The following is a 57524-nucleotide window of genomic DNA, read 5'->3' as shown; positions in this document are numbered from 1 at the left end:
CGCGTAGACGCGGCCGAGTTCGGAATCATGTCCGAGCGCCAGCTCCGCCGCCGCGATCCCTGATGCTGTCGAGTTCGACGCTCCAAGGCCGTTGCAGCCGCATGCCGCGAATACGCCGCGCTCGATCTCGCCGAATGCCGGCACATGATTGCGTGTGAGCGCCATCGCGCCGGCCCAGCGATACTGCATCCCGACGCCGCCAAGGGTGGGGAAGCGTTTGGAGAACTTGCCGTCGTGGAGGCGGCCGGCCCGCTGGATCGCGGCGTCGCTGACTGCGATGCTCGGATTATAGCTGTAGCGCGAGCGCACCAGGATTCGGTCGCCGGCGCCGGTGCTGATGCGGCGGACGGTCGTTCCCATCGGCAGGGCGGGCGTGGCGGCCCACTTCTGTTCTCCACTGAGGCGCGAGGGGTCGAACACCTCGGTGAGGGAGGCGTAGGTGAAGATATGGAGCAGGCGCCCACGGAAGAAGCCGAAGCTTTCCGCATGTCCGTTGTTTGCCATGATGATCTTCGCCGCCTGCACGGACCCCTGCGGCGTCTTGACCAGCCAACCCGTACCGGAGCGCTCGAACGAGAGCGCCGGCGTCTGCTCGTAAAGGGTGACAGGCTCCTTCAGACAGTCGGCGACCGCGCGTATGTAGGCGGCGGGCTGCACGATGACCGTGCCGGGCGTGAACAGACCGGAGGTGTAGACCGGCGATCCCGTCACGGCGCCGATCTCCCCGGCGCTCAGGAGCCGATGATCTTCGCCCATTTTCGTAAGCTGCTGCGCATAGTCATCGAGGTGCTTGTCGCCTTCCGCGCTGATGGCGACGCTGTATCGGCCACAGGGATCGAACACCTCCTTGCCCCAGCCGTTTTCGGTCGCCATCTCGGTCGCCAGAGCGATGGCCGAGCGCTGAATGAGCACGAATTGCCTGAACCTGGCCTCCGACTCTCCGCTGAAATCGTCGGACGAGACCTCGTGCGGCAGGTCGATGATGAAGCCCGAATTCGCGCCCGCCGGCCCCTCGCCAACGATACCCGCTTCAAGGACGGCGACCCGCGCGGTCGGGTCCAGGCGTGAGATGCGCCGGGCCGCGGAAAGCCCCGCGAAACCACCGCCGATGATCGCGACATCCGCAATGACAGGTCCGTTCAGCGCGGGCTGTGGCGTGCGCGGCGCAAGTGTGGCTACCCAGCCCGAAACGCCTGCGCGTCTCGGAAGCCTGGATGCAACGAAGACGCTCCTCGATGCCTGGGTCACGTCAGATCGCTTCTCGCTCTATGAGCGTTTCGAGGGAGCGCCGGATGGCCGGAAGCTTTTCTGGGGTAAGCTCACGCAGCGGTTTTCGCGGAACGCCGGCGCCGTAGCCCACCAGATCTGCCGCCGCATAGACGGACTGGACGTAATCGCCTTCCCAGATCAGCCCCATCGACGGCTCCAAGATTTTCCAGAGCGCGCGAGCCTCGTCCCACCTGTGCTCAGTGGCGGCCTCGACGAGGGCGACGCAGGTTTTCGGAGCGAAGTTCGCCCCACCCCAGATCAGGCCGTCGCATCCGGCATAGAGCGCGTAGGGAACGAGAGGGTCAGCGCCGTTCATGACGAAACGGCCGGTGCGGATAAGTGCTGCCTGCTTTCCAAGATCGCCGCCACTGTCCTTGACGGCACAGAAGCCGGGGATTTCGCTCAGCCTGTCGAGAAGTTCGGGCGTGACGGCGACGCCGATCGCCTGAGGAACGTTGTAGCCGATCACCGGAAGACCGGCCTTCGCAACCTCGCTGTAGAAATCGACGATGCCCTGGTCGTCGGTCGGTCCTTCGAAGAAGGGCGGAAGAACCATGACGCCTTCGGCGCCGGCGTCGCGCGCGCGGATGGTACGCTCGACGACGTCTTCCACGAGGAGAGCGGACGTCTGCGCAATCACCTTTGCCCGTCCGTTGACGATCCGCGCTCCGCGCCGGATCAGTTCCTCGGATTCCTCCTTGGAAAGGTAGACGTGCATGCCGGTGCCGGAACTGAACAGGAAGCTCTTGACGCCTGCTGAGAGGTAACGTTCGACATTATATTCGAGCCTGCCGTAGTCGATGCGTCCGGCATCGTCGAACGGCGTTGTGATCGCAAGATTCAGTCCTGGAAACTGGAAGTCAGACATTCGTTTGGTGTCCCGCGTTAGGCTTCTGAAAGGTCGAGCCGAAGGGTCCTACAGGCTCGGCGTCTCCAGACCCTCTGGGGCCGCGTACATGGCCATGTTTCGTCGTGAAAGCTCGAGGTGAAGCCGCGCCAGTTCTCCGGCTGCGTCGGGATTGCGTTTCCCGATGGCATCGATCATCTCGTCATGTTGTTGCGTGGCGAGCTCGAGGTCTTCCTGCATGCGAGGCGTGTTCGGGTGCTTGTAGAAGACCTTGCCGATGCGTGCGTGATCGATCTGCAGTCGCCGCAAGCTCGGAACCAGATAGATGTTGTGCGCCATCTCGCCGATCTGGCGGTGGAACTGGTCGTTGTAGAAGACGCGCCCCTCGACGTCGCAATTGTCGACGGCCTTTCGAAACGACTGCTGCATCTGCTTGAGCACGTCGAGCTGCCCGCGCGTTCCATTCTCGGCCGCCAGCTTGTTGGCGGTGATGTAGATCATCGGCGCAAGAAGGAAGAAGTCGCGCAGCGACTGGTAGCTCATCGAACTGACACGCGCCGCCCGGTTGGCTTCCAGCTCGATATAGCCTTCGCCAGCCATCTGCCGCATCAACTCGCGAACCGGCGGGCGGGATAATCCAAACTCCTCGCTCAGCGCCACCTCGTCCAACACCGCACCCGGCGGCAGTTCCATCGTCAGGATGCGTCTGCGGAGCGTAAGGCTCAGATTCGTTTTGCGATCGGGGTTGCCGATCTCGGAGACAATGTCATCGTCCATCTCATAATCCTTTTGAAAGACATTATGTAGACATAAGATAGACGTCAAGAATTTCCTGAGAGTCCGGAATCGAATCCGCTCGCTCGGTCAGGAACAAAGCAGGTTCGGCTCAGGAAAGGTTGCTGCCTTAACGGCGCAGCCAATGCTGCGTCGGCAAGTCGACCGGCGACCTCTGGTCGCTCATCGACCCACCGGGGCAAGAGGTATGACGTCAGCGACACGCTCTAAAAGGTCAGTTGCACCTTGCAGGCAGCCGCGCGATCGCCGGCGAGGGTGAAGGCGGCGGTGGCTTCTTCGAGCGGCAGGCTGTGGCTGATGATCGGCCGCACATCGATCTTGCGACTGGAGATCAGCTCGACGGCAGTACCGAACTCCTCGTGGAAGCGCTGCGTTCCGTGGAGTTGAAGCTCCTTGCCGACGATGGCGTTGAGAGGGATCGGGACATCTCCCGTGACGCCGACCTGCACGATCGTTCCGCGCGGCCTGATGGCGGCAATCGCGCCGCGGATGGCCGGAGCGGCGGCCGAGCATTCGAAGACGAGATCGAAATAGCCCTTTCCCGCCTCGTATTCCGCAAGTGCCTGGGCATTCTTGGAAACATTGATCGTGCGGCTGGCGCCCATCGCTTTGGCCCTGTCCAGCGCCGCATCCGCGAGATCGGTCACCACGATCTCGCTTGCGCCATGATAGGAGGCGACGGCAACCATCAGGGCGCCGATCGGGCCGGCTCCGGTGACCAGCACGCGTTTGCCCGTGATATCTCCTGTGCGCGATGCCGCGTGCAGGCAGACGGAGAGCGGCTCGCTGCAGGCCGCTTCCGCAGCAGTTGTCGCAACCCCGACCGCAAAGCACTGCTTGGCCGGCACCACCAGCCATTCCCGGAACATGCCCTGCTCATGCGGCAGACGCATCGCACTGCCCATGAAGCGCATTTCCAGGCAGTGGATCGGCATGTTTTTCTGACAATATTCGCAATGCCCGCAGGGTTGGCTGGGATTGACCGCCACCAGCGTGCCGGCCTTCAGATCGACGCCCTCGCCTGTTTGGCTTACGGTTCCCGAGGCCTCGTGGCCGGGTATGATCGGCTCGCGAACCCTGACCGGCCCGAAGCCGCCGTCCTGATAATAATGCAGGTCGGAGCCGCAAATCCCTGCGGCCGCCATTTTGAGAAGCACCTCGCCGGGACCGGGGGCCGCAACCGCGGCGATCTCGATCCTGAGGTCGCCCTTTTGGTAAAGCCGTGCCACACGTGTCCGCATCTTCCGCTCCTATCTCAGCAGCCCGAGTTGCTCCGGCAGCCACAGCGATATGGCGGGCACGAAGGTGATCAGGATCAGCGCCAGGAAGAGCGGCACCAACCAGGGCAGGATCGCCATGGTCGTGCGTTCGACGGAGAGTTTCGCAACCCTCGACAGCACGAAAAGCACCATGCCGAGCGGTGGGTGCAACAGGCCGATCATCAGGTTCAGCGTCATGATGAGACCGAACTGGACGGGATCGATCCCGAACTTCAGGACGATCGGCAGAAGGATCGGCACGAGGATGGTGATGGCCGCAATCGTATCCAGGAAGCAGCCGACGAAGAGCATCAGCAGGTTCACGAGGATCAGGAAAACCCATTTATTGTCGGTGATCGACAGGATCGCATCGGACAGCAGCTGGGCTGCCTGGCTCACCGTCAGCAGCCAGGCGAAAACCGATGCCGCGGTGACGATGAAGAGAACGGATGCCGTCGTCTCGATCGTATCGAAGCTTGCCTTGGCGAGCGTCGAGGGCGTCATCGTGCGGTAGCGCACCAGACCGAGGAACAGAGACCAGAGGACGGCCGCGACGGCGGCCTCCGTCGGTGTGAACCAGCCCATCGTCATGCCGCCGATCAGGATGACGGGCGTCATCAGCGCCATGACGGCGGAAAAGCGGAAATACCAGTCGAGCGCAAGAAGCAGGGCAAGGGCAATGCCCGCCGCAACATTCATTGATACGCCCGCCTGCATCAGCAGATAGATGGCCAGCGGCACCGCCAGGACGACGACGATTTCCATCCCCGCCGACAGCAGCTGCCTCACATCGAACGGCGCGTCCGAGCCCCAGCGCTTCTTATAGGCAAAAGCGGCGACGGTGATCATCATCAAGAGCGTCATGACGATGCCGGGCAGGATGCCCGCCATGAAAAGAGCGCCGATCGAGACGTTTGCCATCATGCCGTAGATCACGAAAGGCAGCGATGGAGGGAAGATCGGGCCAAGCGTTGCCGAAGCCGCCGTCACGCCGACCGCGGCCTCGACCGGATAGCCGTGATCCTTCATCGCCTTGATCTCGATCGTGCCGATACCCGCTGCGTCGGCAAGCGCTGTGCCGGACATGCCGGAGAAGATCACCGAACCGATGATGTTGACTTGCGCGAGACCGCCCTTCATCCAGCCGACGAGAGCGACGGCAAAGGAATAGATGCGGCCGGTGACGCCGGCCGAGTTCATCAGGTTGCCCGCGAGGATGAAGAACGGCACGGCGAGCAGCGGGAAGCTTTCGACGCCGGCGATCATGCGCTGGGCGACAATGATGTCGGGCGCAACGCCGTAAAGGACGATGTAGAGCACGGATGCGACGGCCATCGAGATGGCAACGGGCACCCCGACCAGCATCAGCACCAGAAACGAGCCAAGAAGCAGTAGCATCAGATCAACCCTCGATGGTCTGGAATTCTTCGGGACGCTCCAGAACGGAGTAGCCGCGGCGCATGTTGGCGATGAAGACGACGATCGCGCGGATCAGCATCAGCACGAAGGCGACGAGAACGGAGTAGAAGACGATGTTTCGCGGCAGGTCGATGGTGACCATCTGTTCGTCCGCGACGATGTCGACGTAACGCCACATCAGATGGCAGCCATAGGCGAAGAAGCCGATGCGAACGATATCGACGAAAGTGGCGAGCACGCGCGCCAGACCTGCCGGCATATAGTGATAGAACACATCCACCTGGATATGCCGCGAGGTGCGCACGCACATGACGGAACCGAGAAAGACGACCCCGATCAGGCAGTTGATCGCAATCTCCTCGGTCCATGCGTAGCTGTCGTTCAGCACATAGCGCGTGAAGAACTGCAGGAAGACGCAACCCGCCATCAGCCAGAAAACGATCAGCGTGATCCAGTCTTCGATGGCATAATCCGAAACGTTTGCGGTCGGCGCGTGCCCTTCGAACTCGTGACCGATTTCTTCGGCCGTGATTTGCGTATGAATTTCTTGCGACATGATCGGCTCTGTTCCAGTTGGGGAAGAAGGGCGCGGCGTGTGGGGCGCGTGCCCTTCGTGTCGACATCGTCTTGCGCTCGGCGGGCGCCTGCCCCCTCATCCGGGTGCCGCCACCTTCTCCCCGTAAACGGGGCGAAGGGGATATGCCGCGACCTTTCCGTCCCACGCACGCCTCGCTGGGCACGTCCCCTCGCCCCGCGGGCGGGGAGAGGGTTAGGGTGAGGGGCAACCGTAATTGCCAGGCTTTACTGGATCGCGCGGATTGCTTCCCAATCGGCTTTCTCGTAGCCGAAATCCTCGAACTTGACGTTTTCCATCACGGTCTTTTCGAAATCGGCCTTGTCGACCTCGGCGACGTTAAGACCCTTTTCCTTGAAGGTCGCAATGAGGCTGTTTTCCTTGCCGGCGATCGTCTTGCTCGTGCGCTCGGCGGCCTCCTGCATGACCTCGCCGAAGATTTTCTTGTCCTCGTCTGAAAGGCTCGCCCACCGTGTCTTCGAGACCACGGTGTTGAGGTGATCGACGATGTGGCCGGTGAGGATGATGTTCTTCTGGACTTCGTAGAACTTCTTCGCCTCGATTGTCGTCAGCGGGTTTTCCTGTGCCTCGACCGTGCCGTTCTGCAAAGCGAGATAGACTTCGGCAAAGGCGATCGGCGTGGTGTTGGCACCGCATGCGCGCGGCATGGCGAGATAGGCCGGAACGTCAGGCACCCGGATCTTCAAGCCCTGCATATCGGCGCATTTGGCAATTGGCTTGTTTGATGTCGTATGGCGCGTGCCGTAATAGCTGACGGCAGCGATGTGATTGCCGGTCTTGTCTTCATAGCCTTTGGCAAGACGCTTGAAGACATCGCTCTTGGTGTAGGCGATCAGGTGATCGGGACCGCGGAAGATATAGGGGAAGTAAGTCACGCCGATCGGCTTGTAGTCGCGGGCCGCAAAGCTCGATCCCGAGATGATGATGTCGACGGTCCCGAGCTTGAGGCCCTGGTTGATGTCGGCTTCCTTGCCGAGCTGCGATGCCGGATAGACCTCGATCTTGTAACGCCCGTCGGTGCGCTTGTTGATCTCTTCTGCGGCCCAGACGGAATCCGTGTGGAACGGCTCTGACGTTTCATAGACATGTGCCCACTTCAGCACTGTCTGGGCCTGCGCGATCGCGCTGCTCGCCATGATCGCGGCTGCAGTGCAAAGTATCGTTGCCAGTCTGCTTTTCATTGCTCTCTCCTCCCGAGCTTGGGTTAAGTCTTGGCAGTTCCTTTCGACGGCCGCTTGGTGCGTCCGCGCTCCTCTTCCCCCGAGAACTCCTCCCCGAAGCTCTCGGAAAACCTCTTCTGCGACATGGTGAGATGGGCGCGCATGGCCGCCTTGGCGCCGGCTGCATCGCCGGCGGCGATCGCGTCGCGAATGGCGCGATGTTCGTCCAGGGCGCTGCGCCATGTTGTCGGCCCCTCGAAGTGGCTGGCGAGCCTTGCGAAATAAGGGGTCATGCGCATGTCGAACATCTCGCCCGTCACGCGGATCAATGTTGCATTCCCAATGATGGCGGCAATGCCGGTGTGGAAGGCGCGATCGGCATCGAGCACTGCGATCGCATCGTTGACCACACCACCCATGCGCGTCAGAGCTTCATCGAGCAGAGCGATATCGTCCGGTTTGGCGCGGCCTGCAGCTTCTTCGGCGATGGCGCATTCGATGAGGGCGCGCGCCTGCAGCAGCTCGAACGGGCCCTCCACCGGCTCTCGTTCGGCCCCAGTGACGGTCGCAGCATGCTGGCGCACCACATAGATGCCGGATCCCATGCGGATGTTGACGAGGCCTTCGACCTCCAGGACGATCAGCGCCTCGCGGACTGTTGGGCGTGAGACCGACAGTTGATCCGCCAGGTCGCGCTCGGCCGGCAGCCGCTGGCCGACGGCAAGCTCGCCGCTGGCGATCATCAAGCGAATCTGATCGGCGACCTGTCGGTAAAGACGGCGTGATTCAACAGGCGAAAACATCGTGGCCTCCCCGGCGAGCTCTCCTCAAGCGCGCAGACTGGTCAACTGGCCTGACCAATTAATCTACAGTTATCACCCCAGTGATTGTGCGTCAATCCGCCGCATAAACTTGGAAGGAGGGTAGCATAGACCGAGCCGGGCACGCAAAAAACCCGAGCGGGGGTTTCCTTTGTCCCTTGCGCGACCCTCCCCTCTCTCTACATTTTTTATTGCGGCATGAAGGCAGCGACGGACCTACGGAGCCTTTGCGAGGACGACAAAATGGTGTCGTTTCTCGTGGAGCAAGATTTCATCCACAAAGCGAAGCTGTGTTCCGATCAGGTGAAAACAATTCGGCGGGAGGCCCTGTGGCACAACCTGGAATGCATCGATGGGCACGGCGAATCATTTCCTTATAGGAAGGTAGCCGAAAGCTGCCCTCTGAGACGGAAACGGGCTGGTTCCGTGCTCGATCACTTTTTCATCAGGGTTTCCATGACATCGGAGCCGAGAACCTTTTCGAGGGCTTTCACCCCGTTCTTGGGCAGTCTCGATAGGCCGCTGACGATGCCCTCTTTCCAGGCATCCCCGCGATCCCATGCTTCCTCCCAAGCATCCGCCAGCTCGCTGTCGTGGCGCGTCTCCACGAGGGCTTGGAAGAGCAACGAGGCCTGCGTCAAGTCTTTGTCCGCCTTTACGCGCCCTAGAGTGTCTGTGCCCCTTCTTGAGGACACGATGAGCTTGTGGACGGCATATCTCTCGGGAGCGGGAACGAGGACGTTTACGCCTTCGCGGAAGAGAAGCAACGTTCGGACAGGTTCATAGATCAGGTAATCCAAGAACCGCAGGTTTTCCGCCGACGCGCCACCAAGGGCGGGCATAGGAGACGGCTTGCCCGTGTATTCGTCCGATCCCCGGTTTCCGGTCAGGAACTCCACTCGGTAGCCCTTGGCATTTTGGAATACCTCCACCTTCGCTTTGTCCGCCTGGTGCAGTACCGGCCGAAACTCGGGATCGACTGACTGCAGGACCTCTAGCACGGGCGGCAAACTGTCTCCAACCCCGGCTGAAATCGCAAAGTCCTGCGCGAAATCCGCATCGCCAGTCTGCATTGCCGACGAGGGTAGCCGGACCCCTAGCATTCCTGCATAGGTGCTGAAAGCCACCGACCCGATCAGGACTGCACGGAGACGGAACAATCCGGCGTCAGCAAGCGCCTTCGTCACGTCGCCCGCGAAGGCGTCGGGACCCGGAAGGCCAGCACGGCGCAGCGTGCTAACCATGCGTCTCCGCTCCCGGATATTGTCTTTGATCTGCTTGTGAGCTTTCACCCGCTCCGTGATCGCCTCGTCGCTCGCGGGGCCGACATAGCTTCGCTTGTCCTTGCCCTCGGGAGTAGGGAGATCGAAATACCAATAGTCGCGATCTTTGACGGTCACAGTCACAAACCATCCCTCCAAGGGGAAGTCTGCCGCGAATTGGGCATCGAGCGTCCGCTGCGCCAACTCCGCGAACATCGTCCGATAACTGATGTCGATCTCTTTCATCATTGGCATCTCCTTCGCGAGCGCGGCGGCCCTGGGCGTCAACTTCGGCCATCGCCTCTTCGAAGCGCTCCCGCCTTCTGCGAAGCAAGTCGTCTTCGCTCATCTCACACACGCAGTTATAAGTCCCTGCCAAAACCTTATAATGCCCTTTGTCGCTGTCAGGTTATAAGTCTCTGCCAAGAACTTATAACCAGGGCGCACTCATGTCGGCCGACATAAAAACCCTGCCGAAATGAACTGACCCCCGAAAGTTGGACATCCGACCTCAGGGGTTTCACTACAGCCCTATCGTTCAAGCAGTGCGTCGTTGAGTTTTACGGCGACGGCGAGCGAAGCTATCGGGAGGTCGGCTTACGTTTCGGGCTGGACCATTCGAAGGTTCGCAAGTGGGTAGCGATCCATGCGGCACATGGCGTGGCTGGGCCTGGGAGGGAAATTCAGCCGCTATGATGCCCGCTTCAGGCTATCAGGATGGACTGTCGCCTCGACAGGCAGCTGCGCTCTTCGACATTCGCGGTGCTGACTGCCTGTCGGATTGGGAGCGGCAATACGAGCGCGGCGGGATTGAAGCCTTGGCCCCGCGCCGGAGTGGGAAAACCCGATCGATGCCAGAACCAGCCATCACAGACATTGGAACGGATGGACTGCAGAGCGATGAGGCCAAGAGCCGCGAAGAGCTTGCAGCGGAGCTGGCTTATATGCGCATGGAGAACGCCTACCTAAAAAACTGGAGGGCCTTAGCGCTGGGAAGATCAAACGCCGACAAGGCGCAAGCCGTCCAGCCGTTAGTTGAGAACCATATCCGCTTTACAACAAAGACCGCATCAGGCTGAAGATCAAAGGACTGAGCCCTGTACTATACAGGACCCAGCCTTTAAATCTTCCCAGTCTGTAAACCGCCCAAATTTACGGGGTCAGTTCCAAAGCGGGGTTCTTTGCGAAGCGGGTGATCAGTTGTTATGCGCTGCGCAGGCCTCATCCATAGGCGTGGCGTTGCTTGTGCCGCCTTGCGTTTGAAGCTTGCTGGAATTGTTGACGGGGTTGGGGCACTTGGTCCTGCCTGTTTTCATCGTGCCGCCGGTCGTGGAGTTTGTCGTGGTTGAATCGGTCGCCATCGGCGTTTTGACCTTCGCGCCACCCTGATCGACGTGGTTCTTGTCGATCGTGGCCCCGGCCGGCGCCGGATTGGATTGGGCGAAAGCTGATGTGGCCATGCCAACAGCGAGAAGCGAAGCTGCTACGAGTTTCATACGCATCTGACGTCCTCCTTCGGATCCATGCATGATGATTCAGAACCTCGCCGGGGCGTCATTGTTCCGCAGCTGTTGCTTACAAATGCGCGATAGGCTCGGGTCTGCGGACGCAGCCAAGGGTCGAGCTGTGAGGCCGGATCAGGAGACGAGCGATGACTCAGTGCCAGCCAAGGGTGGTCGCCAAGTTCGTGAATATTACTTCGCGTAAAGCGCTCGCGACCGCTCGAGATGCTTGAGGAGTGCCGTTTCCGAGCCGTCCACGTCGTTTGCTTCAAGGCGGTCGACGATCTCATCATGTTCGGCGAGCGTGAATTTTTCCTTGCCGGTCCAGATCAGCATCTCGGTGTGATATTCCTTCAGCCAGGCAAGCATGGCTTCGCTGACGGCGACATAGATCGGGTTGCCTGATATCTGCGCGATGCGGGTGTGGAATTCCATGTCCGCGTCGATGAACTCTTCGGCCCGGCCAAGCGACATTCGCTGGCGTTCGATGACGTTCCTGAGATCGGCGATATCATTTGCGGAGGCCCGCTGCGCGGCCTCGCGCGCCATGCCCCGCTCGAAGAAGATGCGGGCGCTCTTCAAATATTCCAGCGAGTCCGACGATTGCGACAGCATGATCTTGGCGGTGAGATCGACTTGGCGGAATATCGATTTTGCCGTCAGCCTAAGGACCTTCGCCCGCTCGCCATGGGAAATGCTGACAAGACCTTTGTTGGCAAGGGACTGCATGGCCTCCCTGATCGCCGGCCGGCCGACGCCGAAGCGTTCCATCAGCACGCGCTCGGACGGCATTTCGTCGCCGGGCTGAAGCTCGCCCGAGGTGATCATTCGCTCAAGTCGATCAAACACTTCGTCAGAGAGTTTTCGGCGGACGATTTGTTCGAGGGGCTGGGTCATCACATCTCGCTGGCTCAAAATGGTTTTTCCTAACAGTTTCCGTGTCGAGAACAAAGCTGTCGGCGAAGATTTGCGGATCTGAAGATTCTACTTTTCATCGGTTGGAATACTCATTATACCAGTTCATGAGTTGACGCCACGGCAATCTGCATGGCGAGAGGAGCAACTGTCAGTTTTATGATTACCCTGACCTACCGTATCGAAACGCCTGGCAGCGTCGAGGCAATGGCGGAAAAGATCGCCAGCGATCAGTCGACGGGAACCTTCGTTCCCGTCCCCGGCGAGACTGAAGAGCTGAAATCGCGTGTCGCCGCCCGCGTGCTGGCGATCCGTCCGCTCGAAAACGCCAGTCATCCGACTTGGCCCGAGATCGCCCCCGGCACGCTGCTTCATCGCGCCGATGTCGACATCGCTTTTCCACTGGACGCGATCGGGACAGACCTTTCGGCATTGATGACCATTGCGATCGGCGGCGTCTATTCCATCAAGGGCATGACCGGCATCCGCATCGTCGACATGACGCTGCCCGAAGCCTTCAAAAGTGCGCATCCCGGACCGCAGTTCGGCATCCCTGGAAGCCGCCGCCTCACCGGCGTCGAAGGCCGGCCCATCATCGGAACGATCGTCAAGCCGGCGCTTGGCCTCAGACCGCACGAGACGGCGGAACTCGTCGGCGAGCTGATCTCATCCGGCGTAGACTTCATCAAGGATGACGAAAAACTGATGAGCCCGGCCTATTCGCCGCTCAAGGACCGCGTGGCGGCGATCATGCCGCGCATTCTCGATCACGAGCAGAAGACCGGCAAGAAGGTCATGTATGCCTTCGGCATCTCGCATGCCGACCCCGACGAGATGATGCGCAACCACGACATCGTCGCCAAGGCCGGCGGCAACTGCGCCGTCGTCAATATCAACTCGATCGGCTTCGGCGGCATGAGCTTTCTGCGCAAGCGCTCCAATCTGGTGCTGCACGCGCATCGAAACGGTTGGGACGTGCTGACGCGCGACCCGGGCGCCGGCATGGACTTCAAGGTCTATCAGCAATTCTGGCGGCTGCTCGGGGTCGACCAGTTTCAGATCAACGGTATCAGGGTCAAATATTGGGAACCGGACGACAGTTTCGTCTCGTCCTTCAAGGCCGTCAGCACGCCGCTGTTTAATGCCTCTGATTGTCCGCTTCCGGTTGCCGGCTCGGGCCAGTGGGGAGGACAGGCGCCCGAGACCTACAAGCGGACCGGCCGCACCCTCGATCTTCTCTATCTCTGCGGCGGCGGCATCGTCAGCCACCCCGGCGGCCCGGCGGCCGGCGTTCGGGCCGTGCAGCAGGCCTGGCAGGCCGCGGTCGCAGACATCCCGTTGGAGACCTACGCGAAAGATCATCCGGAGCTCGCCGCTTCGATTGCGAAATTCAGCGACGGCAAGGGCGCGTGACCACGATGGATGGACCTCTCGTCAGCTATTACGGGGATGACTTTACCGGCTCCACCGATGTCATGGAGGCCTTAGCCTCGAACGGCGTGTCGACCGTGCTCTTCCTCGACGTTCCGACGCCGGAACTGCTTGCGCGCTTTAGGGATTGCCGCGCAATCGGCATTGCCGGGACAAGCCGCAGCGAGACCCCCGCATGGATGCAAGAACACCTTGCGCGCGCTTTCGAGTGGCTGAATTCGCTTGGCGCTGACATCTGCCACTACAAGGTCTGCTCGACCTTCGATTCCAGCCCCGAAATCGGCAATATCGGCAAGGCGATCGAAATCGGCCGCTCGGTGTTTGGGCAATCCGTCGTGCCCGTCATCGTCGGCTCGCCGCAACTGAAGCGCTATACGGCATTCGGCAACCTCTTTGCCGCTTACCAGGGCCGGATCTTTCGCATCGACCGCCATCCCGTCATGAGCCGCCATCCGGTCACCCCGATGGACGAGGCGGACCTTGCGGTCCACCTGTCGAAGCAGACCCACCTCCCCGTCCTGGTCGCCGATCTCGTCGCGATCACCGGCGCCGACGCCGATGCGCGGATCGACGAACTGGCGTCGGGTTCGGAAGGGATCCTGCTCATCGATGTCGATTCCGACGCGACGCAGGAGGCCGCGGGCCGACAACTGCTTCGCATCACCGGCCGTTCCGGAAGTTTTGTCGCCGGCTCGTCGGGGGTCGAATATGCCCTGCTCAGCGCATGGCGGCGGAGCGGTTTCATCGGCGAAAGCAAAGCCGAGTTTGCCGATGTCGGCCCGGTCGACCGCCTTGCAGTCGTGTCGGGCAGCGTATCGCCGACGACCGAGCGCCAGATCCGGACGGCTGTCGAGAACGGCTTCGAGAGTATCGCGCTCGATCCGCTTGCACTGGTCTCGGAGCAGGGCGAAGGCGCGGTGAGTGCTGCGATAGAGGCGGGAACCGAGAAGCTCCGGCAAGGCAACAGCGTCATTCTCTATACCGCGCTTGGACCGTCCGCAGACCGCGGCGCCGACATCGACCGGCTTCCGGGCGCTCGTCACCGGCTCGGGAGTGCGCTCGGCACGATCTTGCGCCGCCTGATCGAAAACGAAGGGCTTTCGCGTGCCGTCGTCGCCGGCGGCGACACGTCCAGTCATGCCCTCAGGCAGTTGAAGATCGACGCGCTGACGACGCTTCTGCCGCTGCCCCAGACGCCGGGTTCTCCGCTTTGCCTTGCGCATGGCGACTATCAGCCGACCAACGGCCTGCAGATCGCCCTCAAAGGCGGTCAGGTCGGGACGGATGGCTATTTCATGCAGATCCGCGATGGAAGGAAACACTAATGGTTTCCCCGATCCGGCTTGGCGCAGAAAAACGTGTGGATCATATGAATTAAGTGATATGGTGATTGACTCATCATACCAGTATATGATCCTATCCAGAAACGGAAAAGGTGAGGAAAACATGACTAAGATTGCCCTCTTCGGCGCAGGCGGGAAAATGGGATACCGGCTCGCCAAAAATCTCAAAGGGTCGCGTTTCGAGGTCCGCCATATCGAGGTGAGCGACGCAGGCAAGGGCCGTTTGAAGAATGATCTCGGTGTCGATTGCGTGCCCGTCGATGTCGGGCTCAACGGCGCCGAGGTGGTGATCCTTGCCGTGCCGGACACAGCGATCGGCAAAGTCGCGGCAGGCATCGTCGACAAGCTCGCATCGGGCACCATGGTGATCGCCCTGGACGCTGCGGCTCCCTTTGCCGGCCACCTGCCGAAGCGCGATGATCTTACCTATTTCGTCACCCATCCCTGCCATCCGCCGATCTTCAATGACGAGACGGACATGCAGGCGAAAAAGGACCACTTCGGCGGCCTCTTCGCCAAGCAGCATATCGTTTCGGCGCTGATGCAGGGTCCGGAAAGCGCCTACGCGCTCGGCGAGGAAATCGCCAAGCTGATCTGGGCCCCGGTCATGCGCTCGCACCGGGTCACCGTCGATCAGCTTGCCATGCTCGAACCGGGCTTGTCGGAAACCGTCTGCGCATCGCTGCTCGTCGTCATGCGACAGGCCATGGACGAGTGCGTGGCACGCGGCGTGCCGGAACAGGCGGCCCGCGACTTCCTGCTCGGCCATATGAACGTGCTCGGCGCGGTCATCTTCAAGGAAGTCGACGGCGTGTTCTCGGATGCCTGCAACAAGGCGATCGAGTTCGGCATCCCGGCGCTGATGCGCGACGACTGGAAAAAAGTATTCGAACCGCAGGAGATCGCCGAAAGCATCCGGCGCATCACCTGAACCGGCTTGGGGAGGCAAGTCCTCCCCCTCAACTGCCCCGGGGAGACGGGGTCTAGCCGCCCCAGGGAGAAGGGGCTTCATTCACAACAGGGAGGAAAACATGAAACTGACGCGCAGACTGACACTTGCAGCTTTTGCCGGCGCACTGGCGCTTGGAACGGCTCTTCCGGCCTTTTCGGCCGATCTTATCGCCATCATCACGCCGGCGCATGACAATCCCTTCTTCAAGGCCGAAGCCGTCGGCGCCGAAGCCAAGGCGAAGGAGCTCGGCTACGAGACGCTGCTCATGACGCATGACGACGACGCCAACAAGCAGTCCGAAATGATCGATACGGCAATCGGGCGCGGCGCCAAGGCGATCATCCTCGACAATGCCGGAGCCGACGCCTCCGTCGCCGCCGTCAAGAAGGCAAAGGATGCAGGCATCCCCTCCTTCCTGATCGACCGCGAAATCAACGCGACGGGCGTTGCCGTCGCCCAGATCGTCTCGAACAACTACCAGGGCGCCCAGCTCGGGGCGCAGGAATTCGTCAAGCTGATGGGCGAGAAGGGCAATTACGTCGAGCTGGTGGGCAAGGAGTCTGACACCAATGCCGGCATCCGCTCGCAAGGCTATCACGACGTCATCGACGACTATCCGGACCTGAAGTCCGTCGCCAAGCAGTCGGCCAACTGGAGCCAGACGGAAGCCTATTCGAAGATGGAAACCATCCTCCAGGCAAATCCCGACATCAAGGGCGTCATTTCAGGCAACGACACGATGGCCATGGGCGCGATCGCAGCGCTGCAGGCGGCCGGCCGCAAGGACGTGATCGTCGTCGGCTTCGACGGCTCCAACGACGTGCGCGACTCCATCAAGTCGGGCGGCATCAAGGCAACGGTCCTGCAGCCCGCCTATGCGCAGGCTCAGCTGGCGGTGGAACAGGCAGACGCCTACATCAAGAACAAGACGACGCCAAAGGAAGAGAAGCAGTTGATGGATTGCGTTCTCATCAATGCCGACAATGCCGGCAAACTCGAAACCTTCGCCCTGACGAACTGATCAGCAGCGAATTGCGGAGGGCGCAGCGCTGCGCCCTCCGCAATGCATTTCGCAAGACGTCGAGGTTTAAAGCATGTTGAGAATGAAGGGCGCCCTGCTCGCTGCCGTCGTGGCGGCCGCCTTGCCCGGTTGCAAGATCATCAAGACGCCGACGGCTGAGGAAAAGGCGGCGGCAGCGGCCAAGACCGCCTTCGACCCGAGTGCAAAGGTCGAGGCGATCTGGCAGTCCGAGGCAGTGCCGTATTTCGAGAAGCGCGCCGGAGACCTCAAGGACGTCATGCAACTGGCTGCCTCCAGCCCCGACGCCGCAGGCGAGAAATACGGCAATCCCCGCAAGCAGAGCAGCTCGCCATGGACCTATGCGGTGAAGATCACCGGCAAGGTTGTCGCGGCCGATACAGCCTCGCGCGCGGCAACGCTCGATGTCGACGCCGATGGCGACGGCAAGGCCGACGCCAAGGTGCAGATCGGGCCGGCGCTGCGCGGCACGGCGCTGCGCGACACGCTGGAGTTTGTCAATTTCAACGAATTCAAGAACCAGATCGAGTGGGCGCAGTTCGGCAAAGCCTTCAACGAGAAGGCCAATACCACCTTTCTCTCCGCCATCCCGCGTGAGGGCCTCGCCGGCAAGACGGTGACCGCGACCGGCGCCTTTCCGCTGCCGAAGAGCGGCGAGCTGCCGCTCATAACACCTTCGGAACTGAAGGTCGGCCCATGACCACAGGAGAGGCACAAAAGGACGACATCATCCTGCGCCTCGACGACGTGTCGAAGGTCTATTCGGGCATCGTCGCCGTCAAGCGCGCCAATCTCGAGCTTCGCCGCGGCGCGGTGAACGTCCTTGTCGGCGAAAACGGTGCAGGCAAGTCGACGCTGATGAAGATCATTGCCGGCGTCGAGCGTCCGACGCTCGGACGCATCATTTTGGATGGCAAGCCCGTATCCTTCGACAGCCCTGCAGATGCGCAGGCGCATGGCATCGGCATGATCTTCCAGGAACTCAATCTCTTCGCCAACATGTCGGTCGCTGAGAATATCTTCACCACGCGTGAGATCACGCGCGGCGTCCTTGGCATCGACCACAAGGCACAGGTGCAGAAGGCCAACGCGTTTTTGAAGCGTCTGGATGCCGGCATCGAGGCCGATACGATGGTCGAGGATTTGCCGATCGGCCAGCAGCAGCTCGTCGAGATCGCCAAGGCGATGTCGTTGAATGCCCGTATCCTGATCATGGACGAGCCGACCTCGGCGCTTTCGGCGGCCGAAGTCGAGATCCTGTTCAAGGTGATCGCGGAGCTGAAGGCCCAGGGTGTGGCAATCGTCTATATCTCCCACCGGCTCGAAGAGCTGATGCGGATCGGCGACTACATCACGGTGCTGCGTGACGGCCAGGTCACCGGCGAAGCGATGGTCCGCGATATCGACACGCGCTGGATCGTGCGTTCCATGATCGGCTCGGATGCCAAGGATTTTGCAAAGTCCGTGGACCACACCGTCGGAGCCGAGGTCTTTCGCGCCGAAAACATCAGCCTGCCGCGGCCGACAGGCGGGCTTTCGGTCAACGATGTCTCCTTATCGGTCAGGGCAGGCGAAATCCTCGGCATCTACGGCCTGATGGGCGCCGGGCGCAGCGAATTCTTCGAATGCGTGATCGGCCGTCACACACACTCGACCGGCAAGATCTTCATCGACGGCAAGCATGTTCGCGCCCGCGACACCACCCGACGCATCCGCCGCGGCCTTGCGCTCATTCCGGAAGACCGGCAGCGGGAAGGTCTGGTCCAGGTGCTTTCCATCGCCTCCAATCTGACACTGGCGAGCCTCGGCCGCTTCACCCGGCTCTTTCACATCGACAGGGGTGCGGAGAAGAATGCGGTTCGCGATGCGATCCGCGATCTGTCGATCAAGGCGCCGAACCCGGATTTCGAGGTGACCTCGATGTCGGGCGGCAATCAGCAGAAGGTCGTCATCGGTAAGGCGTTGATGACCAATCCGAAAGTGCTTCTGATGGACGAGCCGAGCCGAGGCATCGATGTCGGCGCCAAGGCCGATGTCTTCCGCACCATGCGGCGGCTGGCAGCAAACGGGCTCGCCATTTTGTTTTCAACTTCCGACCTTGAGGAGGTCATGGCGCTTTCCGATCGCATAGCGGTCTTGAGCAACGGCCAGCTGGTCGCCGTCTTCGACCGCAACGAGGCGACGGAAGAAGCCATTATCGCGGCTTCGGCCAAGGGACACGGACATCAAGGGAAACTCGCGTCATGATGGCGGCTACATCAACCACTCTTGCGCCGAAGGGCGCCAACGGCTCGGCACTTCTGACACTGATGAAGCTCAGGACGTTCATCGCGCTGTTCGCTGTCATCATCTTCTTTGCGATCTTCGCCCCGAACTTCACCTCGACGGCGAACATGATCCTGATGTCGAAGCATGTGGCGCTGAACGCCTTCCTGGCGATGGGCATGACCTTCGTCATCATCACCGGCGGCATCGATCTCTCGGTCGGATCGATCGTCGGGCTTTGCGGCATGGTCGCCGGCGGCCTGATCCTTTACGGCATCGAATTGCCGATCGGCTACACCATCTTTTTCAACCTCTTCGAGATCGTGCTGATCACCTTGTCGATCGGCCTGCTCATCGGTCTGATCAACGGCCTGCTGATCACCAAGCTCAACGTCGCGCCCTTCATCGCCACGCTCGGCACGCTTTATATCGCCCGCGGTCTCGCTCTGCTGTCGTCGGACGGTCAGACGTTTCCGAACCTTGTCGGCCGGCCGGAATATGCCACGACCGGCTTCGATTTCTTCGGCGCGGGACGCATTTTCGGTCTGCCGGTATCGATCTGGATTCTGATCGTGCTGGCGCTGCTGGCGGCCTATGTCGCCCGCTCGACGCCGATCGGCCGTCATATCTTCGCCGTCGGCGGCAATGAGCGTGCCGCGCGCATGTCCGGTATCCGGGTCGATGTCGTGAAGATCTTCGTCTACATGTTCTCCGGACTTTGCGCCGCCATCGTCGGCGTCGTCATCTCGTCGGAACTGATGGCAGCCCATCCGGCAACAGGCGAAAGCTTCGAACTCAATGCGATTGCCGCAGCCGTGCTCGGCGGCACCTCGATGTCGGGCGGCCGCGGCACGATCGGCGGCACGATCATCGGCGCTTTCGTCATCGGCATCCTCTCCGACGGACTGGTGATGATGGGCGTCTCCTCTTTCTGGCAGATGGTTATCAAGGGCCTCGTCATCATCATTGCCGTCGTGGTCGACCAGGCGCAGCGCCGCCTGCAGCAGCGCGTCACCCTCATGCAGATGGCAAAGGCAGGTTGATATGACGGAATTGAAAGGGGCTTTGATCGGTTGCGGTTTCTTTGCGATCAACCAGATGCATGCCTGGAATGACGTTCGGGGCGCCGGCATCGTCGCGATCTGCGATCGCGATCCGGAGCGGCTGAAGATCGTCGGCGATCAGTTCGGCATCGATCGACGCTATGGCGATGCCGAGGCTTTGTTTGCCGATGGCGGCTTTGATTTCGTCGACATTGCTACGACGGTCCAAAGCCACCGCTTTCTCGTTGAAATGGCGGCTCGGAACAAGGTGCCGGCCATCTGCCAGAAGCCGTTCGCCGAGAGCTTGTCGGACGCGAAGGCGATGGTCGAGGCGTGTCGCAATGCCGGCATACCGATGATGGTGCACGAGAACTTTCGCTGGCAGACGCCGATCCAGGCGGTGCGCAAAGCGCTGGACGCGGATGCGATCGGCACGCCCTTCTGGGGCCGTTTCTCCTTCCGTTCGGCTTACGACGTCTTCTCCGGCCAGCCGTATCTCGCCGAAGGCGAACGGTTCATCATCGAAGACCTCGGCATCCATACGCTCGATATCGCCCGCTATATCCTTGGTGACGTTCGATCGGTCACGGCCCGCACCAAGCGGGTCAATCCCAAAATCAAGGGCGAGGATGTCGCGACCATTCTGCTCGATCACGAAAACGGCGCCACGTCGGTCGTCGACGTCAGCTACGCCACCAGGCTTTCCAGGGAGCCATTCCCCGAGACCCTGATCGAGCTCGACGGTTCTGAGGGCACGATCCGCCTGACTCAGGATTACGGCCTCGAAATCACCAACGCCAAGGGCACCACCACCAATGACGTGTCGCCGAAGCTGCTGTCATGGGCCTCGCGGCCCTGGCACAATATCCAGGAGAGCGTCTACGCGATCCAGCAGCATTGGGTCGATCAGCTGGAGCGCGGCGCAGAGCATTCGACGTCAGGGGCGGACAATCTGAAGACCTTCGCCCTGGTCGAGGCTGCCTATGACAGCGCTGCCGAGGGACAGACGATCGACGTCGGAGCGATGCTGCGATGACGATCGATGCATTGCAGCTCTTCGGCACCCGTCTCGTCGAAACGCCGCCGGTTCGCCTGAGAGCCGGAAAACTGGAAGCCGATCTCGTCAACGGCAACCTCCGCACGATCCGCTATGGTGGAACCGAGGTGCTGAGGGCGATTTCCTATCTCGTTCGCGACCGGGACTGGGGGACGTACAGCCCCGAGATCGCCGATCTCAGGATCGAGCAGAGTGACGATCGTTTCAAGGTCGCCTATCTCGCCCGCTGCGAGGGACCGGATGATACCAAACTCATCATCGATGTTCACATCACCGGAAAAGCGGATCGGCTTGACTTCGAGGCCGAAGCCATCGCCGCAACCGGCTTCGAGACCAACCGCTGCGGCTTCTGCATCCTGCATCCGATCGTCGGCGTGGCGGGTTCACCGGCGACGGTCGAGCATGTCGACGGGGAGATCGTGGCGACACGGTTTCCCGATGTCATCGAGCCCTGGCAGCCGTTCAAGGACATGCGCGCCATCACCCACGCGGTCATGCCTGACGTTCAGGCGGAATGCCGGATGGAGGGCGACACCTTTGAAATGGAAGATCAAAGGAACTGGTCGGACGCATCCTACAAGATTTATGTCAGGCCGCTCGCTCTTCCCTGGCCGTATGAGATTGCCGCCAATCGGCCCGTTCGGCAGAAAACGTCGCTGGTCATCAGGGACGCACGCGGTTCGACACGGCATCCTCCTGGGATGTCGGGCGGCGCCATAAAACTCGAACTCGGGGCGCGAACCGGCACCATGCCTGATATCGGCGTGATCATTACGCCCGAAGAGGCCGATACGACGCTGTCGGCAAAGTCCGTCCTGACCGAAATCGCTCCCCAGGAACTCCTCTTCCATTTCGACCCCGGCGCCGGGCACGGCGTCGAAGCGCTCAGGCGGTTTGCCGCAATCGCCACAGTCCATCGCGGCCGCTCGACGCTGGAGATCGCCCTTCCCTGCAAATCGTCGCCGTCAAGCGAGGCGGCCGAGATCGCCCGCCAGATGCGGCTGGCGGAATTCAGGCCGGATGCCATCATGATCTCGCCATCCGTCGACCGGCAATCGACGCCGCCCGGCAGCAAATGGCCGGAATGCCCGCCCCTGGATGAGGTCTATACAGCTGCCCGCGCCGCCTTTCCCGGCATTCGCATCGGCAGCGGCATGCTGAGCTATTTCACCGAACTCAACCGGAAGCGCGTCCCGGATGGACAGCTCGACTTCGTCAGCCACTGCACCAATCCGATCGTGCATGCCGCCGATGATCTCAGCGTCATGCAGACATTGGAAGCGCTGCCCTTCATCACGCGGTCGGTGCGTGCGATCTACGGCGACAAACCCTACCGGATCGGCCCGTCGACGATCCCGATGCGACAGAACCCCTATGGCAGCCGCACGATGGACAATCCGCTAGGCGCACGCATCCCCATGGCCAATCGCGACCCGCGCCACAATGGACGCTTCGCGGAGGCCTTCGCGCTTGGTTACGCGACACGGGTGCTCGATGCCGATCTGGAATGCCTGACGCTCTCGGCCTTATCAGGCCCGTTCGGCCTGATCGCCGGTCCGGCCGAACCGACCGAGCAAGGCGGACGGCGCCCGCTGTTCAACACCGTGCACACATTGTCCCGATTGGCTGGCGCATCCTGGCAGGAATGCGTCTCCTCCTCACCCTCGGAGGTCCTATCTTTCGTTGCACGGAATGCCGCAGGCGCCAGACTTCACGTCGTCAATCTGACGTGCGAAGAACGAAAGGTCGATTGCGGCGCATGCCGGCCGGCAGATGCGGGCAAAGAGTTGCTGCTCGCGCCGTTTGCGACCGCAGCCTTGCCGCTGGTGGATTGACGTCGCACGCGCCAGCCGCATCTATGCAATCGGAGTTCGTTCCGTGGAGGATTGCATGAAGACAAAGAAGCTTATCAATGCCGGCGCAGATGCCGTCGATGAGATGCTGCAAGGGGTGTTGGCGGCACATCCGCGCCATCTGTACGCCGTGGAGAACATGCCCCGCGCGATCATTGCCAGAAACGGGCCGCGCAGGGGCAAGGTCGGGCTGGTCATCGGCGGTGGATCCGGGCACGAACCGACATTTCTGGGGTTTGTCGGCAAGGGGCTCGCAGACGCGGCCGCAATCGGCAATGTCTTCGCGTCGCCGCCGCCCGATCCGATCATCGCCTGCGCCATGGCGGTCGACGGCGGTGCCGGCGTGCTGTTCATGTATGGCAATTATGCCGGCGACGTGATGAACTTCGACATGGCTGCCGAAATGCTTGCGCTTGACGAGATCGAGGTGCGCACCGTGCTCACCACGGATGATGTAGCGTCCGCCCCTGCCGATCAGCGGGACAAGCGACGAGGCGTGGCGGGCAACGTCTTCATCTTCAAGGCTGCCGGTGCGGCCTGCGATCTTCTCTATTCCTTTGACGATGTCGAGCGTGTCGCCCGCCATGCCAATGCGCGAACCTATACGATGGGTGTCGCGCTTTCGCCCTGTTCGCTGCCCCAGACCCTCCGACCAAACTTCCTGATCGGCGAAGGCGAGATGGAGATCGGAATGGGCATCCATGGTGAGCCCGGCGTGGCGCGCGAGCCGCTGAGGCCGGCCGACGCGGTGACGGACGAACTCATGGACAGCATTCTTCGCGAAATGAAAGCAGACCGCGGTGATCGTGTCGCGGTACTCGTCAATTCGCTGGGTTCGACCCCGATGATGGAACTCTACATCATGATGCGTCGCGTGAAGTCCCGGCTCGACGATGCCGGGCTCGTCATCCATACGTCGCTCGTCGGGAATTACTGCACCTCTCTCGAAATGGCCGGCGCGTCGATCACGGTCATGCATCTCGACGACGAGCTTCAGCAATTGATCGACTACCCCTGTGATTGCGCGATGTTTGCGAGGTAATCGATGACGTTTACGACCGAAGACCTGCAGCGCATGTTTGCCGGGATTGCAGAGGATATCGCGGCGGAACGAGATCATCTTTGCGAGCTGGACGGTGCCATCGGCGATGGAGATCACGGCCTTGCCATGGATGCGGGCTGCCAGGCCGCGGCGAAAGCAGTCGGCGAGCTTGACGCCGGGATTGCCCCGACAACCGCATTCAATGTCGCGGCAAAGGCATTCCTGAATGCGGTCGGCGCTTCGTCCGGCCCGCTATACGCCACGGCCTTCATGCGCGCCGGAGCGGCCGCCAAAGACAAGCAGACATTGAGCGACGACGACTTCCTGCGTGTCTTCGCCGCGATGGCGCAGGGAATCCAGGAACGCGGAAAGGCCGAACCCGGTGAGAAGACGATGGTTGATGCCTGGCGGCCCGCGGCTGACGCAGCTCTCGATGCCCGTCAGTCGGGAAAGCCCCTCCCCCAATGCTTCGAGGCGGCCGAGCGGGCAGCGCGCGCAGGCTGTGAAGCGACCGGCAACATGACGGCGGCCAAGGGACGGGCTTCGCGATTGGGGGACCGCGTGATCGGGCACATCGATCCCGGCGCCGCCTCCGCAGTCGTCGTCATCGCCGCCATGGCCAAATTTGCTCAGTAGCACGATGGTTAGCTCATCATACCAGTTGACATGTCAATGACTATCTGCAACAAGGGGCCCGGCTTTACAAGAGGAGGACGGTAATGCTGACCCTTTCTGCGAAATTGAAGACCGCGAGCATCGTTGCGATCGCCGTGGCGTCGCTATCGGCCACGCCGGTTCTTGCTGAAGACATCACGCTTTGGACCCTCAACTTCGACAACAATGCTGCCAACACGGCCCTGAAGAAGGTGGCGACAGACTTCGAGGCTGCAAACCCCGGGACGCATGTCGAGATCGTTCAGCGCGCCGTCGACGAGCACAAGACCGCCCTGCGTGTCGCTGCGGGCTCCGACAAGGGACCTGACATTTACTTCAGCTGGGCGGGCCTCGGTCTCGGCGGCGAGTATGTGAAGGCCGGTCTGTCCCTGCCCCTCGACAAATACTATGCCGAGTATAAATGGAGCGACGAATTGCTGCCCTCGGCAGCGGCTTTTGCCGACCTTTATCCCGGCGGCAAGCACGGCGTCCCCTTCACCTTCAAGGGTGAGGCCGTCTACTACAACAAGAAGCTTTTCGAACAGGCCGGCATCAAGGAAGAGCCGAAGACCTACGAGGAATTCCTTGCCGCGGCCGATAAGCTCAAGGCTGCAGGCATCCCTGCCTTCACCTTCGGCGGCACGGTCAACTGGCACGTCATGCGCCTTATGGACGTCATCCTTGAAACGAAGTGCGGTGCTGAAAAACACGATGCGCTGAAGGCGATGACGCTGGACTGGACCAAGGAACCCTGCGCGACGGAATCCTTCGCGGAGTTTGCGAAGTGGACGAAGGACTATACGCTGCAGCCATTCATGGGCATCGACAACAAACAGTCCTACAGCCTCTTCACCGCAGGCCGTGCAGCGATGATGCTCGAAGGCGACTGGCTGGTCAGCCAGCTTAACGGCTCCGGCGCCAATCTCGACGACTACGGGATTTTCCCCTTCCCCACCAACACCGATCGTCTCTACGGTTTTGCCGAGTACAATTACATCAGCACCAAGAGCAAGAGCCCTGACGTAGCGGCGAAGTTCCTCGACTACTTCCTGTCGACGAAGGTGCAGCAGGACCTGCTCGGCCAGCTGAGTTCGACCTCCGTCAACAAGAACGTACAATATGCCAACCAGAAGCCGCTTGAGGCGGAATGGCTGGGAATCTTCCAGAAATACGGCAAAGTGTACATGAACGGCGACCAGGCGTTCCCGCTCGACGTCACGACGGAGTACTTCCGGGTCATCAACGATGTTGCTTCCGGCAACACCGAGCCGGCCGATGCGGCCAAGCAGCTGCAGAGCTTTATCGCAAGCCGAACCTGATTCCTCCCGAGGTGCCAGTCGATCGACCCAGCTGTCGATCGACCGGCACATTCTTTCATCAGCTGGCAGCCGCTTCACTGCCAGGAGGAAAGCATGTCACTTCGACAATCGACACATGATCCGCGCGTCCAAGCGCTCATCCTGCTCGTGCCAGCACTCGCGATTTACGCGGTCTTCGCGCTCTACCCGATGCTCAACGTCGTGATCCTGAGCTTTCAGAAATGGAACGGGCTCGATCCCAATCGACAATTCGTGGGGATTGCGAACTACCAGGCGATTTTCACCAAAGATCCTGTCTTCTGGGTTGCCTTCCGCAATACCGTGATCTGGACCATGATGAGCCTGATCTTCCCGCCGATGATCGGACTGCTGCTGGCGCTGAGCCTCAATCAGAAGATATTCGGCCGAAATGGCCTCAGGGCCATCTTCTATCTGCCTGTCATCATCGCGCCGATCGCCGTCGCCACCATGTGGAAGTGGATGTACGATCCGTTCTTCGGCCTTTTCAGCCAATTGCTCACCTCGTGGGGCATGCAAGGCTGGATCAATGACTGGCTGGGCAACCGGGATATCGCCCTTTATTCGGTCTTCGTCGCCTATCTGTGGCAGACAGTTGGCTTCTCGATGGTCCTGTTCCTGGCGGGCCTGCAGAATGTCTCTCAGACGCTTGTCGAGGCAGCGCGCATCGATGGCGCCGGCCGCTGGAAGGTGTTCAAGCATGTGACATTGCCGGCATTGCGCCCGACGATCACGATCGTTCTCGTTCTTTCCGTCATCTCCTCCCTGAAGGCTTTCGACATCGTCTATGGTCTGACGGGCGGCGGGCCGGCGCAGTCCACCCAGATGCTGGCGCTCTGGGCGTTCACGCAGGCGATGCAGATCTTCGATTTCGGACGAGGCGCGGCGATTTCGGTCGTGCTGCTGCTGATCACCATGGCCGTCGTCATTCCCTATCTCAAATGGACCCAGAAGCACGAGGAGGCTGAATCGTGACAGCAGTACCGACCGACCAGACCGCAGTGCATCTGCAGGTCGAACCATCGTCGATGAAGCGGGATCCGATTCTGATCGGCCTCTGGATCACGCTTGTCATCGTGGCGCTCGTCTGGGTCGCGCCATTCGTCTTCATCGTCTTCACCTCCTTGAAGACGCCGGCGGCGGTGACGGGCACGGGCGCCTTCGTGCCGCCAACCGAGCTCGCTTTCGAAAACTACAGCGCCGCATGGAGCCGCGGCAACTTCGCAAACTCCTTCTTCAACAGCGTCATCATCACCGTCATCAAGGTGCCGCTCGGGCTGTTCCTTTCGGCGATGGCCGCCTATGCCCTGGCCAAGATCAAGCTGAAGATCACCAAGGCCCTGCTGCTTCTCGTCGTGTTCGGCACGATGATCCCCTTCCAGGTGATGCTTGCGCCGCTCTTTACCCTGGTGAATTCACTCGGCCTGATCGACACCTATCCCGGCGTCATCCTTCCCTACATCGCCTTCGGCGTTCCTTATCAGGTTTTCATCCTGCACGGCTTCTTCAAGAGCATTCCCAAGGAGCTGTCGGAAGCAGCACTGATCGACGGTGCCAGCCACTTCATCATCTTCAGACGGATCTTTCTGCCGGTGTGCCTGCCCGTGCTCGCCGCACTGCTCATCCTCGACTTCGTTTCCACCTGGAACGAATTCGCCATGGCGCTGGTGCTGCTCCAGGATCAGCACATGTGGACCTTACCGCTCGGCCTGATGTCGTTTCAGGGGCAGTTCTCGAGCAATTACGGCCAGCTCAATGCGGCCATCGTGATGACCGTCCTGCCGGCGACGATCGTCTATCTCATCTTCCAGCGTTACTTCGTCTCTGGCCTGACCTCCGGCGCCGTCAAAGGCTAGGGCCACGAAAAGCATTCCACGAGGAGAATATTCTATGTCTGATGCAACAGTCGAAAAATGGGGCGTGTTCGAGGCCACCTTTGATGGACCCGCCGACGGAAATCCCTATCTCGACGTGGCATTCGATGCCGTGTTCACCCACAAGAGCCGCGAAGTTCGCGTGCCGGGCTTTTATGACGGCAACGGCACCTACCGCATCCGCTTCATGCCGGATAGCGAGGGCGAATGGTCGTTTCTAACGCGTTCCAGGACCGCCGCACTCGACGGCAAGAGCGGCGCATTGACCGCGACCAAGCCTTCGGCCGGCAATCACGGCCCGGTGCGCGTACGCAACAAATTCCACTTCGCCTATGCCGACGGCACCCCCTTCCTATCCTTCGGGACGACCTGCTATGCCTGGACGCACCAGCCGCTCGACATGCAGAAGCAGACCCTCGAAACCCTCAAGAAGGCCCGCTTCAACAAGATGCGGATGGGTGTGTTTCCGAAGGACTATCCTTATAACGTCAACGAGCCGCTGCACGCCTCCTTCGAACGCGGAGCGGACGGGAAGGAAGACTTCGATCGTCCGAACCCCGCCTCGTTCCAGCACTTCGAGAAGCAGGTCGCAGCGCTCTGCCAGCTGGGAATCGAAGCCGATATCATCATCTTCCACCCCTATGACCGGTGGGGCTATGCCGACATGTCGGCGAAACAAGATTTTCGCTATGTCGAATATCTGGCCGCTCGTCTCGCCGCCTACCGGAACGTCTGGTGGTCGCTTGCCAATGAATATGATTTCCTCATCGATACAAAGCCGATGGAGCAGTGGGATCGCTACTTCCACATCCTGGAAGAGAACGACCCATACCAGCACCTGCGCTCCATCCATAATGGCGACGTGACGGCGAATTTCGATCATCGCAAGCCGTGGGTGACGCACACCTGCATTCAAAACCCAGACGTCAAGCGGACACAGGAATGGCGCGATGCCTACGGCAAGCCTGTCGTCAACGACGAGCCCGAATATGAGGGCGACATCCTGCAATCATGGGGCAATCTCAATGCGCAGGAGCTCGTGCATCGCTTCTGGATCACCATGGCGCGCGGCGGCTATGCCGGCCACGGCGAAACCTATTCTCATCCCGAGGACCTGATCTGGTGGGCCAAGGGCGGGGAACTGCGCGGCGAAGCGTGGAAGCGCATCGCCTTTCTCCGCGACCTCCTGGAAGCCGATGTCAAGCACGGCCTCGAGCCGCTCGGCATCATCGGCGAGTGGCCCTGGTCCCGCGTGTCGGGCGCCCGCGACGGCGACGGCGATTTCCGTCTGATCTATTTCGGTGAGCATCAGCCGGTGATCTGGTCCACCGGCCTGCCGGTCGACGGCGACGACTATGATGTCGATCTCATCGACACCTGGGAGATGACGATCACGCCGGCGGAGAAGGTGGCGGCTCCCGTTCCGCATCCGACGCGCCATGGCTCGGTCGTGCGCGGCGGCAAGCCGGACGCGGCCTTCGGCGTGAAAATTCCGCGCAAGCCGTACCAGGCGCTGCGCGTGCGCAGGAAGCGCTAAAAGATGACAAGGGGTACGAAATGTCTGGCTTGAGCATCAGAAACGTCAAGAAATCCTTCGGCCCGGTCGACATCATTCATGGTGTCGACGTCGAGATCGCCGACGGTGAGTTTACCATTCTCGTCGGCCCCTCCGGCTGCGGCAAGTCGACATTGTTGCGCATGATTGCCGGGCTCGAGGATATCACCGCCGGTCAAATCAGCATTGACGGCCGGGTCGTGAACAATCTACAGCCGAAGGATCGCGATATCGCGATGGTCTTCCAGAACTATGCATTATACCCGCAGATGACGGTCTCCCAGAACATGGGATTTGCGCTCGAGCTCGCCGGGGCCAAGCGGCCGGAAATCGAACAGAAGGTCGGTGAGGCTGCAGCAATTCTCGGATTGCAGCCGCTTCTCGATCGAAAGCCGGCGCAGCTGTCGGGCGGACAGCGACAGCGCGTCGCAATGGGCCGGGCCATCGTTCGCGATCCGAAAGTCTTTCTCTTCGACGAACCGCTCTCCAATCTGGATGCGAAACTGCGGGTCAAGATGAGAGCGGAAATCAAGGCTCTGCACCAGCGCCTGAAGACCACAATCGTTTACGTCACCCATGACCAGATCGAGGCCATGACCATGGCTGACAAGATCGTCGTGCTCCACGGCGGTCGCGTCGAACAGATCGGCAGTCCGCTCGAACTCTACGACCGACCGCGCAATATCTTTGTCGCCGGCTTCCTCGGCTCCCCCGCGATGAACTTTCTCGAGGGAACCCTTGAGGGCGCAGGCAACCCTGTATTGTCGCTGCCGGGTGGGTCACGCGTAACGCTTTCGCGGGCTCCAGCCAATTCCGCCAACAGACCACTAACGCTGGGCATTCGTCCCGAAGACATCACCTTCGGCGGCGAAAACGGTGTGGATGCCGTGGTCAAGGTGGTCGAACCCACGGGATCGGAAACCCATGTCGCCGTGGAGCTCGAAGGCAGGGAGCTGACATGGGTCGTTCGCGAACGTGTCGAGCTGGTGCCGGAACAGCCGGTGAAGCTTTCTTTCGAAACGGCCAAGGTTCACTTCTTCGACCGGCAGACTCAGCAGCGCCTAAACGCCTGAAGACGAAAGGCCCGGAGCAAGTCCGTCGGACACGAAACCGGAATGTGACGGCATCGGGCGTGCTTGATGATTCCTCGTCTTCGCAGCGAATTAGCGACTTGTAATCTCTGATCTCGCCGATAGGCTGTGCCTCCAAAACGAGGTAGCCAAGACATGCACATTCGAAAGGCCGTCTCCACCGACGCGGCGGAGCTGAGCAGTCTCCTGAACGAGATCATCCTTGCCGGTGGAACGACCGCGCTCGAGACACCGCTTTCGGCTGCCGAGTTCGCGGACTGGTTCATCGATGGCGAGTTTCCTCTGACCTGCCATGTTGCAGAACACGATCAGTCGCTCGTCGGCTTTCAATCGCTCAGCTTATACGGCGATCCGCCGAAAGGCTTCGCCGACATTGCGACCTTTGCCCGTATCAGCCCAAGAACTCGTGGCGTCGGCAGCGCTCTTTTTCCCGCAACCCGAGCGGCGGCGGAAGAGTTCGGGCTCGAATTCATCAATGCGACCATTCGCGCCGACAACGTCAGCGGTTTAGGCTATTACGCGAAGATGGGATTCGAGACCTATGACCAGCTGGTCCAGGTTCCGCTTCAGGACGGGACGCCCGTCGACAGGATCAAGAAGCGTTTTAGAGTAGGCGCTGGGCGCCACACGATACCCAACGCCTGAAACGGTTCGATGGCGCTGTGGAAGTGCTTGGCATCCAAAGGCCGGACCGGTTCAGCCTTTCCCTGCTTCGCCTGCTGTCGGGGACCGATAGGCCGACGCTGCCACTTTTGCAGGCCACACTTTGATATGCGGGACGAAGTTAAATTTTGCAGGCTGCGGAATGTTAACCTTATGAAGTAACGACATACTTTTCCATAATGGAAACCAACTAGCACTTACCTTCCGCCACAAGTTTCCCTCTTCTAGAAGGCTATCCACCATGCATACGGATCAAACATCCGAATAGAGACGGATTTGGAGCCGCAAGGACGTAAAAAAGGAACAGATCAAAGCCATGCTGGGAGATTTGCCCATGCCGACTGCGATGTTCACGGCCGACGAACTGGCGGTGATCCGCCGCGCTTACGCCCATCAGGTGGTGGCAACCGCCGCAACGACGAACCCGCGGATCGAAGCTGCCTTTGCCACGGTTCCGCGCGAGAAATTCCTCGGTGCGCCGCCATGGCAGATCGCCAATCTGGGCGGCGGATATCGCCCCCTCCCCTCCGCCGACTTGGTTCTGGCCTATCAGGACGTGCTGTTCGCCCTGCAGTCCGAAAAGGGCGTCAACAATGGCAGTCCCTCGCTGCATGCCCGGCTCCTGGCAGAGCTAGACATACAAATCGGCGATCGCATCGCCCATATCGGTGCCGGCACCGGCTATTACAGCGCCATTCTTTCGGAGCTTGTCGGCGCTTCCGGTCATGTCTATGCCGTCGAGATGGATCCCGATCTGGCTGCCCTCGCTCAAACAGCGCTTGCTGATCGCGCCAATGTCAGCGTCATTAACGCCGACGGCAGCCGATGGCCGCAGCAGGAGGTGGATGCGATCTATGTGAATTTCGCCGTCGCGCGGCCAGCGGAACCCTGGATCGAAAGGCTTCGGCCTGGAGGGCGTCTGGTGCTGCCACTCGGCGTACCGCGCCAGGACCGACCGCCGAAAGGCGGCCGTCATGCATCCCATGGTGCCGCACTTCGGATTGAGCGCGGCGAGGGTGGATTTGCAGCGCGTTGGATCGGCACAGCCTATTTCGTCTGCGCCAATGGTGGATTGACAATCGACGATAACGAGATCGAGGCGCTGACAGCCGCCTTCAGGCGCGGCGGCATCGAGTTCGTCAAAAGCCTGCGTTGGAAGACGGAGCCGCGGATAGGTCGCTGCTGGTATATCGGCGACCAATGGGCGCTTTGCTACGACGACGTCTGAGCCATCCGCACCGGCGCCGCAAAACGGGCCGCCCACCTCTGCGAGGAACGGGAGCGACGTAGCGCGCGGCACCGAGGAGTTTGACGTCCTCGACACCATCCTTCCTTCGGCCGGCGCGATCAGCTAGCCGCACTTCCGACCGACGATGGCGTCGCAACGCTCAAACATCTGGCGTAAGGCATGGGCTAGAACACGCTCAGAGCGCGCCCTCGGAGCCCAGTCCAGGCTCGCCACCGGCACCCTTCCCTGCTCGACGCTGGAGCGCCTGCCGTGGAAATCAACATCCATCATCTCTCTGATTCAGTAAGCGCGCGGCATGGATCGAAGCCATGGTAATCGACGGAGATCGAGATGAGATTGGGCGCCGACGGCGTGTTGAAATGCAGCGGCCAGCGTGCGTCGGATATAGCGCACCAACAGCTGGCATTGATCGGCATTAATTGGCTGGCTCGACATGACCAAGGCATTGCGCGCTTCCTCCTGGAAAGGCGCCGCGCAGACAGGCGGCTGAGATCAACAAGCGGCGGCGACCGCGCCATCGTCGGTCGGGTGGCGTTCTTGGCGCGCGGCTTGCTCGCCAGCGATCTTATGAGACAACTACGCGCGGCTCTCCTGCTGGAGTCGATGCGGCGGTCGCGGCACAAATCGGCGGCGCAGACAACCCCTCGCCTGCTCAAGCCTCCCTGATCTCGACACGTCTCGCCAGGTCGCACCGGCACGAATGGAAAGTGAGGATGCTTTGCCTGCCCGGCGGCGGGTTGCCAGAATGACAAAAGCCCGGCGCGGGAGAGATGCGCCGGGCTTCGATAGTGACCGACAGCCTAGGAGGAGAAGTGCTGTCCGTCGGACCGAAGCGGCTAGGAGGGGAAAGCGCTTCGGTCCGTCACGAGGTAATGTCGCAATGCGGCAAATTCAAGCCTGGCGCTTGCCGCGTCTGTCGCATGCAAAGTGCCAGGCAAGTACTGCCTTCTCTCGCACGCGATCAGGGCTAGGCGTGGTGTTGTCCGCGGACAACTTGCTGTCAGCGATCCGGCGGAGGGAGTTCAACAGCTTTCAGCGGGCCGACCTGCTCCACCACGAAATGACTGATGAGGGTAGGGGATCGCACTGCTGCTGCGCCAGGAACCGTGCGCGCGAATGGAGATTGCCTCAATGATCGACGACGATCCGCCCTGCCAATCCCTCGCCCCGACCAAGGAGGCGGCCCGCTTGCCTCCAGCTGACTGAGGTCGAATTGGCCTAGATATCGAACAAGGCGATCGCCAAGTTGGCCGATCTGGCGCCGATGACCAACGACGGCGACACATCCATCCATCCGCCCATCATATGCAAATGCTGCCGTCGGCATTGAGCCACCCACTGCATCATCCGAGGCTTCGGCCTTTGACCTACAAAGTTCAGGAAGGAGGACCAATCGGCAAACTTGGATGGACAAGCCGATCTATGCGCCGCGAGCTGACACGCTGCGGGATTCGCCACCATCACCTGCCGCCCTCTCTCCAGCCCTCGCCTAAGACGCCCAGCAGGGGCCTCGAAGGACAGTGCTGACGGCCGCCCCGCTTGCCCGATTTGCCCCGGCGTTGCGACCGAGGCATAGCCGTTGGCCAAACAACCTCCGCCGGGCGACGGGCGGCCTCGATTACCGCCTAATCAAGGAGGCGCGAGAGCGGCAAGGATGACGCCACCGTGGTGCCATGCCATCCTTGCCGCGGATCCCTTTCGATGACCGAAGCCGCAGCGCAGGCAGCCCCACATCTCATCGAATTGGCGGCGTTCTGCTCCTCCTTAAACGCGGGGCAAGTTCTTGGTATCGCGGACCCTGTCCGCAGACCCGGCGGAGCTCTTCCGAACTCTTGGAGGCGAATACGCCACGTCTGTTCGGCAAGACGCATGAGACCGCTGCTCTACAATACCAGGCAAGGCCATCGAGGCGGGCGTGTTGCCGCAAGTCCACGGCATCCATCAGCAGGGAAATGTCAGGGATATTTACGCGGCCGCGCGAACCAATTGCCGCGGAGATCGGTTCATGTGCAATGGACCTGGCGGCGACCACCTTGATCATCCGGTTGTCCGCGGACAACGGCACGATCAGGCGACATTCGACCTGCAAGGGTTCACGGAAACGCCAAAGGGAAGACCGGAGGGTCGACTGTCCTCCCGTCATCGAGGCTGCGCCTTCGGTGCGACAGCCGACCGACAGGACGGCTGTCTCGCTGCCACCGCATTCGGCTCTTCATGCGACCGAGCGGAAGGATCACGCGACAGGGGAGGGGCTGCCTTTCGACCTACGGGATCGGCAGGCCACAGCGAGGCTTTCCGACGCATCAGCTCATTGCGAACGGGTGGCCGCCGATATCGACCGACAGTCCGTCAGCGCAAATGATCCAGCGGACGACTATCGCCGATCTGCTTGCGGCAGTGAGCGAGCGTATGTGGGAACGGGAGCCACCCGTCCGCCCTGTCCTAGGATCGCCGACCGTGGCGCCACGGCCTCGCCGCCATGTCAGATGGGGCGGCGCCCATCATTGATGCGCGTTATTTGATGACCCGCAGCCCCTCGCTCTCAAGGCAATGTAGAAGACCTGCGTCAATCCCGGCCGATATGGCAAGAGATGATCCTGCGCCATACAAAGGGGTGCTGGAGATTCCCAGCAATGAGCTGCCCGGAGCAGCGCTGCCAGTGACAGTCGGGGAGGGGCCGCCGATGGCACATAGCCCCAGGCTGCGAGCTTGCCGACGTCCTGAGCGGCGCGCATCATGTCACCGCCTTGCCGCACAGTTGCCATCGCGTGGAGACTTGGCGATCGCGATACGCGTTCTGCCGATTACCGAGACGCTATCAAGCAACCACCGTGGCCATCAAGATCGCATCAGCAGGCAGGCAGTGTCTCGACGACGCTCCGTTATGCGGCGCGCCGAGCGAGAGCAATCGGCTTGCAGGCGGCCGGCCTGGTATTTGCCCGTTGATAACGGAAACGGCTATTGCAGGCCGTTGTCACCGGCGCTATTGTTTTGTTGGGCTTGCTGCACAGCACATCGCCTGAGGTGCCGGTCGCAGATAGGGGCTGCTTCGGATCGTAGCAAGTGGAATTCAGATCCAAGCCGCGCCTCAGATACGAGCTGCGCACCAATCTACCGCTTCGCGGCTGCCAAGCCGCCCCATCGGTAGACTTGTTGAAAAGACACCCAGCACTGCAGTAACGAAACTAAAGTCCTGATTTGCTTCCGTAGCGGGCTGTGACTTCAGTGATATCAATAGCTTATAAGCCTAGCGGCGGCGCGGATCAATTGTTCCAATCCCTGCTTCCTGACCCGATTGGAGAAGCGGGCGACCTCGGCCCTGCATCAAATGTCCGCAGGAAAGCAACGGTTTGCATCCTTTAGCGGCACCCTGCGTTATCTCCGCACCAGATCGGAGAACATCCTCATGCCAGATGTACTTCACCTCAAGAGATTCCCCATTGCGGCGACAATGATGGCCGCAGCGATTGGCGCATTTGTCTTGATGCAGGCAACTGAGCGCAGGTCCGTCGCCCCGTCTGCGGATACCGCCCGTGCAGGTGACGATCATGGCCGCAGCGCCAGCACGCCCGAGGCTATCCCCTTCAGCGGCCTTCGAGACGTGTTCTGGCGCGTCTTCCACGAGGTTCTTGCCGACAGGGTCACGCTGATTGCCGCGGGCGTGACCTTCTATCTGCTGCTGGCGCTGTTTCCAGCCATGGCGGCTTTGGTATCGCTATACGGGCTGGTTGCAGATCCGGCCACCATATCCGAACATCTTCGCGAATTGGCTGGCCTCATGCCATCTGGAGCGTTCGATCTTCTTGCCAACCAGATCAAGGAGCTCGTCGATCGGCGCGATGCTACGCTCGGCATCACCTTCTTCGTCGGCCTCGGTATCGCCCTCTGGAGCACGCATAGCGGCACGCTGGCGATCTTCGACGCGATGAACGTCGCCTATGAGGAGGAGGAGAAGCGGGGGCTTATCCGATTGAACCTGATCGGCCTCTGCTTCACCTTGTGCGCGATGCTTTTGACGATTGTCATGGTGGCGCTCGTCGGGGTGATGCCGGTTGTTCTCTCCTATCTCTGGCTCGATCAGTTCAAGGAGCACATGGCCCTTCTCATGCGATGGCCGCTGCTTCTGTTGGTCGTCGCAGTCGCCGTCACATCGGTCTACCGCTTCGGCCCCAGCCGCGAGCCTGCTAAGCTCCGGTGGATGACGTGGGGCGCGGTTTTGACCACGATCGCCTGGGCCGCCATGTCCCTCGGCTTTTCCTTCTATCTCGATCATTTCGCCAATTACAACGCGACATACGGCACGCTCGGGGCGCTGATCGGCTTTCTCATCTGGATCTGGCTTTCCGTCGTCATTCTCATTGTCGGAGGAGAACTCAACGCCGAACTGGAGCATCAGACCGCGAAGGACACGACGACGGGGACGCCGCTGCCGATGGGAGCGCGCGGCGCCTATGTCGCGGATACTCTGGGCAAGACTATGAGCTGACGCGATGATTGCTCCTCTCCTATGGTTTTGATGTATTCTGCCGTTTCTGCAGTCCCGACACAGGAGACGATGATGACCGCCCCGCATCCTTCCAAAACCCATATCGGCAATCATGCGCTGCATCCCGAAACACAGATGCTGAACTACGGCTACGATCCCGAACTCTCGGAAGGGGCGGTCAAGCCACCGGTGTTCCTCACCTCCACCTTCGTTTTCAAGACGGCCGAAGATGGCCGCGACTTCTTCGATTACGTGTCGGGCCGCCGCGAGCCGCCCGAGGGGAAGGGGGCCGGCCTCGTCTACTCGCGCTTCAACCATCCGAACAGCGAAATCGTCGAAGACAGGCTCGCCGTCTACGAACGGACGGAAAGCGGCGTGCTGTTTTCATCCGGCATGGCGGCGATCGCCACCACTCTGCTCGCCTTCGTCCGGCCGGGGGATGCGATCCTGCATTCGCAGCCGCTCTACGGAGGGACCGAAACATTGCTGGCGAAGACTTTTCTGAACTTCAACGTCGCCGCCATCGGGTTTGCCGACGGCGTCAGCGAAGGATCGGTGCAAAAGGCGGCAGAAGAGGCCATGGCCAAGGGCCGCGTTTCCGTCATCCTGATCGAGACGCCTGCCAATCCGACCAACAGCCTGGTCGATGTGGCGATGATCCGACGCGTGGCCGACGCGATCGGTGCAAGACAGGGCCATATGCCGATCATCGTCTGCGACAACACCCTGCTCGGGCCGGTCTTCCAGCGGCCGATCGAGCACGGCGCCGATATCTCGCTCTATTCGCTGACAAAATATGTCGGTGGTCATTCCGATCTGATCGCCGGCGCCGTTCTTGGCCGCAAGGCGGTGATCAAGCAGATCAAGGCCTTGCGCGGCGCGATCGGCACCCAGCTCGATCCGCATTCCTGCTGGATGCTCGGCCGTTCGCTGGAAACGCTGCAGCTGCGCATGGAACGGGCAAACAGCAACGCGCGGGCCGTCGCCGACTTTCTGCGCGATCACCCGAAGGTCGAGAAGGTTCACTACCTGCCCTACCACGATCCGGAATCGCCGGCCGGCCGGACCTTCATCGCGCAATGCACCGGCGCCGGCTCGACCTTCTCTTTCGACATCCGCGGCGGTCAGCCTGCCTCGTTCAAATTCCTGAACGCGCTGCAGATCTTCAAGCTCGCGGTCAGCCTGGGGGGCACGGAATCGCTTGCGAGCCATCCGGCCGCCATGACGCATTCCGGCGTGCCCGCCGATGTCCGTCAGCGCATCGGCGTTCTGGAATCGACGATCCGTCTTTCGATCGGCATCGAGCATCCGGACGATCTGATCGCCGACCTGGAGATAGCACTGCAGGCTGCGTGATCAGGGGGAAACGATGCCCGGCGGCGCCGGGCATCAAGTACCACATTATTTGTCGTCGATCGTCAGTTCCGTCTCGTCTGTGTCCAGCACGAAGACCGCAAGCAGGCGCGCCGGCTTGGTGTCGCTGGCGTTTGCGCTGACGCTATGGTGATCGCCGGGAAATTCGGCGAAGCTTTCTCCGGCCTTATACGTTTTCACCGGGCCGTCATTCACCGCGCTGCGGATCGCCCCTTCGAGAACGGTGGCGTAGATGAAGGCCGAATCCGGATGGGTATGGCCGGGCGACAGGCCGCCGGGCTCATATTCCACCATCACAGCCTTCATGCTCTTGCCGGGAACATTGGGAAGTTTCTGGTCGAAAACGACGCTTATCTTCGCTTTCCCACCTCCGGCGTGAGCTTGAGTACCGGCGGCAAGGACAAGGGCGAAGGCCGCTGCCGAGATCATTTTTCTGAGCATGTCTGGTCTCCTTCGTTAATGGAACGAGCGCACTGGCGGGCTTCGTCCGTCAGGCGCTCTTTTTCTGCGGTGGCTGCCGGCTCAGCCAATCGTCGAAGCGGATCTGGCCGAGCCGCGCCTTGCCTCCGGTCACGAGCGAATTGTCCTCAAGCTCGACGCCGAAATAGGGGGCGTGCGGATCGGCGACCACCTGGCGCGGATCCTTCGTCGCCTTGAAGAGACGCGTCACGATTTCGGTGAGGCGGACTTTCTCCGGCCCGCCGATCTCGATCGTGCCATTCACAGGCGTGCCGAGCGCCACCTCGACCATGACGTCAGCGACGTCGTCCGAGGCGATCGGCTGCACGTAGGCCGGCGACAAATGCACGGTCTGACCGACGGTGCCTGACTGGGCGATGCCAGCCATGAATTCATGGAACTGTGTCGAGTGCACGATGGTGTAGGGTATGCCGGACGTCTTGATCAGCTCTTCCTGGGCCATCTTGGCGCGCATGTAGCCGCTGCCCTGCAGCCGCTCCATGCCGACGATCGACAGCGCGATATGATGCTTGACGCCGGCGGCAGCCCCTGCCTTGAGCAGATTGCGGCCAGACGTCTGGAAGAATTCCAGGACGGCCTTGTCCTCGAACGAGGGCGAGTTTGCGAGATCGAGCACCACCTGCGCGCCGGCGAGCGCTTCGGTCACGCCCTTGCCGGTGATCGTGTCGACGCCCGAATTCGGCGAAGCCGCCAACACCTCGTGCCCCTTGTTGCGCAATCTTTCCACGGTCTTTGAGCCGATGAGGCCGGTGCCGCCGATAACGACGATTTTCATGGGTAGTCTCCTTGTCCTTTACGAGGAGTTTCCTCTGTTGACTTGAAAGCGAGCAGGCAACTGCTCGGCATGCCCCCGCCTCCTCGATGAGCGAAGCGACTTCATCGGGACCGTCGCCGGTGCGGCCGGTGTAACCGATGGGCAGGAGGATGCGCCGGATCGCGGCCCCAAACTATTCTTCCTCGGTCGCTGTCACCCTATGCGAACGTAGTAGGCGAGCTGGCTCTGCGATGAGCCAGTTGGCTGAAATGGAGGAACATCACGTCAACAGGCATCGGCCGAACCTACCGTCGGGGCAGATGACCGACCCGGAAGGCAAGGCGTATTCACTGGTCTGCAAGCCGGTGACTTCGGCCATCAATCCGCACGATGGAGATAACAATGATCAAGCGCCTGAACTTCATGGCCCATAAGAACAGCGGCATCGACGGCCTCGTGGCTGTTGAAGCCTGGATTGCGAGAAGCTTCGATCCGAAGCTGCTCGAACTCGTCAAAGTGCGTGTTTCCCAAATGAACGGATGCGCGCATTGCCTGCATATGCACCGCCAGGACGCGCTGAAGCTCGGCGAAACGGATGACCGGCTGCTGCTTCTGAACGCGTGGCGGGAGTCGCAGCTCTTCAGCACTCGGGAGCGGGCCGCGCTCGCCTGGGCCGAGGCTCTTACTCAGATCGCGAAAAGCCATGCGCCGGATGATGTTTATGAAGAGGCACACGCCAACTTCTCGGATGACGAGTTCGTGGCGCTTTCGATCGGCATTGCGATGATCAACGCCTGGAACAGGCTGGCGATCGGCTTCCGGCTTCAGCATCCGGCCGATCACAAACGCGCCGCCGCCTGACGGTCTGCGCCTTCACGGGTCAGGAAAGCTGGGCAGCCTCGAACATCGCGGTCAGCCCGATGCCTCCGCCGATGCCGATCATGGCCAAGGCAGTCGCGCCGGGCGCCCAGCCTTCCCCGGTGTTGCGGATCAGCCGGCTGTACAGCCTGGTAACGAGGATTGCGCCGGAGGCCCCGAATGGATGGCCGAGCGCAATGGCTCCGCCGTCCTTGTTGATCGCGTCGGCAGGGATAGCGAGCTGATCCAGCGATGCCAGAACCTGGGCCGCGAAAGCCTCGTTGAATTCGATGGCATCGATGTCCAGGAGCGAGAGCCCGGGCTGACGCTGCAACAGCTTCCTGGTCGAGGCGACTGGGCCGATGCCGAGCAGGTTGGGATCCACGCCGGCAGCGGCACTGTCTATGAAGGCAAGGCCCTTTTCGATGCCCATGCTTCTCGCCATTGCGCGGCTCATAACAAGCACCAGGCAGGCGCCGTCGTTCAGCGGGCAGGCATTGCCGGCTGTCACCGAACCATCGGCCAGGAAGACCGGCCGGAGGTTTGCGAGCGCCTCGAGGGATGTGGAGACGCGCGGGCACTCGTCCCGTTCGATCAGACCGTGGCCGGTGGAAATGTCAACGATCTCGGGCCGAAAGATGCCCGCCTCGGCCGCCGCTACGGCGAGCCTATGGCTGCGCAGAGCGAATTCATCCTGTCTCTGCCGCGATATGCCGAACTGCCGCGCGACGTTTTCGGCGGCAATCCCCATTTCCGGGTCGCCGATCGTTTCAGGCGAAAACCGGGCGCGCCCGTAAAATCGCGGTGGCATCCCATTCGCCTTGGGTCTTTCGACGCGCCATGGCGCGGTGCTGACGCTTTCGACGCCGCCGGCGAGAAAACATGCGCCGGCTTTCGCCTGGATCAGCCGGGCTGCGGTGATGATCGCTTCCAGGCCTGAGCCGCATTGCCGATCGATCGAAACACCCGGAACCGCCATGGGCAGACCTGCGGTGAGCGCTGCCAGCCGCGCGATATTTCCGCCGCCGCCTGCGGCGTTGCCCACCAGCACGTCGTCTATCGTGTCGGGTGCTATTCCCGTTTCGGAAAGGATCCGATGAATGATCGGCGCAAGCAGGTCTTCCGCCGCGACAGTCGACAGCGATCCGAACGCCCGGCCGATCGGCGACCGGTAGGCGGCAACCACGACTGGCTGCCAATCCTCGTCAGGCTGAAAGGCGTAGGACAAGATCGTCTCCAGAAACCACGGCCTGCTCCACTTGCCCCCTCGAGATCTTCCCGCTGCTCGTCATCGGCCAGGACCTTATATGGTAGAATTGCTTGGGGATCTTGTACTTCCCGAGCATCTGCGTGCAATGATCGGTCAGGATTTTCGGGTCTATCGTCTCACCCGAGACGACGGCGACGATCCGCTGGCCGAAATAGGCGTCCGGCAGCCCGAAGACAACGGCATCCTCTACGCCGGGGCAGGCTTTCAACGCGCTCTCGACTTCGGCGGGATAAACGTTGTTGCCGCCTGATATCATCATGCCGCCGGCCCTGCCGATCACCCGCAGCATGCCATCGGCATCGAGTTCGCCGAGATCTCCGACCGTCGCTCCGGCTTCCGTGACCCGGAACGCCTGACCGTCGTCGCCCCAGAGATATCCATCCGCAATCAGGTCGCTTTCGACGAAGATGGTTCCCGGCACATCGGTCCCGACGTCGTTCTCATCGGGATCGCGAATGGAGATTTCCACGCCGGGATAGGCTTGCCCCACCCGGTCGATCGGAAAATCGATCTCGCCGCCGACAAGGGTCGAGACCGTCATGAAGCCCAGTTCGGATGCGCCGTAATATTCCCGGATACGGGCCTTTGGAAACAGGCGACGCATAGATTCGACCCCGTTCCTGTCAAGCTTTGCGCCGGCGGTCAGAACGTCGCGCAAGGAGGTCAGTGCGGGTTCGCCTACCCAGGCTCTTGCAATGCCGGCTATATGGGTGGGCACGGCGACCAGCCGTTCGACTTGCCAGGAGGAGAGCGTGCGTGCGACCAAGCCCGGATCCCATTTCCGGACTGAATGGAAGGTTGCCCCGGCATCAAGAGCTTCGACCAATGCATAGAGCGCCAGGCCGTGCGCAAGGGCACCCGGGCACATTGTCGACGGCGCATCTTCGAGCTCGAAAACGACGCGTCCGCGATCGAGGCTCCGGCGCCATTGCTCGCGTGAGCGATAATAGGCCTTCGGCTCGGCGGTGGTCCCCGAGGTGAAGCCGATCAGAAAGATCTTGTCGGCATCGGCCGGAAGTTCGGCTTCACCTCCCGCTGCAGCGAGATCGAAAGCCTCCGCTCCGGCAGCCACCACAGGAATGCCGAGTCTCCGGGCAATTCCAGCACTCGGCCCGGCATCCTCATCGACAATCAAAACGTCAGGCGCCAGGCGCTCGATGATGCGTTCGATCCTTTCCGACGGCATCATCGGGTCGATGACCGCGCAGGCGTTCGGGAAAGCGGTCGCCGCCGCAAAATACTCGGCAAAGCCGATATGATTGCCAAGGCTGAGAGCGGCAAGCTTCTCCACGCCGGGCAGGTCGAGCATGCGGCGGTTCGAGCGAGGCAGATCCCGGAGAAACCGATAAATTGCCTTGGCGCGCAAATAGAGCTCGCCATAGCTGAGCGAGTGCCCGTCGATCACCAGCGCCGGCTTGTCCGGTGTCTCCGTTGCATGTCGAAGAAGCTGCGCATGGATCGGCATGGACGCCCGCTGGTTTGAATGATCGGCAATCAGCCGGGAGACAGAGCCGCTCTGGTCGCTTCGGGGATTGGCGTCGGGCGGCTGTCGGAGAGGCCGACGCAGACCCAGACGAATTGCGCCGATGCGCAATGGGCGCCATCGCGCTGACGAAAAAGTTCTATGGCAAAGGACAGGCTCGTGCGCCCGATTTTCTCCACGTCCACCTTTGCCTCGACAACATCGTCAAGATCGATCGGGCTGTGAAAGGTGATCTCCGCCTTTTTCACGTGATAGGCGACGCCGGAGGAGGTGTGACGGAAATGGCTGAGAATTTGCCGTTGCCGCAGGAACTCGACGACCGCATCCTCGCAATAGTCGAGATAACGGGAGTTGTGGACATGACCATAGATGTCGATGTCTCGCATCGAGACCCGGAACGATGCTAAAGGCCTGTCGTCAACGCTCATTCGATCACCGAAAATTCGACGGGGTGATCTAACCGCAGTGTGTGGGGGATGCAATGCAATATCAGGCGGTCGTGCGAAAATTCGGCCCGGCTCAAGATGTCGTCGAGCTCGAGCAGGCGCCGCTGCCGCCGCTGCGGCGCGACCAGGTGAGGGTGCGCCTGCTGGCGCGGGCGATCAACCCGTCCGATATCATCACCATATCAGGAGCCTATAGCGGACGCACGACATTGCCCTTCATTCCCGGCTTCGAAGTGTTCGGCGTAGTCGAACAGTGCGGCGAGGAGGTTCATGGGCTTTCCCCGGGAACACGCGTGCTGCCGGTGCGCAGCGCCGGTGGCTGGCAGGAATTCAAGGATACCGATCCCGGCTGGTGCCTTCGTGTTCCAGACGAGCTCACCGACTTCGAAGCTGCGACGAGCTACGTCAATCCGATGACGGCCTGGCTGATGCTGCATGCCAAGATCGGACTGAGGCCGGGCATGCGCATCGTCATCAATGCCGCCGCCTCTTCGATCGGAGCGATATTGATCGGTCTCGCCAACGCGGCAGGCGTGGAACCGGTCGCCATCGTCCGCAGCGAAGGATCACTTGAGCGCCTGCGCGGCCGGGTCGAGGCTATCATCATCGATAGGGAGGAAAGCGATCTGGTTGCCGGGCTCGCCGGCCGGCATGGGCTCGACGCGGTGCTTGATTGCGTCGGAGGTACGCGCGCCGCGACCCTCGCCGATGCGCTGAAGCCCGGCGGGCATTTCGTGCATTACGGCCTGCTTTCGGGCCAAAGCATTCCGGCTTCCTTCTGGGCCTCCCATCCCGATATCGCCTTTTCCTATTGTCACCTCCGGGAATGGGTTCATTCGCAAGCTATGGGCGACGTCCAGCGGGCCTATTCCGAGATCGCCGCGCAGATCGTTTCGAAGGTCATCGAGACCGAGATACGGGAGGTATTCCCCCTGGAAAAGGTCCGGCAAGCCCTGCAGTCCGCGCTTCCCTTGCGAACGGGCGGCAAGGTTCTGCTGGCGTGACGAACATGGTCACTAGGCCTTTTCGTGTCGCTGCCGCGCGCTAGTGATTGCCGGGTGGTTCCGCTCGGCCCATCCGATCAGGGTTTTCATGGGGATGAGGAAGGATCGCCCCAGCTCCGTCAATTCGTATTCCACACGAGGCGGAACCTCCGGATAGACGGTGCGCCGCACGAAGCCGTCCTGCTCCAGATGCCTCAACGTCTTGGAGAGCATCTGTTTCGAGATGTCCCCAATCTCGCGCATCAGCTCGTTGAAGCGTTTCTTTCCGCCTTCCAGTGCCTCGAGGGTGAGCAGGCTCCATTGATCGCCGATACGATCGAGCACGCCTCTGATCGGGCATCCCGCCCCGGGCTGTTGTTTCGGCTCGTCCGTTTCCTTGGGCATGCTCCGTCCTCGGTCATCGTCGGCTGACCTTGCCACCAAAACGTGCCTTCTTGCTAGGCATGTCGAGGTTTCATAGACCAGCTCTCATAGTCTGCTTTCTAGACTAGATCGCGAATCCATACCAAGGAGCTTGATGCATGACATTCGGGAAATCGCTTTTCGCACTCGTCATTTTGGCAGGTGTCGCCGCGCCGGCCGCCGCTTTTGCTGAATCCGTCTCGCGGGATTTGAAGATCGAGGAAGCCAACCGGAAGCTGGTGGTGGAATTCTACGACAGGTTCTTCAACAAGCACGATATCGAGGCCGCCTCGGTCGTCGCCGATGACTACCGGCAGCACAATCCTCAAGTTCCCGATGGGAAGAAGCCTTTGATTTCCTTCTTCACCGGCTTCTTCAAGGACAATGCCCAGTCGCGGGCCGAGATCGTCCGCAGCGCCGCCGATGGCGATCTGGTCTGGCTGCATGTGCACGCGACGAACGGCGCAGGCGACCTCGGCCAGGCGATCGTCGATATTTTCCGCGTCAAGGACGGCAAGATCGTCGAGCACTGGGACGTGATCCAGGCCGTTCCGAAAGAGGCGGCAAACAAGAACACCATGTTCTGAGTTGGGTGGGGCCGGCTTCCCAGCTGGCCCCCATTGTCGGCGCGATCCGCATCAATCAATCCGGGGACGCTCCGATTTCGGCGTTGTCAGCCCGTGTTTGGCAAGCTCCAGGGTCAGGATGCGGGTTTCGAGGAGGTTGAAGATGCGCAGGATGGCCTCGATCGCATCGAACGGCTTCGTCAGAAAATCCTTCGCGCCGAGAGAAAGTGCGCGCCGGCGCGTCGGCAAGGTCGCATCGGCAGTGAGCACCAGGATCGGCAGATAGCTGTTTTCCGGGATGAGCCTCGCAAAGGTCTCGAGCAGGGCGAAACCGTCCAGATCGGGCATCATCAGATCGAGAAGAACGAGATCGACAGGATGTTCGCGGAAGAGCCGCAAGGCCTCGCGCGGCTCGGTGGTGCTGATCAGCGCCGTAAAGCCTTCGCGCTTGAGGATACGCTCCAGCAGCGAGACATTGGCGGGCTCGTCGTCGACGATCAGGATCGTCGATCGGCGCACGATATCGGTAGAATCTGTCATGGACCCAATATTTCGTTGAAGCGATGCCGAACTGATATCAAGCGGCGCGGCCAAATCAAAGGCGATGCCTTTACGGCGGGCTTCCCATCGCAACCGGTCTTGCCTCTACCGCTGCAGGCGTGCGTGGCAGATCGACGTGGAAAGTGGCGCCGCCTTCCCGGTTGCTGAAGCCGAGCGTTCCGCCCATGGCGTCTGTCAGATGTTTCGACAGCGCGAGCCCGAGACCGGTTCCATCCTGGCTGATCCGTTCCGCTCCCAACCGATCGAACGGGGTGAAAAGCCGGGAGACGCGTTCGGCCGGAATGCCGGGACCGGTATCGCTGACCTCGATGCGGATACGGCCGTCATCCATCGCGCGGTGGCTGACGGTTACGCTTCCCTGGGGGCGATTGTATTTCACCGCATTGGAGAGGAGGTTGAGGAACACCTGCAGCAGACGCCGCCGGTCGGCGAGCACCGAAAGATCCGGCTCGACCGGTTCGACGACCTCGATCGTGATCTGCTGCTTGCCGCAGAGCGGTCTTGCAAGCGACACGGCTTCATCGATCACCTCGGCGACGGGCTGTGCTTCGACAGCGAGATCCATGTGCCCGGCCTCGATCCTCGCCATGTCGAGAACCTCGTCGATGAGGCTGAGCAAATGCCGGCCGGCCCTCAAGATCTGCGCGACGCTCTCCCTGGACTCGGCGTCGGTGACGTCCATTTCCAGAAGCTGCGCGAAACCGAGCACGGAATTCAGCGGCGTGCGCAGTTCGTGGCTCATGCGCGACAGAAATTCGCTCTTGGCGTTGCTCGCACGGATCGCATCCTCACGGGCGGCAAGCAGGGCTTCTTCGATTTGCTTGCGCTCGGTAATATCTCGCGTGATCTTGGAAAAGCCGCGCAACCGGCCCGTCTCATCATGGAGTGCGGTCACGACGACGTGCGACCAGAATTGCGACCCGTCCTTGCGAACGCGCCAGCCTTCCGCTTCGGTGCGTCCGCGAAGGGCTGCTTCGGCAAGCTCTTCTGCCGGAAATGTGTCCCTGGTTTCCGTGGGATAGAAGCGGGAAAAATGCTGCCCGACGATTTCCTCGGCGCCATAACCGGTGATCCGCTCGGCGCCTGCATTCCAGCTTATCACCCGTCCTGAAGTATCGAGCCCGAAGATGCCGTAGTCGCTGACGCCTTCGACCAGTTGCCGAAAGCGCTCCTCGCTCTCGGTCAGATCAGCCTCGCGCTTTTTCAGAAGCACGCTCGCATCCTCGAGCGCCTGTCCGAGGCTCCCGAGTTCATCGCGGAAGGGATCCGCCACCGTCACGACCTCGCCTTGCGACAGCCGATGCGCCTCGGCTTTCAGCGCATGCACACGGCGCACGATGCTTGCCGAAAACAGGAAGACGGCGACGAGCGCGCCGGCAAAACCAAGGAAGCCGGCGGCGATCATCAGGCTTCGTGACAGAGTGCGAACCCGGTCCGCCGCCTCGGTCCTCGCGTGAAGCAGATCCGCTTCCCGCCGGCTCATCGCGTCGATTTCCTGTCTCAGCACATCGAGGACCTGCTTGCCCTCGATGAGCTTGGCCGCAAGGTCCTCGCGTCCGCCGGCGCGCAGGATGTCGGCCTGTTTCAGGAGCTGGAGACGATCGACTTTCGCGACGACGAGGCTGCGGATGCGTTCGAGGCGGCTCTTTTGCTCGTCATCTCGCAATCGCCGGCCGACCTCGTCGAGCACGACGGGCAACCTGTCCTCGGCCCGGTTGAACGGATCGAGAAAATCGGTTCTGCCGGTCAGCAGATAACCGCGCATCGCGGTGGCCGCTTCGGCGATCGAGGCATGGATCTCCTGAATGCCCGACTGGATCTCGAGCGTGACCCGCACCTGATCCTCGGCAATCCGGCTTTGCCGGTCGGCCACGAAGACGGAAGCAAGAGCCGCAAGCAGCAGCGCCAGCGGCACGGTGATGATGACGATGCCCTTCGCCCTCAGCGGCAGATCGGCGAAACGCAGGGTCACGGCTCTTCTTCCCGGGATGTTGCGACCAGCCCGCCGCGAACGGCCATGACCGCGGCCTGCGTCCGGTCGCCGGCGCCGAGCTTGCCGATGATGCGCTCGACATGGATCTTCACGGTACCAGGTGAGATTTTCAGGGCCCGGCCGATCTCCTTGTTCGTCAGGCCCTCGGCCACCTTCGACAGGACTTCGCGCTCCCGGATCGTCAGCGTCTCCAGAGCGCTGCTGTTGGTCTGCGGCTTGGTGGCGGCGCGGCGCAGTAGTTTTGCGACGAGCGGACCGTCGAAGAAGGCGTCGCCCTGAAGGACACGGCGGATCGTGCGGAGAATGTCTTCCCGGCTGGCGTCCTTGAGCAGGTAGCCCGTGGCGCCTGCTTCGATCGCCGCTTCCAGATAGTCGAGACTGTCATGCATCGTAATGATCATGACGCGTGTTCCCGGCGACACGCGCCGGATCTCCCTCGTCGCGGCGAGGCCGTCCATGCGCGGCATGCGGATGTCGAGGAGCGCGAGATCCGGCTTGTGCAGCGTACAGGCCTCCACCGCTTCGACGCCATCGCGCACGTTCCAGGCAATATGAAAATCGTCTTCGCCGCCGATCATGGCGATAAGACCTGCGCGGGCGATGTCATGATCGTCGGCGACAAGGATGGATGCCGTCATTCTGATCTCGTCTCCTGCGCAAGCGGTGCTGCGGCGCGGACATGCGTGCCGCCCGAAGACCCGGCCCCGATCTCGATCCGGCCGCCGAGCAGCGCCAGCCGTTCACGCATGCCGACGATGCCGAGTTGCCCGCCCCGCACCTGAGGATGCCGCAACTCGCCGATGCCTTTGCCATCATCGATCACTTCGAGATGCGCTTCGCCCTTGCCGTCCTCGAAGAGGCGCACGACCAAGCGGCTCGCCTCGGCGTGCTTGATCACATTGGTGATCGCTTCCTGCGCGACGCGATAGAAGATGATCCCGGTCGATGTCGGCCAGCGGTCGGAGGCGGCATCGAGGTCGGCGATCACTTCGAGACCGTCGATCGCATCGAGACGCGTGCGCAGCGCAGCGGCGACACCGAGATCATCGAGTTCGGGCGGGCGAAGATCGGCGATGGCAGCCCTGAGATCCGCAACGGAATGGCGCGCCAGTGCAGCGAGTTGGTCGATCTCGGGCTTCAGGACATGCGTCTCGCCGATGCGGGCCGCAAGGTCCTGCAGGCGATAGCTGAGGCCTGCAGCCAGCTGCGCCGAGCCGTCGTGAAGATCAAGCGCCACCCGCTTCCGCTCCTGCTCCTGCGCCTGTATCAGCTGCGAGACAAGGGCCGCGAGTTCACTTCGCTGCCGCTGGAGATCGCCGAGAAGCGCCTGGTTTTCCGCTGCCTGCCGATTGAGATTGTAGGCGTCGGCGAGCTGTCCCGCCACCACCTCCAATGTCTGCCGATCGTCGGCATCGACGCCGCGCCCCCTCAACGGACCGATCAGCGTCAGGCAGAGACCGGAGCCGTCTTGCGAGGTAAACACGATGCCGTCGCTTCCGGGGCTCGTCGACTTGCCGACCGTCAGCTGCACAGACCGCTCTTCCGGCGAGGACGGGAAAACGAGCTCGGCAAAGGATGCCCCCGCGAAGTCGGCAAGACGGGACAGAACCTCCTGAGCAGCCGCTTCGAAAGTTCGTGCGTCAAGCAGGTTTCGCGCCTCGATGATGAAGCGCAGACGAGCTGCGCGCGCTTCCGCTGCCCGGTAAAGGGCCTTCAATTCCGTTACGTTCGGCGAATGCGTCGCGCCTGTATCGTGGTTCATGCCTGACGGGACTGCTCCGATATGAATGACGCCGGCACGATAGTCATTCCGGCGGGAATGTCATCTATGCCATTCGGCAGACCCGATCAGAGCCACCCGGCAGATGGGGCGGCGGCATCGGGCACCTTAGATGTTGGTCATGCGGTCGACCGATGCGATGTCCGCCGGAACCGCTACATAGGAAAGTCAAAATGCGTACCATCATTGCTGCCGCCCTCGTTCTCGGTTTCGTTCAGGTCCAGTCGGCTGCGGCGGCTACCGAAACCGCAACCTGTGCGCCGACAAGCGAGGCAGAAATCGCCAAGCTCTTCGACCGCTGGAATACCTCACTCGCGACGCTGAGCCCCCAGGAGGTCGCCAAGAACTACAGCGAGGACTCCGTGCTTCTCGCGACCTTGTCGGACAAGCCTCGCCTGACCCAGGCGGAACGGATCGATTATTTCGAGCACTTCCTGGCGAATGAGCCCAAGGGTCATATCGATAGCCGCGACGTCAAGATCGGCTGCAACTGGGCCGTCGACACCGGCACCTACACCTTCACCCTGAAAGACGGTTCGAAAGTGCCGGCCCGTTATACCTACACCTATGAGTTCAAGGATAGCGCCTGGCTGATCACGTCGCACCACTCTTCGATGATGCCGGAGAAGTAAGGCTTCATCAGCCCGCCGGTCCGGCAGGGAGATCCCACGTTCACCCCACGCGGGGTCTCCTGACTGCCAACCACTCGGTCGTCGAGGGCTCGAACATGACGAAAGAGAGGGCATACCGTGTAAGCCCCCCTCTGGCCTGCCGGCCATCTCCCCCACAGGTGGGGAGATCACAAGTGGCTTGAACTTATCGATCCTCGACGGTTTCGCTGTGCTGCAACGCCAATTGTTTGGGGAAACGGGTGCGTCCAGCCGATCTCCCCACCTGTGGGGGAGATGCCCGGCAGGGCAGAGGGGGGTGGCCACGGCATATCCTCTCCTTGTTCCGACAGAGCCCTGAGTAGTCCGCGCCCGAAGCTTTGACGGCTAAGCGGAATCGAGAGTAGCATCCATGCGGCAGCGGCAAGGTGGTCAAAGCGGCCGGCCCGATGGAGATGCAATGATGAAACACAAACCTTTCCTCCTGACGTTCGCGGCGCTGGCATTTTGTTCCGCATGGCCAATTTCTAACGCCTTCGCTGCCGCGCAGCCTATCTTCTGGAGCGCTTTGCGGCCGGCCGAACAGGCCAAAGCAACAGTGCCGCTGTCGGGCAAGGCGGTAAGCGGCCCACAGGGCGAAACACTCGCCTGGCATGGCGAGGAACATCCGATCGAATTGACGGGCTTCGTTCTGCCGATCGACCAGGATGGCGATCTTGTCTACGAATTCATGCTGGTGCCTTGGGCCGGAGCCTGCAGCCACATGCCTTCCCCTCCGCCCAACCAACTGGTTCGTGTCGTTCCGGAAGAGCCTTTGCACCTGGCAAGAATGTACGAGACCGTCACCGTGACGGGTACCTTGCGGCCCGGCCTGGACCAGGCGCAATTCTTCATGATCGACGGTGACCGCGTCCTCACCTACGGCTACAGCATAAGCCATGCCCAGGTAGCGACAGTAACGGCGACGACCGATCCCGATCTGCTGTCACTTTCGCCTTTCGGCATTCTGCCTCGCTAAAAGCCCCGAGACGGTGCCTCATTCCCTTCCTCGTGCTTGGCCCGAGGGACGTCACAGGAATCCAGCCACCGCGCGTCTGCGCGGTGAATGACTCTTATCAAAGCAAGGAAGTCTCTCGCGCCCAAGGACTTGGACGCGCTGGATCCCTGTGACATCACTCGGGCAAAGCACTGAGGGCACAGGGATGACGGAGGAGGGGTAGTGGCCGCCCAATCGAGCATCAGACTGTCGAGGACTGGACGGTCGGGCGGCAGTCCGGTCTCCGATGAAAAAATGCCCGGGCGCAGCCGAAACTGCGCCCGGGCGAAATGCTGTCGATCAGACGAGATCGAAACGATCGGCGTTCATGACCTTGGTCCAGGCCGCGACGAAGTCCCTCACAAACTTCTCCTTGGTATCGGCCTGGCCGTAGACTTCGGCAAAGGCGCGAAGCTGCGAGTGCGAGCCGAAGATCAGGTCGACGCGGGTGCCGGTCCACTTGGCGGCGCCGGTCTTGCGGTCGCGGCCTTCATAGACGCCTTCCTTGCCGGCGAGGGGAACCCACTGCGTGCCCATCTCGAGCAGGTTGACGAAGAAGTCGTTCGTCAACGTCTCGGGACGCGAAGTGAAGACGCCTTGCTCGGGGTCGCCTGCCTTCAGCACGCGCAGGCCGCCGACGAGGACGGTCATCTCGGGGCCGGTCAGCGTCAAGAGCTGGGCGCGGTCGACGAGTGCTTCTTCCGGCTTCATGAACTGATGGCGCTTGCCGTTCACATAGTTGCGGAAGCCGTCGATGCGCGGCTCAAGTGCTGCGAAGGAATGCGCGTCGGTCTGGGCTTCGGAAGCATCCGTGCGGCCCGGCGTGAAGGGCACGCTGACGGCGTTGCCGCCGGCCGCTGCCGCCTTCTCGACGCCGGCAGCTCCAGCGAGAACGATCAAGTCAGCGAGCGAGATCTTCTTGGCCCCGGTCTGGGCAGCATTGAATTCCTTCTGGATGCCTTCGAGAACGCCGAGGACCTTGGCGAGCTGCGTCGGCTGGTTGGCGTCCCAGTCCTTCTGCGGGGCAAGGCGGATGCGCGCGCCGTTGGCGCCGCCGCGCTTGTCGGAGCCGCGGAAGGTCGAGGCCGACGCCCAGGCGGTCGAGACGAGTTCCTGCACCGTGAGGCCGGTGGCGAGAACCTTTTCCTTCAGGTCGGCAATGTCCTTGTCGTCGACAAGCGGGTGGTCGACGGCCGGGATCACATCCTGCCAGATCAGGTCTTCGGCCGGAACTTCCGGGCCGAGGTAGCGCACCTTCGGTCCCATGTCGCGGTGGGTCAGCTTGAACCAGGCGCGGGCGAAAGCGTCGGCGAACTGGTCGGGATTTTCGAGGAAGCGGCGCGAGATCTTCTCGTAGACCGGATCGAAACGCAGCGCGAGGTCGCTGGTCAGCATGGTCGGCAGGTGCCTCTTCGAGGCGTCGTAGGCATCCGGAATGGAGGCTTCAGCGTTCTTGGCTTGCCACTGATGCGCGCCGCCCGGGCTCTTGGTCAGCTCCCATTCGAAAGCGAACAGGTTTTCGAAGAAGTAGTTGCTCCACTGGGTCGGCGTCTGGGTCCAGGTCACTTCGAGGCCGCTGCCGATGGCATCGCGACCGACGCCGGTGTTGAACTTGCTGGTCCAGCCCAGGCCCTGAGCTTCGAGCTCGCCGCCTTCCGGGTCGACACCGACAAACGACGGATCGCCAGCGCCATGGGTCTTGCCGAAGGTATGCCCGCCGGCGATCAGCGCCACGGTTTCTTCGTCGTTCATCGCCATACGGGCGAAGGTTTCGCGGATGTCGCGGGCGGATGCCAGCGGATCCGGGGTGCCGTTCGGGCCTTCCGGGTTGACATAGATAAGGCCCATCTGCACGGCGCCAAGCGGCTCTGCCAGTTCGCGTTCGCCACTGTAGCGTTCGTCACCCAGCCAGGTTCCCTCAGGACCCCAGTAAAGTTCTTCCGGCTCCCAGACGTCGGCGCGGCCGCCGGCGAAGCCGAAGGTCTTGAAACCCATGGATTCGAGCGCGATGTTGCCGGTGAGGATCAACAGGTCAGCCCAGGAGATACGGTTGCCGTATTTCTGCTTGATTGGCCACAGCAGGCGGCGGGCCTTGTCGAGGTTCACGTTGTCAGGCCAGCTGTTGAGCGGCGCAAAACGCTGCTGGCCAGCCCCGGCGCCGCCGCGGCCATCGGTGATGCGGTATGTGCCGGCGCTGTGCCAGGCCATGCGGATGAACAGGCCGCCATAGTGACCGAAATCGGCCGGCCACCAATCCTGCGAATCCGTCATCAACGCGTGAAGATCCTTCTTCAGGCCGTCGAGATCGAGCTTCTTGAACTCCTCGGCATAGTCGAAGGCTTGGCCGAGCGGGTCGGCGCGGCCGGAATTCTGGTGAAGAATCTGCACGTTCAATTGGTCCGGCCACCAGTCGCGGTTGGATCGGCTGCTGCGAGGCGTATTGCCGTGTGGCACAGGACATTTGCCTGCGCTGTCAGTGGGGTTGTCCATGATCGTCTCCTTCATTGCTTGATCTGTCTGCGCGTAAAAAAGATGAGCCGAGCTGGCGCCCACTCTCCCCTTGCAGCCTTCATATCGGAAGCATGTAATAAATTTAAGTTGGATTTACTGATCGTTGCGATAAGCTAAACTTATGAAGAACCTTACCCTGAAACAGCTACGTTATTTTGAAGCACTGGCTAGAGACGGCCGCTTCCGACGTGCCGCCGACGCCTGTGCGATCTCCCAGCCGGCATTGTCAATGCAGATCAAAGAACTTGAGCAAGAGTTGGGCGGTGAGCTTTTTGAGCGCAACGCGCGTGAGGTGAAGCTGACCGCCTTCGGCCAAAGCGTCGCACTCAGGATCCGCGATATCCTGCGTGGCGTCGACGAACTGGCGGATCTGGCGCGTGCCGCGCGCGATCCTTTTCTGACGCGGCTACGCATCGGCATCATCCCGACGATTGCGCCCTATCTGTTGCCAGCGATCATCAACAATCTGAACAGGAGCTTTGCCGGCATCCAGATCGAGGTGCGCGAGACGCAGACGTCGAAGCTGGTTCACGAGCTGGCGCAAGGCCAGCTGGACACGGCAATCGTTGCCTTGCCCGTGTCCGAACCCTCCCTAGCAGAACTCGAGCTCTTCAAGGAAGAGTTCGTGCTGGTTCGGCGGCCCGAAGACGAGGGTAAGCCGGTGCCCGAACGCGAGGCGCTGCGCGAAATGCGGTTGCTGCTGCTCGAGGAAGGCCATTGCTTCCGCGATCAGGCCTTGTCGTTCTGCAAGATAGGGCAGGCCCGTCCCCGGGAAGTCATGGAAGGTAGCTCTCTCTCCACCCTGGTCCAGATGGTCAGCGCCGGTATCGGCATCACCTTAATTCCCGAGATGGCCGTTCCCCTCGAAACGCGCTCGGCGCACGTCTCGATCTCCCGTTTTCAGTCTCCGCAGCCGTCGCGAACGATCGGCATGATCTGGCGCAATTCGACACCGATGGCCAATCAGCTCCAGCAGGTTTCCGAGGCGGTTCGCCGGTCGGCCGACAGCATGCGCGAACAGTATGCCGCCCGGTGATGGATCTGATATGGCCTCGCCTCAAGATCGCCGTTTGAACGTATGCTCCGCTGCCGGAAACTGTCGCGATCGGACCTCGTCGGCATAAGCCGCAGCGGCTGCTGAAATCCTCTTGCCGAGTTCGTCGTAGCGCTTCACGAAGCGCGGGGTGAAATCGTTGAAGAGACCCAGAATGTCGTCGGAAACCAGAACCTGACCGTCGCAGGCGGAAGAAGCGCCGATACCGATGGTCGGAACGTGCATGGCGGCCGTCACCTCCCGGGCGAGCGGCTCCACCGTGCCCTCGATGACGACGGCAAAGGCGCCGGAGCCGCCAACGGCGTGGGCATCGCGGCGGATCTTCGACGTCTCGTGTTCGGAATGGCCGACAGATCGATAACCGCCTGCGGTTTGGACCTGCTGCGGCATCAGGCCGATATGGCCCATAACCGGAATCCCCCGCTTGGTTAGAAAGGCGATGGTCTCGGCCATCTCCTCGCCGCCCTCCAGCTTGACGGCATCACAGCCAGTTTCCTGCAGGATGCGGACAGCGTTGCGGAAGGCAATCTCCTTGGATTCCTGATAGGTGCCGAACGGCATGTCGACGACGACGCAGGCCTTGCCGACGCCGCGCATCACCGCCTTGCCGTGTGCGATCATCATATCGAGCGTGACGCCGATGGTGGTCTCCATGCCGTAGAGCACCATGCCGAGCGAATCCCCGACCAGCAGGAGGTCGCAATGCTCATCGAGCAGCCGCGCCATGGGCGTCGTATAGGTGGTCAGGCAGACGATCGGCTTGCCGCCCTTCATGGCTGAGATGCGCGTTGGCGTAATGCGCTTCTGAATTCCGGCCGCGCTCATCTGGTCACTCCCTTGCCCGGCAAGCTCTGCCCGCCGATAACCCTCTTGTTCCCTACAACCCGGTTGTCTCCGACAACTCGGTTGTTACTGACGACCCTGTTGTTACTGACAACCCTGTTGTCGAGCAGCCGCGTCGAGCCGACCCGAACGAAGAGCGCCACGACGACAGGGTCTGCGATCGACGTGACCGGCTGCAGCGTTGCGGCATCCCTGACGGCGACGACCTCGGGCTTTGCCAGAGGCTCGCGATCAAGAAATGCCGTGAGCCTTGCCTCGAGTTCCACCGGATCGCTCAGGCCGTCGGCAACCAGACGCTCGGCCTCGTCAAGGGTCTGAGGGACGATCGCCGCGGCACGCCGCTCCGCGTCGCTGAGATAGACGTTGCGCGACGACAATGCGAGGCCGTCGCTGTCCCTGACCGTCGGCACCGATATCACGCGCACCGGCAAGGCTAGATCGTCCACCATGCGCCTGATGATGACGACCTGCTGGTAATCCTTCTCTCCAAAATAGGCGGTTTGCGGCTGCACGATGTTGAAAAGCTTACAGACGACAGTGGCGACGCCGGCAAAATGCCCAGGCCGTACCGCCCCTTCGAGTTCGCGCCCGAGATCGGGAACGTCGACGACGGTCAACATCGGGCGGGGATACATGTCCTCGACGCCAGGCGAAAAAAGGAAATTGACGCCGGCTTGCCTCAGCATGGCGGCGTCGCGTTCCAGATCGCGCGGATATTTGCTGAGGTCTTCCGCCGGGCCGAACTGCAGCGGATTGACGAAAATCGAGACGACGACGATGTCGTTCTCGGCGCGAGCGCGCGAGACGAGCTCCATATGACCGGCATGGAGATAGCCCATCGTCGGAACAAGGCCAACGGTTCGCCCCTGCCGCCTCAGCGCATCGAGCGTGTGGCGCAGCTCGTCAATGCTCGAGAAAACCCGCATATATCCTCCCTGGCCGGTCACTCCATCTTGGGCGCGGATAAGAAGTGTAATCGATGCGGCAGGTCAATGCATATTCCTCGATAAAAACGATTAGATGAAACGCCAGCCGATGACACCGGACCATATCGGCCCTGGGGAACGGATTTTCGTCACTTGGCTGCTGTTGCGCGTCTCACCTGCTTGCAGTGGAACCGACGATGTGCGACTTCCGTTACTCGCCCTGTCCGTCAAGATACCATCACAGTCGATCGCTATGGACGTTACATGGAGGACGCATGGACAAGCCCTGGAAGATCAGCCGCGGACCGATTGCGGCAACCGAGTTCGACGTGGAGAAGGCAAACGCGATCAATGTGCTGTTGATCCGGCCGGTCGGCGTCCTTCCGGCCAAGGCGGGTGATCCGGTCCTTCCTTTTGCCGTCGGCCTTTTCAACGAACTCCGCCCGCTCTTGAAGCCCGATGCCGGCGTCACCACGCTCAGGCGAGCGACCGCGGCCTATGTCCACTGCCGGCGCTACTATTTCGCCAGCGCCCAGCCCGATTCCATGCGCCATAGTCTTGACGGTGAACCTGTCGAACCACTGTCGTCCGAAGACCGGCTGGTCGCGCAAAAACGCTTCCTGAGCCTCAAACAGACCACCGGAAAAGCCGACGCGTCCGAGCAGACAGCACCGGTTCCCGCTCCCCTGGTGAGCAAAAGCGAACAGATCCGCGCAGCTCTCCTCGGCAAAAGGAACGCCGCCGGCTAGAGCAGGATGACAGCTTTCCTCAATAAAAGAGCTTTCGGGGGCCGGGGG

Annotated in this window: 54 protein-coding genes (1 of these 54 running past the window's edge); 30 read left to right on the top strand and 24 right to left on the bottom strand. The window is 61.3% G+C overall.

Annotated features, from left to right (window positions below):
- The 9 genes from GR198_RS29080 to GR198_RS29040 form a co-directional block, all read right to left on the bottom strand.
- Positions 1 to 1248 carry the 5' portion of an NAD(P)/FAD-dependent oxidoreductase gene (locus GR198_RS29080; RefSeq protein WP_164069974.1) on the bottom strand. It extends 99 nt beyond the left edge of the window, so only the first 1248 of its 1347 coding nucleotides appear in the window; its start codon is at positions 1246 to 1248; the stop codon falls past the left edge of the window.
- Between the two features lies 1 nt (position 1249).
- Positions 1250 to 2137: a dihydrodipicolinate synthase family protein gene (locus GR198_RS29075; RefSeq protein ID WP_164069972.1), complete on the bottom strand. Its 888-nt coding sequence runs from the start codon at positions 2135 to 2137 to the stop codon at positions 1250 to 1252.
- Between the two features lie 48 nt (positions 2138 to 2185).
- Positions 2186 to 2893, bottom strand: a complete 708-nt coding sequence (locus GR198_RS29070; RefSeq protein WP_164069971.1) for a GntR family transcriptional regulator — start codon at positions 2891 to 2893, stop codon at positions 2186 to 2188.
- Positions 2894 to 3117: 224 nt separating this feature from the next.
- Entirely contained in the window at positions 3118 to 4152 is a 1035-nt protein-coding gene (locus GR198_RS29065) for an L-idonate 5-dehydrogenase (RefSeq protein WP_164069969.1), read from the bottom strand.
- 9 nt (positions 4153 to 4161) lie between these two features.
- A complete protein-coding gene (locus GR198_RS29060; RefSeq protein WP_164069967.1) occupies positions 4162 to 5568 on the bottom strand; it encodes a TRAP transporter large permease in 1407 nt (468 codons plus the stop codon).
- Between the two features lie 4 nt (positions 5569 to 5572).
- Entirely contained in the window at positions 5573 to 6145 is a 573-nt protein-coding gene (locus GR198_RS29055) for a TRAP transporter small permease (protein WP_017957291.1), read from the bottom strand.
- Between the two features lie 245 nt (positions 6146 to 6390).
- Positions 6391 to 7365, bottom strand: a complete 975-nt coding sequence (locus tag GR198_RS29050; protein WP_094087986.1) for a sialic acid TRAP transporter substrate-binding protein SiaP — start codon at positions 7363 to 7365, stop codon at positions 6391 to 6393.
- A 23-nt stretch (positions 7366 to 7388) separates the two neighbouring features.
- A complete protein-coding gene (locus GR198_RS29045; RefSeq protein WP_164069965.1) occupies positions 7389 to 8147 on the bottom strand; it encodes a FadR/GntR family transcriptional regulator in 759 nt (252 codons plus the stop codon).
- A gap of 452 nt (positions 8148 to 8599) precedes the next feature.
- Positions 8600 to 9676 (bottom strand): nucleotidyltransferase family protein, encoded by a 1077-nt coding sequence (locus GR198_RS29040; protein WP_164069964.1) that lies wholly within the window; start codon positions 9674 to 9676, stop codon positions 8600 to 8602.
- Between the two features lie 443 nt (positions 9677 to 10119).
- Between GR198_RS29040 and GR198_RS29035 the strand changes: the two genes are divergently transcribed.
- Positions 10120 to 10506 (top strand): helix-turn-helix domain-containing protein, encoded by a 387-nt coding sequence (locus GR198_RS29035; RefSeq protein ID WP_164069963.1) that lies wholly within the window; start codon positions 10120 to 10122, stop codon positions 10504 to 10506.
- Positions 10497 to 10568, top strand: a complete 72-nt coding sequence (locus GR198_RS36390; protein WP_164070061.1) for a hypothetical protein — start codon at positions 10497 to 10499, stop codon at positions 10566 to 10568. Before GR198_RS29035 ends, GR198_RS36390 begins: the two co-directional genes overlap by 10 nt.
- A gap of 55 nt (positions 10569 to 10623) precedes the next feature.
- Here GR198_RS36390 and GR198_RS29025 read toward each other — a convergent pair whose 3' ends face one another.
- A complete protein-coding gene (locus GR198_RS29025) occupies positions 10624 to 10929 on the bottom strand; it encodes a hypothetical protein (RefSeq protein ID WP_164069961.1) in 306 nt (101 codons plus the stop codon).
- Between the two features lie 192 nt (positions 10930 to 11121).
- Positions 11122 to 11826 (bottom strand): transcriptional regulator NanR, encoded by a 705-nt coding sequence (locus GR198_RS29020; RefSeq protein ID WP_003550397.1) that lies wholly within the window; start codon positions 11824 to 11826, stop codon positions 11122 to 11124.
- A 177-nt stretch (positions 11827 to 12003) separates the two neighbouring features.
- On the opposite strand from GR198_RS29020, the gene oiaX reads away from it, so the two are divergent.
- The 21 genes from oiaX (at position 12004) to GR198_RS28915 (ending at position 38134) form a co-directional block, all read left to right on the top strand.
- The gene (oiaX, locus tag GR198_RS29015) at positions 12004 to 13257 is read left to right on the top strand and encodes a 3-oxo-isoapionate-4-phosphate decarboxylase OiaX (RefSeq protein ID WP_164069960.1); all 1254 of its coding nucleotides are present in this window, start codon (positions 12004 to 12006) and stop codon (positions 13255 to 13257) included.
- 5 nt (positions 13258 to 13262) lie between these two features.
- On the top strand, positions 13263 to 14600 hold the full coding sequence (locus GR198_RS29010) for a four-carbon acid sugar kinase family protein (RefSeq protein ID WP_164070060.1): 1338 nt from the start codon (positions 13263 to 13265) through the stop codon (positions 14598 to 14600).
- Between the two features lie 121 nt (positions 14601 to 14721).
- Positions 14722 to 15549, top strand: coding sequence for a phosphogluconate dehydrogenase C-terminal domain-containing protein (locus tag GR198_RS29005; protein ID WP_164069958.1), 828 nt, complete (start codon positions 14722 to 14724; stop codon positions 15547 to 15549).
- 100 nt (positions 15550 to 15649) lie between these two features.
- Positions 15650 to 16591: a D-ribose ABC transporter substrate-binding protein gene (locus tag GR198_RS29000; RefSeq protein ID WP_003550404.1), complete on the top strand. Its 942-nt coding sequence runs from the start codon at positions 15650 to 15652 to the stop codon at positions 16589 to 16591.
- Positions 16592 to 16664: 73 nt separating this feature from the next.
- Complete coding sequence (locus tag GR198_RS28995; RefSeq protein ID WP_164069956.1) at positions 16665 to 17309, top strand: DUF2291 family protein; 645 nt, start codon at positions 16665 to 16667, stop codon at positions 17307 to 17309.
- Positions 17306 to 18856, top strand: coding sequence for a sugar ABC transporter ATP-binding protein (locus GR198_RS28990; protein ID WP_164069955.1), 1551 nt, complete (start codon positions 17306 to 17308; stop codon positions 18854 to 18856). The genes GR198_RS28995 and GR198_RS28990 overlap by 4 nt, the downstream gene beginning before the upstream one ends.
- Positions 18853 to 19917, top strand: a complete 1065-nt coding sequence (locus GR198_RS28985; RefSeq protein WP_164069953.1) for an ABC transporter permease — start codon at positions 18853 to 18855, stop codon at positions 19915 to 19917. Before GR198_RS28990 ends, GR198_RS28985 begins: the two co-directional genes overlap by 4 nt.
- 1 nt (position 19918) lies before the next feature.
- Positions 19919 to 20953, top strand: a complete 1035-nt coding sequence (locus GR198_RS28980) for a Gfo/Idh/MocA family protein (protein ID WP_164069951.1) — start codon at positions 19919 to 19921, stop codon at positions 20951 to 20953.
- Positions 20950 to 22809 carry a D-apionate lactonase gene (gene apnL / locus GR198_RS28975; protein WP_164069949.1) on the top strand — a complete coding sequence of 620 codons (1860 nt, stop codon included), beginning with the start codon at positions 20950 to 20952 and terminating at the stop codon, positions 22807 to 22809. Before GR198_RS28980 ends, apnL begins: the two co-directional genes overlap by 4 nt.
- Positions 22810 to 22864: 55 nt before the next feature.
- Positions 22865 to 23869: a dihydroxyacetone kinase subunit DhaK gene (locus tag GR198_RS28970; protein WP_164069947.1), complete on the top strand. Its 1005-nt coding sequence runs from the start codon at positions 22865 to 22867 to the stop codon at positions 23867 to 23869.
- Between the two features lie 3 nt (positions 23870 to 23872).
- Positions 23873 to 24505, top strand: a complete 633-nt coding sequence (gene dhaL, locus GR198_RS28965) for a dihydroxyacetone kinase subunit DhaL (protein ID WP_164069946.1) — start codon at positions 23873 to 23875, stop codon at positions 24503 to 24505.
- An 83-nt stretch (positions 24506 to 24588) separates the two neighbouring features.
- Positions 24589 to 25842 carry an ABC transporter substrate-binding protein gene (locus GR198_RS28960; RefSeq protein WP_003550417.1) on the top strand — a complete coding sequence of 418 codons (1254 nt, stop codon included), beginning with the start codon at positions 24589 to 24591 and terminating at the stop codon, positions 25840 to 25842.
- A gap of 93 nt (positions 25843 to 25935) precedes the next feature.
- The gene (locus tag GR198_RS28955) at positions 25936 to 26835 is read left to right on the top strand and encodes a carbohydrate ABC transporter permease (RefSeq protein ID WP_164069944.1); all 900 of its coding nucleotides are present in this window, start codon (positions 25936 to 25938) and stop codon (positions 26833 to 26835) included.
- A complete protein-coding gene (locus GR198_RS28950; RefSeq protein WP_012755221.1) occupies positions 26832 to 27716 on the top strand; it encodes a carbohydrate ABC transporter permease in 885 nt (294 codons plus the stop codon). Before GR198_RS28955 ends, GR198_RS28950 begins: the two co-directional genes overlap by 4 nt.
- Before the next feature lie 34 nt (positions 27717 to 27750).
- Positions 27751 to 29271 (top strand): DUF5060 domain-containing protein, encoded by a 1521-nt coding sequence (locus tag GR198_RS28945; RefSeq protein ID WP_164069942.1) that lies wholly within the window; start codon positions 27751 to 27753, stop codon positions 29269 to 29271.
- Between the two features lie 20 nt (positions 29272 to 29291).
- The gene (locus GR198_RS28940; RefSeq protein WP_164069940.1) at positions 29292 to 30362 is read left to right on the top strand and encodes an ABC transporter ATP-binding protein; all 1071 of its coding nucleotides are present in this window, start codon (positions 29292 to 29294) and stop codon (positions 30360 to 30362) included.
- Positions 30363 to 30515: 153 nt separating this feature from the next.
- Positions 30516 to 31025, top strand: coding sequence for a GNAT family N-acetyltransferase (locus GR198_RS28935; protein WP_164069938.1), 510 nt, complete (start codon positions 30516 to 30518; stop codon positions 31023 to 31025).
- Positions 31026 to 31359: 334 nt separating this feature from the next.
- Positions 31360 to 32271 carry a protein-L-isoaspartate O-methyltransferase family protein gene (locus tag GR198_RS28930; RefSeq protein ID WP_164069936.1) on the top strand — a complete coding sequence of 304 codons (912 nt, stop codon included), beginning with the start codon at positions 31360 to 31362 and terminating at the stop codon, positions 32269 to 32271.
- 351 nt (positions 32272 to 32622) lie between these two features.
- Positions 32623 to 32958, top strand: coding sequence for a hypothetical protein (locus tag GR198_RS28925; protein WP_164069934.1), 336 nt, complete (start codon positions 32623 to 32625; stop codon positions 32956 to 32958).
- Between the two features lie 2740 nt (positions 32959 to 35698).
- Positions 35699 to 36778: a YihY/virulence factor BrkB family protein gene (locus GR198_RS28920; protein ID WP_164069933.1), complete on the top strand. Its 1080-nt coding sequence runs from the start codon at positions 35699 to 35701 to the stop codon at positions 36776 to 36778.
- Between the two features lie 72 nt (positions 36779 to 36850).
- The gene (locus tag GR198_RS28915; protein ID WP_164069931.1) at positions 36851 to 38134 is read left to right on the top strand and encodes a cystathionine gamma-synthase family protein; all 1284 of its coding nucleotides are present in this window, start codon (positions 36851 to 36853) and stop codon (positions 38132 to 38134) included.
- A 45-nt stretch (positions 38135 to 38179) separates the two neighbouring features.
- Here GR198_RS28915 and GR198_RS28910 read toward each other — a convergent pair whose 3' ends face one another.
- Positions 38180 to 38593, bottom strand: coding sequence for a cupin domain-containing protein (locus GR198_RS28910; RefSeq protein WP_163873572.1), 414 nt, complete (start codon positions 38591 to 38593; stop codon positions 38180 to 38182).
- A gap of 49 nt (positions 38594 to 38642) precedes the next feature.
- A complete protein-coding gene (locus GR198_RS28905) occupies positions 38643 to 39407 on the bottom strand; it encodes an SDR family oxidoreductase (RefSeq protein ID WP_164069929.1) in 765 nt (254 codons plus the stop codon).
- A gap of 381 nt (positions 39408 to 39788) precedes the next feature.
- Here GR198_RS28905 and GR198_RS28900 point away from each other — a divergent pair, with 381 nt between their 5' ends.
- Entirely contained in the window at positions 39789 to 40247 is a 459-nt protein-coding gene (locus GR198_RS28900) for a carboxymuconolactone decarboxylase family protein (protein WP_113545464.1), read from the top strand.
- Between the two features lie 19 nt (positions 40248 to 40266).
- Here the strand turns inward: GR198_RS28900 and GR198_RS28895 are convergent, their stop codons facing one another.
- The 3 genes from GR198_RS28895 to GR198_RS28885 are packed head-to-tail and all read right to left on the bottom strand — an operon-like array spanning position 40267 to position 43425.
- On the bottom strand, positions 40267 to 41472 hold the full coding sequence (locus tag GR198_RS28895) for a thiolase family protein (RefSeq protein ID WP_164069928.1): 1206 nt from the start codon (positions 41470 to 41472) through the stop codon (positions 40267 to 40269).
- Positions 41450 to 42979 (bottom strand): class I adenylate-forming enzyme family protein, encoded by a 1530-nt coding sequence (locus tag GR198_RS28890; protein ID WP_029874565.1) that lies wholly within the window; start codon positions 42977 to 42979, stop codon positions 41450 to 41452. The genes GR198_RS28895 and GR198_RS28890 overlap by 23 nt, the downstream gene beginning before the upstream one ends.
- A 29-nt stretch (positions 42980 to 43008) precedes the next feature.
- The gene (locus GR198_RS28885) at positions 43009 to 43425 is read right to left on the bottom strand and encodes an acyl-CoA thioesterase (protein ID WP_029874566.1); all 417 of its coding nucleotides are present in this window, start codon (positions 43423 to 43425) and stop codon (positions 43009 to 43011) included.
- A gap of 53 nt (positions 43426 to 43478) precedes the next feature.
- Here GR198_RS28885 and GR198_RS28880 point away from each other — a divergent pair, with 53 nt between their 5' ends.
- Positions 43479 to 44447 (top strand): zinc-dependent alcohol dehydrogenase family protein, encoded by a 969-nt coding sequence (locus tag GR198_RS28880; RefSeq protein ID WP_164069926.1) that lies wholly within the window; start codon positions 43479 to 43481, stop codon positions 44445 to 44447.
- A 12-nt stretch (positions 44448 to 44459) separates the two neighbouring features.
- Here the strand turns inward: GR198_RS28880 and GR198_RS28875 are convergent, their stop codons facing one another.
- Entirely contained in the window at positions 44460 to 44831 is a 372-nt protein-coding gene (locus tag GR198_RS28875) for a winged helix-turn-helix transcriptional regulator (RefSeq protein WP_029874568.1), read from the bottom strand.
- A gap of 137 nt (positions 44832 to 44968) precedes the next feature.
- On the opposite strand from GR198_RS28875, the gene GR198_RS28870 reads away from it, so the two are divergent.
- Complete coding sequence (locus GR198_RS28870; protein ID WP_029874569.1) at positions 44969 to 45436, top strand: nuclear transport factor 2 family protein; 468 nt, start codon at positions 44969 to 44971, stop codon at positions 45434 to 45436.
- A 51-nt stretch (positions 45437 to 45487) separates the two neighbouring features.
- Here the strand turns inward: GR198_RS28870 and GR198_RS28865 are convergent, their stop codons facing one another.
- From GR198_RS28865 to GR198_RS28850, 4 genes are all read right to left on the bottom strand, one after another.
- Positions 45488 to 45955 carry a response regulator gene (locus GR198_RS28865; RefSeq protein WP_029874570.1) on the bottom strand — a complete coding sequence of 156 codons (468 nt, stop codon included), beginning with the start codon at positions 45953 to 45955 and terminating at the stop codon, positions 45488 to 45490.
- A gap of 70 nt (positions 45956 to 46025) precedes the next feature.
- Positions 46026 to 47948: a sensor histidine kinase gene (locus tag GR198_RS28860; protein WP_164069924.1), complete on the bottom strand. Its 1923-nt coding sequence runs from the start codon at positions 47946 to 47948 to the stop codon at positions 46026 to 46028.
- On the bottom strand, positions 47945 to 48607 hold the full coding sequence (locus GR198_RS28855) for a response regulator (protein WP_164069923.1): 663 nt from the start codon (positions 48605 to 48607) through the stop codon (positions 47945 to 47947). The genes GR198_RS28860 and GR198_RS28855 overlap by 4 nt, the downstream gene beginning before the upstream one ends.
- Positions 48604 to 49731, bottom strand: a complete 1128-nt coding sequence (locus GR198_RS28850; protein ID WP_164023476.1) for a sensor histidine kinase — start codon at positions 49729 to 49731, stop codon at positions 48604 to 48606. The genes GR198_RS28855 and GR198_RS28850 overlap by 4 nt, the downstream gene beginning before the upstream one ends.
- Positions 49732 to 49922: 191 nt before the next feature.
- Between GR198_RS28850 and GR198_RS28845 the strand changes: the two genes are divergently transcribed.
- Together GR198_RS28845 and GR198_RS28840 are read left to right on the top strand one after the other, a co-directional pair.
- Positions 49923 to 50381, top strand: a complete 459-nt coding sequence (locus tag GR198_RS28845) for an SgcJ/EcaC family oxidoreductase (RefSeq protein WP_164069922.1) — start codon at positions 49923 to 49925, stop codon at positions 50379 to 50381.
- Positions 50382 to 50817: 436 nt separating this feature from the next.
- Entirely contained in the window at positions 50818 to 51375 is a 558-nt protein-coding gene (locus GR198_RS28840) for a DUF3299 domain-containing protein (protein WP_164070058.1), read from the top strand.
- 318 nt (positions 51376 to 51693) lie between these two features.
- Here the strand turns inward: GR198_RS28840 and katG are convergent, their stop codons facing one another.
- Positions 51694 to 53883 (bottom strand): catalase/peroxidase HPI, encoded by a 2190-nt coding sequence (gene katG, locus GR198_RS28835; RefSeq protein WP_164069921.1) that lies wholly within the window; start codon positions 53881 to 53883, stop codon positions 51694 to 51696.
- A 142-nt stretch (positions 53884 to 54025) separates the two neighbouring features.
- On the opposite strand from katG, the gene GR198_RS28830 reads away from it, so the two are divergent.
- Positions 54026 to 54940, top strand: a complete 915-nt coding sequence (locus tag GR198_RS28830) for a hydrogen peroxide-inducible genes activator (RefSeq protein ID WP_164069920.1) — start codon at positions 54026 to 54028, stop codon at positions 54938 to 54940.
- 21 nt (positions 54941 to 54961) lie between these two features.
- Here GR198_RS28830 and panB read toward each other — a convergent pair whose 3' ends face one another.
- Positions 54962 to 55783 carry a 3-methyl-2-oxobutanoate hydroxymethyltransferase gene (gene panB / locus GR198_RS28825; protein WP_164069919.1) on the bottom strand — a complete coding sequence of 274 codons (822 nt, stop codon included), beginning with the start codon at positions 55781 to 55783 and terminating at the stop codon, positions 54962 to 54964.
- Positions 55780 to 56727, bottom strand: coding sequence for a pantoate--beta-alanine ligase (gene panC / locus GR198_RS28820; RefSeq protein ID WP_164069918.1), 948 nt, complete (start codon positions 56725 to 56727; stop codon positions 55780 to 55782). Before panC ends, panB begins: the two co-directional genes overlap by 4 nt.
- Before the next feature lie 275 nt (positions 56728 to 57002).
- Between panC and GR198_RS28815 the strand changes: the two genes are divergently transcribed.
- Positions 57003 to 57476, top strand: coding sequence for a ProQ/FINO family protein (locus tag GR198_RS28815; RefSeq protein ID WP_164069917.1), 474 nt, complete (start codon positions 57003 to 57005; stop codon positions 57474 to 57476).
- Positions 57477 to 57524 lie beyond the last annotated feature (48 nt).

It is taken from the genome of Rhizobium leguminosarum (assembly GCF_010668065.1).
Classification (GTDB): Bacteria; Pseudomonadota; Alphaproteobacteria; order Rhizobiales; family Rhizobiaceae; genus Rhizobium; species Rhizobium leguminosarum_S.
Note: the sequence above shows the minus strand (reverse complement) of the source record. Positions and strands in the feature narration are given on the sequence as shown.

Coding starts and splice junctions, on each gene's coding strand:
- GR198_RS28960 (WP_003550417.1), top strand. CDS start 24,589: ATGCTGACCCTTTCTGCGAAATTGAAGACCGCGAGCATCGTTGCGATC.
- GR198_RS28940 (WP_164069940.1), top strand. CDS start 29,292: ATGTCTGGCTTGAGCATCAGAAACGTCAAGAAATCCTTCGGCCCGGTC.
- GR198_RS28875 (WP_029874568.1), bottom strand. CDS start 44,831: ATGCCCAAGGAAACGGACGAGCCGAAACAACAGCCCGGGGCGGGATGC.
- GR198_RS28925 (WP_164069934.1), top strand. CDS start 32,623: ATGAGATTGGGCGCCGACGGCGTGTTGAAATGCAGCGGCCAGCGTGCG.
- GR198_RS28855 (WP_164069923.1), bottom strand. CDS start 48,607: ATGACGGCATCCATCCTTGTCGCCGACGATCATGACATCGCCCGCGCA.
- GR198_RS28980 (WP_164069951.1), top strand. CDS start 19,919: ATGACGGAATTGAAAGGGGCTTTGATCGGTTGCGGTTTCTTTGCGATC.
- GR198_RS28870 (WP_029874569.1), top strand. CDS start 44,969: ATGACATTCGGGAAATCGCTTTTCGCACTCGTCATTTTGGCAGGTGTC.
- oiaX (WP_164069960.1), top strand. CDS start 12,004: ATGATTACCCTGACCTACCGTATCGAAACGCCTGGCAGCGTCGAGGCA.
- GR198_RS29070 (WP_164069971.1), bottom strand. CDS start 2,893: ATGGACGATGACATTGTCTCCGAGATCGGCAACCCCGATCGCAAAACG.
- GR198_RS29050 (WP_094087986.1), bottom strand. CDS start 7,365: ATGAAAAGCAGACTGGCAACGATACTTTGCACTGCAGCCGCGATCATG.
- GR198_RS29075 (WP_164069972.1), bottom strand. CDS start 2,137: ATGTCTGACTTCCAGTTTCCAGGACTGAATCTTGCGATCACAACGCCG.
- GR198_RS28890 (WP_029874565.1), bottom strand. CDS start 42,979: ATGCCGATCCATGCGCAGCTTCTTCGACATGCAACGGAGACACCGGAC.
- GR198_RS28990 (WP_164069955.1), top strand. CDS start 17,306: ATGACCACAGGAGAGGCACAAAAGGACGACATCATCCTGCGCCTCGAC.
- GR198_RS28840 (WP_164070058.1), top strand. CDS start 50,818: ATGATGAAACACAAACCTTTCCTCCTGACGTTCGCGGCGCTGGCATTT.
- GR198_RS29020 (WP_003550397.1), bottom strand. CDS start 11,826: ATGACCCAGCCCCTCGAACAAATCGTCCGCCGAAAACTCTCTGACGAA.
- GR198_RS29055 (WP_017957291.1), bottom strand. CDS start 6,145: ATGTCGCAAGAAATTCATACGCAAATCACGGCCGAAGAAATCGGTCAC.
- GR198_RS28900 (WP_113545464.1), top strand. CDS start 39,789: ATGATCAAGCGCCTGAACTTCATGGCCCATAAGAACAGCGGCATCGAC.
- GR198_RS29060 (WP_164069967.1), bottom strand. CDS start 5,568: ATGCTACTGCTTCTTGGCTCGTTTCTGGTGCTGATGCTGGTCGGGGTG.
- apnL (WP_164069949.1), top strand. CDS start 20,950: ATGACGATCGATGCATTGCAGCTCTTCGGCACCCGTCTCGTCGAAACG.
- GR198_RS29065 (WP_164069969.1), bottom strand. CDS start 4,152: ATGCGGACACGTGTGGCACGGCTTTACCAAAAGGGCGACCTCAGGATC.
- GR198_RS28930 (WP_164069936.1), top strand. CDS start 31,360: ATGCTGGGAGATTTGCCCATGCCGACTGCGATGTTCACGGCCGACGAA.
- GR198_RS29025 (WP_164069961.1), bottom strand. CDS start 10,929: ATGCGTATGAAACTCGTAGCAGCTTCGCTTCTCGCTGTTGGCATGGCC.
- GR198_RS29000 (WP_003550404.1), top strand. CDS start 15,650: ATGAAACTGACGCGCAGACTGACACTTGCAGCTTTTGCCGGCGCACTG.
- GR198_RS29010 (WP_164070060.1), top strand. CDS start 13,263: ATGGATGGACCTCTCGTCAGCTATTACGGGGATGACTTTACCGGCTCC.
- GR198_RS28880 (WP_164069926.1), top strand. CDS start 43,479: ATGCAATATCAGGCGGTCGTGCGAAAATTCGGCCCGGCTCAAGATGTC.
- GR198_RS28945 (WP_164069942.1), top strand. CDS start 27,751: ATGTCTGATGCAACAGTCGAAAAATGGGGCGTGTTCGAGGCCACCTTT.
- panC (WP_164069918.1), bottom strand. CDS start 56,727: ATGCGGGTTTTCTCGAGCATTGACGAGCTGCGCCACACGCTCGATGCG.
- GR198_RS28830 (WP_164069920.1), top strand. CDS start 54,026: ATGAAGAACCTTACCCTGAAACAGCTACGTTATTTTGAAGCACTGGCT.
- panB (WP_164069919.1), bottom strand. CDS start 55,783: ATGAGCGCGGCCGGAATTCAGAAGCGCATTACGCCAACGCGCATCTCA.
- GR198_RS28910 (WP_163873572.1), bottom strand. CDS start 38,593: ATGCTCAGAAAAATGATCTCGGCAGCGGCCTTCGCCCTTGTCCTTGCC.
- GR198_RS28955 (WP_164069944.1), top strand. CDS start 25,936: ATGTCACTTCGACAATCGACACATGATCCGCGCGTCCAAGCGCTCATC.
- dhaL (WP_164069946.1), top strand. CDS start 23,873: ATGACGTTTACGACCGAAGACCTGCAGCGCATGTTTGCCGGGATTGCA.
- GR198_RS28985 (WP_164069953.1), top strand. CDS start 18,853: ATGATGGCGGCTACATCAACCACTCTTGCGCCGAAGGGCGCCAACGGC.
- GR198_RS28885 (WP_029874566.1), bottom strand. CDS start 43,425: ATGAGCGTTGACGACAGGCCTTTAGCATCGTTCCGGGTCTCGATGCGA.
- GR198_RS28905 (WP_164069929.1), bottom strand. CDS start 39,407: ATGAAAATCGTCGTTATCGGCGGCACCGGCCTCATCGGCTCAAAGACC.
- GR198_RS28970 (WP_164069947.1), top strand. CDS start 22,865: ATGAAGACAAAGAAGCTTATCAATGCCGGCGCAGATGCCGTCGATGAG.
- GR198_RS28815 (WP_164069917.1), top strand. CDS start 57,003: ATGGACAAGCCCTGGAAGATCAGCCGCGGACCGATTGCGGCAACCGAG.
- GR198_RS28865 (WP_029874570.1), bottom strand. CDS start 45,955: ATGACAGATTCTACCGATATCGTGCGCCGATCGACGATCCTGATCGTC.
- GR198_RS28915 (WP_164069931.1), top strand. CDS start 36,851: ATGACCGCCCCGCATCCTTCCAAAACCCATATCGGCAATCATGCGCTG.
- GR198_RS28935 (WP_164069938.1), top strand. CDS start 30,516: ATGCACATTCGAAAGGCCGTCTCCACCGACGCGGCGGAGCTGAGCAGT.
- GR198_RS28845 (WP_164069922.1), top strand. CDS start 49,923: ATGCGTACCATCATTGCTGCCGCCCTCGTTCTCGGTTTCGTTCAGGTC.
- GR198_RS29040 (WP_164069964.1), bottom strand. CDS start 9,676: ATGATGAAAGAGATCGACATCAGTTATCGGACGATGTTCGCGGAGTTG.
- GR198_RS28850 (WP_164023476.1), bottom strand. CDS start 49,731: ATGAACCACGATACAGGCGCGACGCATTCGCCGAACGTAACGGAATTG.
- GR198_RS29035 (WP_164069963.1), top strand. CDS start 10,120: ATGATGCCCGCTTCAGGCTATCAGGATGGACTGTCGCCTCGACAGGCA.
- GR198_RS28920 (WP_164069933.1), top strand. CDS start 35,699: ATGCCAGATGTACTTCACCTCAAGAGATTCCCCATTGCGGCGACAATG.
- GR198_RS28995 (WP_164069956.1), top strand. CDS start 16,665: ATGTTGAGAATGAAGGGCGCCCTGCTCGCTGCCGTCGTGGCGGCCGCC.
- GR198_RS29045 (WP_164069965.1), bottom strand. CDS start 8,147: ATGTTTTCGCCTGTTGAATCACGCCGTCTTTACCGACAGGTCGCCGAT.
- katG (WP_164069921.1), bottom strand. CDS start 53,883: ATGGACAACCCCACTGACAGCGCAGGCAAATGTCCTGTGCCACACGGC.
- GR198_RS29005 (WP_164069958.1), top strand. CDS start 14,722: ATGACTAAGATTGCCCTCTTCGGCGCAGGCGGGAAAATGGGATACCGG.